General features: G+C 65.2%; 50 protein-coding genes and 1 tRNA gene (1 of these 51 running past the window's edge). 31 read left to right on the forward strand and 20 right to left on the reverse strand.

Annotation, left to right across the window (positions count from 1 at the left end):
• On the forward strand, positions 1-2,451 hold a 2,451-nt coding region (locus ACTHJ1_RS06130), incomplete at its 5' end, for a YhdP family protein (protein ID WP_440189239.1).
• A gap of 109 nt (positions 2,452-2,560) precedes the next feature.
• On the opposite strand, the gene rho is transcribed toward ACTHJ1_RS06130, so the two are convergent.
• Positions 2,561-3,817, reverse strand: a complete 1,257-nt coding sequence (gene rho / locus ACTHJ1_RS06135; protein ID WP_440189241.1) for a transcription termination factor Rho — start codon at positions 3,815-3,817, stop codon at positions 2,561-2,563.
• A 200-nt stretch (positions 3,818-4,017) separates the two neighbouring features.
• Entirely contained in the window at positions 4,018-4,344 is a 327-nt protein-coding gene (trxA, locus tag ACTHJ1_RS06140) for a thioredoxin TrxA (RefSeq protein WP_440189244.1), read from the reverse strand.
• 301 nt (positions 4,345-4,645) lie between these two features.
• On the opposite strand from trxA, the gene parE reads away from it, so the two are divergent.
• The 8 genes from parE (at position 4,646) to ACTHJ1_RS06180 (ending at position 15,672) form a co-directional block, all read left to right on the forward strand.
• A complete protein-coding gene (gene parE, locus ACTHJ1_RS06145) occupies positions 4,646-6,607 on the forward strand; it encodes a DNA topoisomerase IV subunit B (protein ID WP_440189247.1) in 1,962 nt (653 codons plus the stop codon).
• 201 nt (positions 6,608-6,808) lie between these two features.
• On the forward strand, positions 6,809-9,124 hold the full coding sequence (gene parC / locus ACTHJ1_RS06150; protein ID WP_440189250.1) for a DNA topoisomerase IV subunit A: 2,316 nt from the start codon (positions 6,809-6,811) through the stop codon (positions 9,122-9,124).
• Positions 9,125-9,215: 91 nt separating this feature from the next.
• A complete protein-coding gene (locus tag ACTHJ1_RS06155) occupies positions 9,216-9,974 on the forward strand; it encodes a hypothetical protein (protein WP_440189252.1) in 759 nt (252 codons plus the stop codon).
• Positions 9,975-9,986: 12 nt separating this feature from the next.
• On the forward strand, positions 9,987-10,862 hold the full coding sequence (locus ACTHJ1_RS06160) for an MOSC domain-containing protein (protein WP_440189255.1): 876 nt from the start codon (positions 9,987-9,989) through the stop codon (positions 10,860-10,862).
• 142 nt (positions 10,863-11,004) lie between these two features.
• Entirely contained in the window at positions 11,005-12,069 is a 1,065-nt protein-coding gene (locus ACTHJ1_RS06165) for a CDP-6-deoxy-delta-3,4-glucoseen reductase (RefSeq protein WP_440189258.1), read from the forward strand.
• 54 nt (positions 12,070-12,123) lie between these two features.
• Positions 12,124-13,380 carry a D-amino acid dehydrogenase gene (locus ACTHJ1_RS06170; protein ID WP_440189261.1) on the forward strand — a complete coding sequence of 419 codons (1,257 nt, stop codon included), beginning with the start codon at positions 12,124-12,126 and terminating at the stop codon, positions 13,378-13,380.
• 5 nt (positions 13,381-13,385) lie between these two features.
• A complete protein-coding gene (locus tag ACTHJ1_RS06175) occupies positions 13,386-14,768 on the forward strand; it encodes an extracellular solute-binding protein (protein ID WP_440189264.1) in 1,383 nt (460 codons plus the stop codon).
• A 28-nt stretch (positions 14,769-14,796) separates the two neighbouring features.
• Positions 14,797-15,672, forward strand: a complete 876-nt coding sequence (locus ACTHJ1_RS06180; RefSeq protein WP_440189267.1) for an isocitrate lyase/PEP mutase family protein — start codon at positions 14,797-14,799, stop codon at positions 15,670-15,672.
• A gap of 48 nt (positions 15,673-15,720) precedes the next feature.
• On the opposite strand, the gene ACTHJ1_RS06185 is transcribed toward ACTHJ1_RS06180, so the two are convergent.
• A complete protein-coding gene (locus tag ACTHJ1_RS06185) occupies positions 15,721-16,281 on the reverse strand; it encodes a phosphonate degradation HD-domain oxygenase (RefSeq protein ID WP_440189270.1) in 561 nt (186 codons plus the stop codon).
• A 205-nt stretch (positions 16,282-16,486) separates the two neighbouring features.
• Here ACTHJ1_RS06185 and ACTHJ1_RS06190 point away from each other — a divergent pair, with 205 nt between their 5' ends.
• Genes ACTHJ1_RS06190 through ACTHJ1_RS06215 form a run of 6 tightly spaced genes read left to right on the forward strand, consistent with a single transcriptional unit; the run spans position 16,487 to position 22,395 of the window.
• The gene (locus ACTHJ1_RS06190) at positions 16,487-17,614 is read left to right on the forward strand and encodes a TIGR03364 family FAD-dependent oxidoreductase (RefSeq protein ID WP_440189273.1); all 1,128 of its coding nucleotides are present in this window, start codon (positions 16,487-16,489) and stop codon (positions 17,612-17,614) included.
• Positions 17,615-17,645: 31 nt separating this feature from the next.
• A complete protein-coding gene (gene phnX, locus ACTHJ1_RS06195; RefSeq protein ID WP_440189465.1) occupies positions 17,646-18,449 on the forward strand; it encodes a phosphonoacetaldehyde hydrolase in 804 nt (267 codons plus the stop codon).
• 20 nt (positions 18,450-18,469) lie between these two features.
• On the forward strand, positions 18,470-19,513 hold the full coding sequence (locus tag ACTHJ1_RS06200) for a 2-aminoethylphosphonate ABC transporter substrate-binding protein (protein WP_440189276.1): 1,044 nt from the start codon (positions 18,470-18,472) through the stop codon (positions 19,511-19,513).
• 1 nt (position 19,514) lies between these two features.
• Positions 19,515-20,738, forward strand: coding sequence for an ABC transporter ATP-binding protein (locus ACTHJ1_RS06205; RefSeq protein ID WP_440189279.1), 1,224 nt, complete (start codon positions 19,515-19,517; stop codon positions 20,736-20,738).
• Complete coding sequence (locus ACTHJ1_RS06210; protein ID WP_440189282.1) at positions 20,731-21,588, forward strand: 2-aminoethylphosphonate ABC transporter permease subunit; 858 nt, start codon at positions 20,731-20,733, stop codon at positions 21,586-21,588. The genes ACTHJ1_RS06205 and ACTHJ1_RS06210 overlap by 8 nt, the downstream gene beginning before the upstream one ends.
• A gap of 3 nt (positions 21,589-21,591) precedes the next feature.
• Positions 21,592-22,395 (forward strand): ABC transporter permease subunit, encoded by an 804-nt coding sequence (locus ACTHJ1_RS06215; RefSeq protein ID WP_440189285.1) that lies wholly within the window; start codon positions 21,592-21,594, stop codon positions 22,393-22,395.
• Between the two features lie 14 nt (positions 22,396-22,409).
• On the opposite strand, the gene ACTHJ1_RS06220 is transcribed toward ACTHJ1_RS06215, so the two are convergent.
• From ACTHJ1_RS06220 to ACTHJ1_RS06235, 4 genes are all read right to left on the reverse strand, one after another.
• On the reverse strand, positions 22,410-23,210 hold the full coding sequence (locus ACTHJ1_RS06220) for an aldolase (RefSeq protein ID WP_440189288.1): 801 nt from the start codon (positions 23,208-23,210) through the stop codon (positions 22,410-22,412).
• Between the two features lie 101 nt (positions 23,211-23,311).
• The gene (locus tag ACTHJ1_RS06225) at positions 23,312-24,118 is read right to left on the reverse strand and encodes an ABC transporter permease (protein ID WP_440189291.1); all 807 of its coding nucleotides are present in this window, start codon (positions 24,116-24,118) and stop codon (positions 23,312-23,314) included.
• A complete protein-coding gene (locus tag ACTHJ1_RS06230) occupies positions 24,115-24,807 on the reverse strand; it encodes an ABC transporter ATP-binding protein (RefSeq protein WP_440189294.1) in 693 nt (230 codons plus the stop codon). The genes ACTHJ1_RS06225 and ACTHJ1_RS06230 overlap by 4 nt, the downstream gene beginning before the upstream one ends.
• 101 nt (positions 24,808-24,908) lie before the next feature.
• Positions 24,909-26,948, reverse strand: a complete 2,040-nt coding sequence (locus tag ACTHJ1_RS06235) for a sensor domain-containing protein (protein ID WP_440189297.1) — start codon at positions 26,946-26,948, stop codon at positions 24,909-24,911.
• A 351-nt stretch (positions 26,949-27,299) separates the two neighbouring features.
• Between ACTHJ1_RS06235 and ACTHJ1_RS06240 the strand changes: the two genes are divergently transcribed.
• A complete protein-coding gene (locus tag ACTHJ1_RS06240; protein ID WP_440189300.1) occupies positions 27,300-27,698 on the forward strand; it encodes a helix-turn-helix domain-containing protein in 399 nt (132 codons plus the stop codon).
• A gap of 85 nt (positions 27,699-27,783) precedes the next feature.
• On the opposite strand, the gene ACTHJ1_RS06245 is transcribed toward ACTHJ1_RS06240, so the two are convergent.
• Positions 27,784-28,812, reverse strand: coding sequence for a DUF72 domain-containing protein (locus ACTHJ1_RS06245; protein ID WP_440189303.1), 1,029 nt, complete (start codon positions 28,810-28,812; stop codon positions 27,784-27,786).
• Between the two features lie 81 nt (positions 28,813-28,893).
• Positions 28,894-28,969 (reverse strand) — tRNA-Ala (locus ACTHJ1_RS06250).
• Positions 28,970-29,287: 318 nt separating this feature from the next.
• On the opposite strand from ACTHJ1_RS06250, the gene ACTHJ1_RS06255 reads away from it, so the two are divergent.
• Complete coding sequence (locus tag ACTHJ1_RS06255; protein ID WP_440189306.1) at positions 29,288-30,592, forward strand: sensor domain-containing diguanylate cyclase; 1,305 nt, start codon at positions 29,288-29,290, stop codon at positions 30,590-30,592.
• A gap of 21 nt (positions 30,593-30,613) precedes the next feature.
• On the opposite strand, the gene ACTHJ1_RS06260 is transcribed toward ACTHJ1_RS06255, so the two are convergent.
• From ACTHJ1_RS06260 to ACTHJ1_RS06270, 3 genes are read right to left on the reverse strand one after another with little or no spacing between them, the layout of a single operon-like run.
• Positions 30,614-32,038 carry an SLC13 family permease gene (locus ACTHJ1_RS06260; protein WP_440189309.1) on the reverse strand — a complete coding sequence of 475 codons (1,425 nt, stop codon included), beginning with the start codon at positions 32,036-32,038 and terminating at the stop codon, positions 30,614-30,616.
• Between the two features lie 53 nt (positions 32,039-32,091).
• Entirely contained in the window at positions 32,092-32,859 is a 768-nt protein-coding gene (locus ACTHJ1_RS06265) for an IclR family transcriptional regulator (protein ID WP_440189312.1), read from the reverse strand.
• Positions 32,856-33,743, reverse strand: coding sequence for an N-formylglutamate amidohydrolase (locus tag ACTHJ1_RS06270; protein ID WP_440189315.1), 888 nt, complete (start codon positions 33,741-33,743; stop codon positions 32,856-32,858). The genes ACTHJ1_RS06265 and ACTHJ1_RS06270 overlap by 4 nt, the downstream gene beginning before the upstream one ends.
• A 231-nt stretch (positions 33,744-33,974) precedes the next feature.
• Here ACTHJ1_RS06270 and ACTHJ1_RS06275 point away from each other — a divergent pair, with 231 nt between their 5' ends.
• From ACTHJ1_RS06275 to ACTHJ1_RS06310, 8 genes are read left to right on the forward strand one after another with little or no spacing between them, the layout of a single operon-like run.
• Positions 33,975-34,280 (forward strand): non-heme iron oxygenase ferredoxin subunit, encoded by a 306-nt coding sequence (locus ACTHJ1_RS06275; protein ID WP_440189318.1) that lies wholly within the window; start codon positions 33,975-33,977, stop codon positions 34,278-34,280.
• A gap of 13 nt (positions 34,281-34,293) precedes the next feature.
• Entirely contained in the window at positions 34,294-35,547 is a 1,254-nt protein-coding gene (locus ACTHJ1_RS06280; RefSeq protein ID WP_440189321.1) for an NAD(P)/FAD-dependent oxidoreductase, read from the forward strand.
• Positions 35,548-35,566: 19 nt separating this feature from the next.
• The gene (locus ACTHJ1_RS06285; protein ID WP_440189324.1) at positions 35,567-36,859 is read left to right on the forward strand and encodes an aromatic ring-hydroxylating dioxygenase subunit alpha; all 1,293 of its coding nucleotides are present in this window, start codon (positions 35,567-35,569) and stop codon (positions 36,857-36,859) included.
• A complete protein-coding gene (locus tag ACTHJ1_RS06290; RefSeq protein WP_440189327.1) occupies positions 36,860-37,369 on the forward strand; it encodes an aromatic-ring-hydroxylating dioxygenase subunit beta in 510 nt (169 codons plus the stop codon).
• 51 nt (positions 37,370-37,420) lie between these two features.
• On the forward strand, positions 37,421-39,820 hold the full coding sequence (locus ACTHJ1_RS06295; protein ID WP_440189330.1) for a xanthine dehydrogenase family protein molybdopterin-binding subunit: 2,400 nt from the start codon (positions 37,421-37,423) through the stop codon (positions 39,818-39,820).
• On the forward strand, positions 39,817-40,647 hold the full coding sequence (locus ACTHJ1_RS06300; protein WP_440189333.1) for an FAD binding domain-containing protein: 831 nt from the start codon (positions 39,817-39,819) through the stop codon (positions 40,645-40,647). The genes ACTHJ1_RS06295 and ACTHJ1_RS06300 overlap by 4 nt, the downstream gene beginning before the upstream one ends.
• 31 nt (positions 40,648-40,678) lie before the next feature.
• The gene (locus ACTHJ1_RS06305) at positions 40,679-41,884 is read left to right on the forward strand and encodes a xanthine dehydrogenase family Fe-S subunit (RefSeq protein WP_440189336.1); all 1,206 of its coding nucleotides are present in this window, start codon (positions 40,679-40,681) and stop codon (positions 41,882-41,884) included.
• A 40-nt stretch (positions 41,885-41,924) separates the two neighbouring features.
• Complete coding sequence (locus tag ACTHJ1_RS06310; RefSeq protein ID WP_440189339.1) at positions 41,925-42,902, forward strand: amidohydrolase family protein; 978 nt, start codon at positions 41,925-41,927, stop codon at positions 42,900-42,902.
• 37 nt (positions 42,903-42,939) lie between these two features.
• On the opposite strand, the gene ACTHJ1_RS06315 is transcribed toward ACTHJ1_RS06310, so the two are convergent.
• Together ACTHJ1_RS06315 and ACTHJ1_RS06320 are read right to left on the reverse strand one after the other, a co-directional pair.
• Positions 42,940-44,292, reverse strand: coding sequence for an ATP-binding protein (locus ACTHJ1_RS06315; protein ID WP_440189342.1), 1,353 nt, complete (start codon positions 44,290-44,292; stop codon positions 42,940-42,942).
• On the reverse strand, positions 44,289-44,951 hold the full coding sequence (locus ACTHJ1_RS06320; protein ID WP_440189345.1) for a response regulator: 663 nt from the start codon (positions 44,949-44,951) through the stop codon (positions 44,289-44,291). Before ACTHJ1_RS06320 ends, ACTHJ1_RS06315 begins: the two co-directional genes overlap by 4 nt.
• Positions 44,952-45,135: 184 nt before the next feature.
• Here ACTHJ1_RS06320 and ACTHJ1_RS06325 point away from each other — a divergent pair, with 184 nt between their 5' ends.
• Positions 45,136-45,486, forward strand: a complete 351-nt coding sequence (locus ACTHJ1_RS06325; protein ID WP_440189348.1) for a YgiW/YdeI family stress tolerance OB fold protein — start codon at positions 45,136-45,138, stop codon at positions 45,484-45,486.
• Positions 45,487-45,495: 9 nt separating this feature from the next.
• On the opposite strand, the gene ACTHJ1_RS06330 is transcribed toward ACTHJ1_RS06325, so the two are convergent.
• Positions 45,496-46,002 (reverse strand): MarR family winged helix-turn-helix transcriptional regulator, encoded by a 507-nt coding sequence (locus tag ACTHJ1_RS06330; RefSeq protein ID WP_440189351.1) that lies wholly within the window; start codon positions 46,000-46,002, stop codon positions 45,496-45,498.
• Between the two features lie 41 nt (positions 46,003-46,043).
• The gene (gene xth / locus ACTHJ1_RS06335) at positions 46,044-46,826 is read right to left on the reverse strand and encodes an exodeoxyribonuclease III (RefSeq protein ID WP_440189353.1); all 783 of its coding nucleotides are present in this window, start codon (positions 46,824-46,826) and stop codon (positions 46,044-46,046) included.
• A gap of 317 nt (positions 46,827-47,143) precedes the next feature.
• Here xth and ACTHJ1_RS06340 point away from each other — a divergent pair, with 317 nt between their 5' ends.
• Genes ACTHJ1_RS06340 through ACTHJ1_RS06355 form a run of 4 tightly spaced genes read left to right on the forward strand, consistent with a single transcriptional unit; the run spans position 47,144 to position 51,925 of the window.
• Positions 47,144-48,229 carry an HlyD family secretion protein gene (locus ACTHJ1_RS06340; RefSeq protein WP_440189356.1) on the forward strand — a complete coding sequence of 362 codons (1,086 nt, stop codon included), beginning with the start codon at positions 47,144-47,146 and terminating at the stop codon, positions 48,227-48,229.
• Complete coding sequence (locus ACTHJ1_RS06345; RefSeq protein ID WP_440189359.1) at positions 48,226-49,794, forward strand: MDR family MFS transporter; 1,569 nt, start codon at positions 48,226-48,228, stop codon at positions 49,792-49,794. The genes ACTHJ1_RS06340 and ACTHJ1_RS06345 overlap by 4 nt, the downstream gene beginning before the upstream one ends.
• Positions 49,795-49,796: 2 nt before the next feature.
• The gene (locus ACTHJ1_RS06350) at positions 49,797-51,284 is read left to right on the forward strand and encodes an efflux transporter outer membrane subunit (protein ID WP_440189362.1); all 1,488 of its coding nucleotides are present in this window, start codon (positions 49,797-49,799) and stop codon (positions 51,282-51,284) included.
• A 53-nt stretch (positions 51,285-51,337) separates the two neighbouring features.
• Positions 51,338-51,925 carry a TetR/AcrR family transcriptional regulator gene (locus ACTHJ1_RS06355; RefSeq protein WP_440189365.1) on the forward strand — a complete coding sequence of 196 codons (588 nt, stop codon included), beginning with the start codon at positions 51,338-51,340 and terminating at the stop codon, positions 51,923-51,925.
• 57 nt (positions 51,926-51,982) lie between these two features.
• Here the strand turns inward: ACTHJ1_RS06355 and ACTHJ1_RS06360 are convergent, their stop codons facing one another.
• The 4 genes from ACTHJ1_RS06360 to ACTHJ1_RS06375 all read right to left on the reverse strand — a co-directional run bounded on the left by ACTHJ1_RS06360 (position 51,983) and on the right by ACTHJ1_RS06375 (position 55,504).
• Entirely contained in the window at positions 51,983-53,545 is a 1,563-nt protein-coding gene (locus ACTHJ1_RS06360) for a DHA2 family efflux MFS transporter permease subunit (RefSeq protein WP_440189368.1), read from the reverse strand.
• A 178-nt stretch (positions 53,546-53,723) separates the two neighbouring features.
• Positions 53,724-54,161, reverse strand: coding sequence for a MarR family winged helix-turn-helix transcriptional regulator (locus ACTHJ1_RS06365; RefSeq protein ID WP_440189371.1), 438 nt, complete (start codon positions 54,159-54,161; stop codon positions 53,724-53,726).
• Positions 54,162-54,211: 50 nt separating this feature from the next.
• Positions 54,212-54,706 (reverse strand): RidA family protein, encoded by a 495-nt coding sequence (locus tag ACTHJ1_RS06370; RefSeq protein WP_440189374.1) that lies wholly within the window; start codon positions 54,704-54,706, stop codon positions 54,212-54,214.
• 63 nt (positions 54,707-54,769) lie between these two features.
• Positions 54,770-55,504, reverse strand: a complete 735-nt coding sequence (locus tag ACTHJ1_RS06375; RefSeq protein ID WP_440189376.1) for an SDR family NAD(P)-dependent oxidoreductase — start codon at positions 55,502-55,504, stop codon at positions 54,770-54,772.
• Between the two features lie 137 nt (positions 55,505-55,641).
• Here ACTHJ1_RS06375 and ACTHJ1_RS06380 point away from each other — a divergent pair, with 137 nt between their 5' ends.
• Positions 55,642-56,453 carry the 5' portion of a LysR substrate-binding domain-containing protein gene (locus tag ACTHJ1_RS06380; RefSeq protein WP_440189379.1) on the forward strand. The gene runs 130 nt beyond the window's last position, so the window shows 812 of its 942 coding nt (coding positions 1-812); it begins with the start codon at positions 55,642-55,644; its stop codon lies beyond the right edge, outside the window.

Raw genomic sequence — 56,453 nt, forward strand, 5'->3', positions numbered from 1 at the left:
ACCGTGCGCGGTCATTGGCGCGACGACGGCGGTGCCGGCACCGCCGATCTGCAGGGCAAGATCGCGCGCATGTCCGCCCCGGCCATTGCGCGCTATCTGCCGCGGGTCGTCGATCCGAACGTGCGTCAATGGATGACCGCCGGCCTGCTCGCGGGCGAGATTCGCAACGGCACGGCCACGCTCAAGGGACGGCTCGGCGATTTTCCGTTCTCCAGGCCCGGCAGCACCGGCACATTCCGTGTAGCGGGTCATTTCCAGGGCATGCAGCTCGATTACGCGCCCGCGCACGGCAACGACAAAGGCTGGCCTGCGCTGGCGGGCATGACGGGCACTTTCGCGGTGGACAAGGCCAGCCTCGTGCTGGATAGTGCCGGCGGCTCGATGCAGACCGCACCGGATCAATCGGTGACGCTATCTCGCGTGCACGCGTCGATTCCCGACATGGAGCACGACGCGCAGCTGAATGTCGAGGGCGACAGCACAGGGGCCGTGCCGGCCTATCTCGCGATGGCGACCCATGCGCCCTTGGGCAAGCTGCTCGACGGCATGCTGGATCGCGCCGACGGCTCGGGCGACTGGGGCGTATCCCTGAAGCTGCGCATACCGCTGCTGCACGTCGCGGATACGCAGGTGGACGGCCACATCCTGTTCCAGGGCAATACGTTCCGCTTCATGCCCCAGCAGCCCGTCATGGGCGATCTGCAGGGCGATCTGCAGTTCACCGACCAGGGCATGCAGACTCAGGCGCTGCGCGGCACCTTCCTTGGGGGACCGGTGCAGATGTCGGGCAAGCTCGGGCATGGCGAGGCGCTGAACTTCTCCGGAACGCTGGCGGCCTCGGCGCTGGACGAACTGATCAAGCTGCCGGCCTGGAAGCGTTTCTCGGGCAAGACGGGCTATCAGGGCCGGCTGTCCTACAACAAGGGCGGCCAAGTGGATCTGACGATACAGAGCGATCTGACGGGCCTGGCCATCGATCTGCCAGCCCCTTTGGGCAAGACTGCGTCCGCCGGCATGCCGTTGGCGCTGCAATGGGGCCCGGCCGCCGATCGTGGCCGCGCGGGTCGGCGCTGGCTCTCGGGCAGCGTGAACCGCGACATCAATCTGTTGTTCGAATACGACCCGTCGAATCGTCACGGCGCGTATTTCGCGCGCGGTGCGATCGCCATGAAACAGGCGGCTGCGCTGCCTGCCGGCGGCCTGATTCTGTCGGGCTCGCTGGACACGCTGGACGCCGATGCCTGGGACGAGGCCCTGAAAAGCTTCACGCCTGCTGGCGCCGGCAAGGCCAGGACCCGTTCCGGCTCGGATCCGGCCATCCTGCCGACGCTGGAGCAGATCAATCTGTCGGCGCGCCGCCTGATTGCGGCGGGCCAGGAGTTCGACGATCTGACGCTCTCGGGCCAGCGGCCCGCGCCCGGACAATGGCGGGTATCGATCGACTCCCGGCAGGCCGCGGGCACCCTGGAATGGGCCGAAGCCTCGGGCGCCGCAGCGGGCAAGATCACGGCGCGGTTTAAGCGTCTGGCGCTGGGCAAGGCGGGCGAGGAAGGCAAGGACGACGGCAACCCCCCGGGCAAGAACGGCAGCAATGAACTGTCCGACTTTCCGGGCATAGATCTGCAAGCCACGCAGTTCCTTTTCTACGGACACGACTTGGGCAGCCTGAGCGTGATCGGCACCAATCTCGAGCGCGGCAATCTGTGGCGGCTGGACAAGCTGAGCATCGCCAACGACTCGGCCGCCCTGAACGCCACGGGCACGCTGCGCATGAGCGGCCCGGACCGGGGCCTGACCGCCAATGCCGACATCAATTTCAAGGACCTGGGCGCCGCGCTGGATCGCCTGGACCTGCATCCGGTCGGCGGCGGCCAAGGCACGATCCAGGGCAAGCTGTTCTGGCGCGATCTGCCGTGGCGCCACGACAAGGCCGACATCGAGGGCAATTTTCACGTCGATCTGCAGAAAGGTCGCTTCATCAACGTGAGCTCGCATGCCGCGCGCCTCCTCGAACTGCTCTCGCTGCAATCCATCCAGCGTCTGGCCACGTTCAACACCAATCCGGTCAATCTGCTGCGCCAGGGCTTTCCTTTCGACACGATCACGGGCGACATGCGTGTGTCCAAGGGTGTGATGAATCTGGACGGCTACAAGATCGACGGCCCGTCCGCCGCCATTGCCCTGGAAGGCAAGACCGACATCGTCAACGAAACCTGGGATCTGCACGCGGTGGTGGTGCCCAATCTGGACGCCAGCGGCGCGGCCATTGCGGCGGCCGTGCTCAATCCGGTAATCGGCGTGGGCGCTTTCATCACGCAATGGCTGCTCAAGAAGCCGTTGGCGCGCGCCCTGGCGTCGGAGTATCACGTCACCGGCAGTTGGGACGATCCCAAGGTCAATGACGTGCAGGCGCCATTGCCCGACGCGAAAGCCGCACCGGTCGGTCATTGATTGCCGTGCGTGCGGCCAGCCGGCGGCGTCATGGTGCGATCGAACGCGGCTGCGGCCCATGAAAAAAACCGCTCCTTGGAGCGGTTTTTTTCATGGGGGGAAAGCAGACTCAGCGCTTCATCATGTCGAAGAATTCGGCGTTGGTCTTGGTCGCCTTCATCTTGTCGAGGATGAATTCCATCGACTGGACCTCGTCCATGTCGTGGATGAACTTGCGCAGCACCCAAACCTTCTGCAGCAGGTCGGGCTTGATAAGCAGCTCTTCGCGGCGCGTACCCGACTTGTTCAGGTTGATGGCCGGGTAGACGCGCTTTTCGGCCAGGCGCCGCTCCAGGTGCACTTCGGAGTTGCCGGTGCCCTTGAATTCTTCGTAGATGACTTCGTCCATGCGGCTGCCGGTCTCGATCAGCGCCGTGCCCAGGATGGTGAGCGAGCCGCCTTCTTCCAGGTTGCGCGCCGCGCCGAAAAAGCGTTTGGGGCGCTGCAGGGCGTTGGCGTCCACGCCGCCGGTCAGCACCTTGCCCGAGGCCGGCACCACCGTGTTGTAGGCGCGCGCCAGGCGAGTGATGGAGTCCAGCAGGATCACCACGTCCTTCTTCATTTCGACCAGGCGTTTGGCCTTTTCGATGACCATCTCGGCCACTTGCACGTGGCGCGTGGCGGGTTCGTCGAAGGTCGAGGCCACCACTTCGCCGCGCACGGTGCGCTGCATTTCGGTCACTTCTTCGGGGCGCTCGTCCACCAGCAGCACGATCATCACCGCGTCGGGGTAATTGGCGGTGATGGCGTGCGCAATGTGCTGCATCATCACCGTCTTGCCGGACTTGGGCGAGGCCACGATCAGGCCGCGCTGGCCATGGCCGAGCGGGGCGAAGATGTCCATGATGCGGCCGGTGAGGTTTTCTTCGCTCTTGATGTCGCGTTCGAGGCGCATCACGCGGTCCGGGTGCAGCGGCGTGAGGTTTTCGAACATGATGCGGTGCTTGGCCGCTTCGGGCAACACGCCGTTGATCTTGTCGACCTTGACCAGGGCGAAATAGCGTTCGCCGTCTTTGGGCACGCGCACTTCGCCTTCGATCGAATCGCCGGTATGCAGGTTGAAGCGGCGGATCTGCGAGGGCGAGATGTAGATGTCGTCGGTGCTGGCCAGATAGGACGTGTCGGGCGAGCGCAGGAAGCCGAAGCCATCGGGCAGCACCTCGAGCACGCCGTCGCCGAAGATCTGCTCGCCCTGTTTGGCGCGCCGCTTCATGATGGCGAACATCAGCTCTTGCTTGCGCAGGCGGTTGGCGTTTTCGATTTCGAGGCCTGCGGCCATTTCCAGCAGCTGCGAGACGTGCTGCGCCTTGAGTTCGTTCAGATGCATTGCGGTGGGGAGGTAATGAGGAGATGGATTGGCAGGCAGCGGACGCGCCTACGCGGTGATTGTCTTGCTTGATCGTTTTTGGAGTTGGCGACCGGGCCGCGCTGACGCGACAGGCCCCGGGCCGTGCATGCATGAGCAAGGCCGCAAAGCCTCGCTACCCCCAAAGTGTACCTCGGGGGATCGCACACAATGAGGCTATTTTACAACGCGCCGTTCAGGAAGGCGGTGAGTTGCGACTTGGACAGGGCGCCCACCTTGGTGGCGGCGGCTTGGCCGTTCTTGAACAGCATCAGGGTGGGAATGCCGCGGATGCCGTATTTGGCGGCCGTGTCGGGGTTGGCATCGACATCGACCTTGGCCACGGTGAGGCGGCCGGCGTACTCGCCGGCGACTTCTTCGAGGATGGGGGCGATCATCTTGCAGGGGCCGCACCAGGTGGCCCAGTAATCGACCAGCACGGGCTGGGAGGACTGGATCACGTCGGTGTCGAAGCTGGCATCGCTGACGTGTTTGATTTGGTCGCTCATAGTGTTTCTCGGAGGTGCTCGGATAATCGAGAGGGAATGCTGATGCGTTCAAGCATAGCACTGTTGATAACGACAGAAGTCGGGTTTCCACTAGCTCTAGTGAGGACTTTCCGGCGGGTTTCAAGGGCGATCGCAGAGATTATTCTGCGCTTCGCGTTGAACCGTTGCACTTTTTGCAGCAGTTTGATTTCTATCTGGTTTTATATGGGGACTGATAGGGTTTTTTCATTCGTCCAGATAGGGGCCACATACGACCGATTATGATTCTGCCGCGCTAGTCAATAAAATTTCCGAGGACAACTTGGCCACACCGCGTTACACCGAAGCATCGATCCGAGTGCTCAAGGGCCTGGAGCCCGTGCGCCAGCGTCCGGGTATGTACACCCGCACCGAAAACCCCCTGCATATCGTGCAGGAGGTTATCGACAATGCGGCCGACGAAGCCCTGGCAGGGTTCGGCAAGCAGATCCAGGTCACCCTGCATGGCGACGGCAGCGTGTCCGTGGAGGACGACGGCCGCGGCATTCCGGTCGGCCTGCATCCCGAGGAACAGGTCCCGGTGGTCGAGATCGTGTTCACCCGGCTGCACGCCGGGGGCAAGTTCGACAAGGCGGCCGGCGGCGCCTATGCCTTTTCCGGCGGCCTGCACGGCGTGGGCGTGTCGGTGACCAACGCCCTGGCGACCCGGATGGAGGTGACCGTCTGGCGCGACGGCGGCGCGCACCGCCTGGTGTTTCGCAACGGCGACGTGGCCGAACCGCTGGCTGCGATCGATGCCGCCGGCAGGAAAAAATCCGGCACCCGCGTGCAGGTCTGGCCCGACCCCAAGTATTTCGACAGCCCGGCCATTCCGCTGAACGAATTGACCCACTTGCTGCGCAGCAAGGCCGTGCTGCTGCCCGGCGTGAAGGTCACGCTCAAGAACGAAAAGACCGGCGACACCAAGATCTGGCAGTACGCCGACGGCCTGCGCGGCTATCTGGCCGAAGCCCTGGCCGGCGCCGAACTGATGATCCCCTTCTTCGAGGGCCAGCAGTACGCCGACGCCGACCATGAAACCTTCGCCGAAGGCGAGGGCGCCCAGTGGGCCGTGGCCTGGACCGAGGACGGCAACGTGGTGCGCGAATCCTACGTCAATCTGATTCCCACGCCGGCCGGCGGCACGCACGAATCGGGCCTGCGCGAGGGCCTGTTCGGCGCGGTCAAGAGCTTCGCCGAGCTGCATGGCCTCTTGCCCAAGGGCGTGAAGCTGCTACCCGAGGACGTCTTTGCCCGCGCCAGCTTCGTGCTCTCGGCCAAGGTGCTGGACCCGCAGTTCCAAGGGCAGATCAAAGAGCGCCTGAACAGCCGCGATGCCGTGCGCCTGGTCGGCGGTTTCTGCAAGAGCGCGCTCGACCTGTGGCTCAACAGCCATGTCGAATACGGCAGAAAGCTGGCCGAACTGGCCATCCGCCAGGCCCAGGCCCGCGCCCGCTCGGCGCAAAAAGTCGAAAAGCGCAAGAGCTCCGGCGTGGCCGTGCTGCCCGGCAAGCTCACCGACTGCGAAAGCTCCGACGCGGCCCGCACCGAGATCTTCCTGGTCGAGGGCGACTCGGCGGGCGGCTCGGCCAAGATGGGCCGCGACAAAGAATTCCAGGCCATCCTGCCGCTGCGCGGCAAGGTGCTCAATTCCTGGGAGGTCGAACGCGACCGTCTCTTCGCCAATAACGAAATCCACGACATCTCGGTCGCCATCGGCGTCGATCCGCACGGCCCCGACGACACGCCCGACCTGTCGGGCCTGCGCTACGGCCGCATCTGCATCCTGTCCGACGCCGACGTCGACGGCTCGCACATCCAGGTGCTGCTGCTCACGTTGTTCTACAAGCACTTTCCCAAGATGGTCGAGGCCGGCAACGTCTACGTCGCCCGTCCGCCCCTGTTCCGCCTGGATGTCCCCGCGGCCGGCAAGCGCCCGCCGCGCAAGCTCTACTGCCTGGACGAAGAAGAACTCAACGCCGCGCAGGACAAACTGCGCAAAGAAGGCGTGCGCGACGGCGCCTGGAGCATCAGCCGCTTCAAGGGCCTGGGCGAAATGAACCCCGAACAGCTCTGGGACACCACGCTCAACCCCGACACCCGGCGCCTGCTGCCCGTCGCCTACGGCAGTCTCTCACCCCAGGAAACGCTGGAAATGTTCGACATGCTCATGGGCAAGGGCGAATCCGCCCAGCGCCGCGCCTGGATCGAGGAAAAGGGCAACCTGGCCGAGCTGGATATCTAAAGCAAGACGAGAGCAAGAGATCAGAAGCCAGCACAGGTACCAGAGGCTGGATACCAGCGACACAGCAGCCGAGGACCCCGGAGCAATCCGAAGCGCGGACGCGGAAGCGGCGAGCATCGGAATTGCGCAGGGCAGCCTCGGCGACTCAAGAACTCAATCGAGCCGCCGCAAGCAATCAAAGCGGCTTAATGAACCCGCGAAATGACCGACACTTCTCAACCCGACTTCTTCGTAGATCAACCCGACGAAGACGAAGCCATCACCCTGGGCCGCTATGCCGAACAGGCCTATCTGGACTACGCCGTCTCGGTGGTGCGCGGCCGCGCGCTGCCCGACGTGGGCGACGGCCAGAAGCCCGTGCAGCGCCGCATCCTGTATGCCATGCAGGCCATGGGCCTGGCCGCCGGCGCCAAGCCGGTCAAATCCGCGCGCGTCGTCGGCGATGTATTGGGCAAATATCATCCCCACGGTGATCAGGCCGCCTACGACGCCATGGTCCGCATGGCGCAGAACTTCTCCCTGCGCTATCCGCTCATCGACGGCCACGGCAACTTCGGTTCGCGCGACGGCGACAACGCCGCCGCCATGCGCTACACCGAAGCGCGCCTGACGCCTTTTTCCAAACTGCTGCTCGACGAACTCGACGAAGGCACCGTCGACTTCATTCCCAACTACGACGGCAGCCAGCAGGAGCCGCAGCAACTGCCAGCCCGCCTGCCCATCGCGCTGCTCAATGGCGCCTCCGGCATCGCCGTGGGCATGGCCACCGAGATGCCCTCGCACAACCTGGGAGAAATCGCGCAGGCTTGCGTGGCCTTGTTGCGCAATCCCAGGCTGCCCGACGACGAGCTTCACGCCCTTGTTCCCGGGCCCGACTTTGCCGGGGGCGGCCAGATCATCACCCCCGCCTCGGACATCAGGCAGATCTACGCCACCGGCCGCGGCTCGCTCAAGGCGCGCGCGCGCTGGCAGTTCGAGGAAATGGCGCGCGGCCAATGGCAACTGGTGGTGCATGAACTGCCGCCCGGCGCCTCGTGCCAGAAAGTGCTGGAAGAAATCGAAGAGCTCACCAATCCCAAGATCAAGGCCGGCAAGAAGAGCCTCACGCCCGAGCAGCAGCAGGTCAAGGGCATGATGCTCAACCTGCTGGATGCCGTGCGCGACGAGTCGGGCAAGGACGCGGCCGTGCGCCTGGTGTTCGAGCCCAAGACATCCAAGGTCGACCGCGACGAGTTCGTCAATACGCTGCTGGCGCAGACCAGCATGGAAAGCAATGTGTCGGTCAATCTGGTGTGCATCGGCACCGACGGCCGGCCGCGCCAGAAGGGGTTGCGCGACATTCTCGTCGAATGGCTGGCCTTCCGCACCGACACCGTCACGCGCCGCACGCGCCATCGCCTGGACAAGGTCATCGACCGCATCCACGTGCTCGAAGGCCGCATGGTGGTCTACCTGAACGTCGACGACGTCATCCAGACCATACGCGAATCGGATGAACCGCGCGCCGCGTTGATGTCGCGCTTCAAGCTTTCCGAGCGCCAGGCCGAGGACATCCTCGAAATGCGCCTGCGCCAATTGGCGCGCCTGGAAGGCATCAAGATCGAGCAGGAACTGGCCGACAAGCGCGCCGAGCAGATCCGTCTGCAGGAACTGCTGGACAACCCGTCTTCGATGAAGCGCCTCATCGTCAAGGAAATCGAGTCCGACGCCAAACAGTACGGCGATACGCGCCGCACACTCATCGAGACCGCCGAGCGCGCCGTGGTCGAAGCCAAGGTGCCCGACGAGCCGGTGACGGTGATCGCTTCGCAGAAGGGCTGGCTGCGCGCCCGCCAAGGCCATGGCCACGACGCCTCGCAGTTCGCGTTCAAACAGGGCGACGACCTCTACGGCGCCTTCGAGTGCCGCACCACCGACACGCTGGTGGCCCTGGCCGACAATGGCCGCGTGTATTCGGTGGCCGTGGCAGGCCTGCCTTCGGCACGCGGCGACGGCCAGCCCGTCACCGCCAAGATCGATCTCGAATCCGGCGCGCGCATCGTGCATATGATCGCCGCGGCGCCCGATACGCGCTGGCTCTTCGCCACGCGCGGCGGCTACGGCTTTGCCGCCGGCCTGGGCGATCTCTTCAGCCGCAACAAAGCCGGCAAGCAGTTCATCACCTTGGAGAAGGGCGACGCCATCCTGCGTCCGGTGCCGCTGTTCGCAGGGGCGGACAAGCTGGCGCTGCTGTCGGCCAAGGGCAAGTTCCTGGTGTTCGGCCTGGACGAGGTCAAGGTTCAGCCGGGAGGCGGGCGCGGCACCATCCTCATGGGCCTGGACGACAAGGACGGTCTGGCGCAGGCGGTGCCTATCGGCGCAGGCGGTTTGCGCGCGACGGGCGTCTACCGCAACAAACCCACTGAAGACATCCTGGCCGGCAGCGATCTGGGCCCGTATCTCGGCAAGCGCGCCCGCAAGGGCAGGCTGCTGGACGTGCGGCCCAAGGATCCCCTGCTGTCGCCGGTCATTTCATGAGCGCGGGCGTGAACTTCCCGGAAAGCTATGGATCGGGGTATGCGGTTTCTGTAGTATCTGTGTATTCGGGTAACGGGTTTTCGATAAGCAAATGCTAGGTCCAAAACTGCGCAGCGCAAGAGTCGACCAATACAAGCCGCTGGGAAACGGCGACCGGCATCTCTACGAAATCGCCCCCCAGATACTGGCGATGATCGAAAAAGAAGCCCCCGGCCTGTCCCGCTGCTTCGCCGTGCCGCAGGTCAGCGCCGACGGCAGCTGGATAGACTGGTATGCGCCTGAGCCGGGCGTCGTCGCATCCTGGGCGGAACTCATGGCGTCCGAGCAGGAAGAGGCCCGGGCGCGTCTGGTCGGCATACGCCATCAGATCGTCAAACTGCAGAAGTCGCTGCAGGACAGCGATGACGCCGACGCGCGCCTGTGCCGCGACATGCTGCCCTGGGTGTTTCATCATCCGGACGCCAGCAATCGCTTCACGGTCAATGACCGACCCGTGCTCACCTTCTGGGGCTTCGCGCACAGATCGGCCCGTGCCGGCCAGGATCCCCTGGATTTCTCCGTCGCCTACTACGCCGATCTCGCCCCGTCGACTGCGCGCCGCGTAGTGCCCGGCGCGAGTTTCGAGGAGTCGGTTCCGTGGTACCGGCGCTGGTGGGTGTGGACGGTCTTGATTCTGGTGGTCTTGGTATCTTTCTTCGGTTTTCCCAACATACCCACCGATCCGAACACAGATTCGAAGCCGGCAGCCGACAGCGCCTCGCCTCCGCTCTCCTCGGACTACGATCAGGCTCAATGCAGGAAAAACTGGGGGCAGTGCGCCAACCGGGGCTGGCGCGGCGGATCCCAATAAATCGTCGAACCCATGACCGCTCATATTTCCAGTCTGCATATCTATCCCATCAAATCCTGCGCGGGCATCGCCCTGCAATCTGCCGAACTTACCCGCGCCGGTCTGGCGCACGACCGGCGCTGGATGCTGGTCGACGCCGCCGGGCAGTTCATGACCCAGCGGCAGTTGCCGCGCATGGCCCTGATCCACGCCGCGCTCGATACGCAGTCGCTGGTGCTGACCGCGCCGGACATGTCGCCGCTGCGCATACCGCTGGACGGCTCGGAGCTGTCGGGCACGGTCGAAAACGTGGTGGTGTGGAGCGCCACGGTGCCGGCGCGGGCCGAAAGCGATCGCGCCAATGACTGGTTCAGCCGCTTCCTCGGCCACGGCTGCCGCCTGTTCAAGGTGGACCTCGAAGCGCGCCGCACGCCCAATCCCGAGTGGGTGAACCGCTGGTTCGCGGCCAACCCCGATCGGGCGGCAGACTTTGCGGGCGAGCACGTGTTCGGTTTCGCCGACGGCTATCCGTTGCTGGTGACCAACCAGGCTTCGCTCGACGAGCTCAACGCCAGGCTGGCCGAGCAGGGCAAGGCGCCGGTGGCGATGGACCGATTTCGTCCCAATATCGTGGTGCACAGCGACGACTGGGCCGCCTGGGACGAGGACCACACCGCGTTTCTGCAGGCCGGCGCAGCAGGCCTGGCGCTGGTCAAGCCGTGCGCGCGCTGCCCCATACCCAACGTCGATCCGCAGACCGCCGCGACCGGCGACGAGCCCGGCGCTACCCTGGCCGTGCTGCATACGAAAGAAACGGGGGTCATTTTCGGCATGAACGCCATCGTGGCGCAGCCGCAGCCGCTCACGCTCAAAATCGGCGACCCGGTCGAAATTTCGCTCGATTTCTGAGTTGGACCGCTCGGTTTGCCGCCGCCGCAGGATGCTGCGTCCGCCGGCGGCCGGGGCGGCAATCCCTTGGGACGGCCCCAGCCGGGGAAGGTAAAATCTCCGTTTTGCCCGGTGGGCACAGGTCTCTTCCGTCTAAGCGCTCATGAGTTTTCAGGTCACCATCCAGTCCACCCATCATCAATTCTCCGCCGAGGCCGATCAATCGGTGCTCGACGCCGCGCTTGCCGCCGGATTGGTGCTGCCCTATAGCTGCCGCACCGGCGCCTGCTCCACCTGCAAGGGCAAGGTCGTGTCCGGCGAGGTCGACGCAGGCCAATATCCCGCGCAGATTCTCTCGCCCGAAGAACTGGCCGAAGGCTACACGCTGTTCTGCCAGGCCCATGCCAAGTCCGATCTGGTGATCGCCGCGACCGAAGTGCGCATGGCCTCCGACATCCAGGTCCGCAAGCTGCCCGTGCGCGTCGTGACCATGGAGCGCGCCACGCCCGACGTGATGCTGCTCAAGCTGCAATTGCCGGCCTCCGAGCAGTTCCGCTTCTACGCCGGCCAATACGTCGAAGTCATCATGAAGAACGGCGACCGGCGCAGCTACTCCATGGCCAACGCGCCGCACTCGGCCGCGCAGCTCGACCTGCACATCCGGCATACGCCCGGCGGCAAGTTCACCGACCACGTGTTCGGCGCCGGCCAGACGCAGATGAAAGAGCGCGAGATCCTGCGTCTGGAGGGGCCTTTCGGTTCCTTCTTCCTGCGCGAAGACAGCGACAAGCCCATCGTGCTGCTGGCCAGCGGCACGGGTTTCGCGCCCATCAAGGCCATTGTCGAGCACATGATCTTCAAGAACATCCAGCGCTCCGCCGTGCTGTACTGGGGCGGCCGCCGCCCGCAGGATTTCTACATGAACGAGCTGGCTCGATCCTGGGAAGCCGCGCTGCCCGGGTTCCGCTACGTGCCCGTGGCGTCCGACGCGCTGCCCGAAGACAACTGGCAGGGCCGCACGGGCTTCGTGCACCAGGCCGTCATGCAGGACTTCCCCGACCTGTCGGGCCACCAGGTCTATGCCTGCGGCGCGCCCGTCATGGTCGATTCCGCCCGCCGCGATTTCTCGGCCACCTGCGCATTGCCGGCCGAAGAGTTCTACGCCGATTCCTTCACCTCCCAGGCAGATCTGGCAAGAATGGCCGGCGCCCAGGGTGCGGGAGCCTGATCCCCAAGCGCGCCGGCCCACCCGAATTCATCAGTGCACAGAGACGAGAAAGCTATGAAAGTCGCAATTTTCGGTAGTGGCATCATCGGCGTGGCGAGCGCCTGGTGGCTCAAGCAGGCGGGGCACGATGTGGTGGTGGTGGACCGCTGCAGCGGTCCTGCGCGCGAGACCAGCCTGGCCAACGGCGCGCAGATCTCCGTCTCCTACGCCGAACCCTGGGCCAATCCCCAGGCGCCGCTCAAGCTGCTCAAGTGGATGTTCCGCGACGATTCGCCGCTGCTGTTCCGGCCGCAGCTCGATTGGCGCCAATGGATGTGGGGGCTGGCGTTTCTGCGCGAGTGCCTGCCTTCGCGCCTGGCGCCCAATATCCGCGCCATGGTCAGGCTGGCCGAGTACAGCCGTTCCACCCTGCAGGGCATGCGCCGCGAGCTGGGCATCGAATACAACCATCTCGAGCGCGGCATCCTCAACTTCTACCGCGATCCGGAAGAGTTCGAGGGCTCGCAGCGTGCCGCCGGCCTGATGCGCGATTTCGGCGTCGAGCGACGCATCGTCAGCGCCGACGAAGTCGTCGCCATCGAACCGGCCCTGGCGCCGCACCGCGCCCAGATTGTGGGCGGCGACTACACGCCCGAGGACGAAACCGGCGACATCCATCTGTTCACCGTCGAGCTGGCCAGGCGCTGCGAGGCTGCCGGCGTGCAATTCCGCTTCGACACGCAAGTCACGCGCCTGCTTACCGCCGGCGGGCAGATCGAGGCGGCCGAAATCATCGGCTCCGACGGCCTGTACGGGCAGATCAAGGCCGACGCCTACGTGGCGGCGATGGGCAGCCATACGCCGCACCTGGTGCGGCCGCTGGGCGTGCCGTGCAACGTCTATCCGGCCAAGGGCTACTCGGCCACTTTCCCGGTGCGTGACCCGCAAGGCGCGCCCATGGTCAGCCTGACCGACAGCAGCTACAAGGTGGTATTCTCGCGGCTTGGCGACCGTCTGCGCATGGCCGGCACCGCCGAGCTGGCGGGCTATGGCCGCGGGCTCAACACCACCCGCTGCGAGGCCATGACCAAGCTTGCCCGCGAACTTTTCCCCGACGCGCTCGACTTCGAGAACGTCAGCTACTGGTCGGGCCTGCGTCCGTCCACCCCCTCCAACGTACCCATCATCGGTCGCACCCGCATCCCCAATCTTTTCCTCAATACGGGCCACGGCACGTTGGGTTGGACGATGGGCGCCGGTTCCGGACGGGTTCTGGCAGACCTCATCAGCGGTCGCAAGCCCGAGCCCGATTTTCCCTTCATAGGTCTGTAGGTATCATGAAGACATCGCAGTTCACCCGCGCCTCGCGCGCATGGCTGGCCGGCGCCGCGCTGGCCGTCCTGACCCCCGTGGCCGCCCAGGCGGCCACCCAGATTCAGGTCTGGCACACGCTCACGGGCGTGAACAAATCCGAGTTCGAAAAGCTCGTCAAGCAGTACAACAAAGAGCAGAGCGGGGTCGAAGTGACCCTGCGCGCGTTCGCGTCCGAAACCGCGCTCAAGCAAGAGGCCGATGCAGCCATCCGTGCCAAGCATGCGCCCAATCTCATGCAGTTGGCCGACAACCACTCGCCCGAGGTCGTGGCCGAACGCGCCGCCATCAAGCCGCTGTACGAACTGCTGGCCAAATACCCCATCAAGGACGCCAAGTGGTACCTGCCCGCCACGACCGAATTCGTGCACGACGCCAAGGGGCATCTGCTGGCCTTTCCCTGGATGGCCGAGATCCCGCTGATGTTCTACAACATCGACGATTACAAGAAAGCCGGCCTTGATCCGAACCAGCCGGCACGCACGTGGGCCGACCTGCAGACCCAGGTCCTCAAGGTGCGCGACCAGGCGCACGTCGATTGCTCCTTCGCCACCAGCCAGGACGTAATGGTGCATATCGAGAACCTGGCTCCGGTGAACAACCAGGCGCTCACCAGCAACGAAAACGGCCTGAGCGCCAGCCGCGCCGCGCCGACCATGGAGTTCGACACGCTGTATATGCGCCATCTGGCGCTGATGGTCAGCTGGGTCGACTCGCAGATGTATCCCAAGCACAGCAACGACCGCAGTTCCGACGCCGCCTTCGCCAGCGGCGAGTGCGGCATTCTGCTGAGCGGCTCGGGCGCGATGGGCGATTTCCAGGCGGCTCGCGGCCTGAATTTCGGCGTGGCGCCGCTGCCTTATTACCCGCAAGCCACGTCTTCGCCGGGCCGTCCGTTCGTCAGCGGCGCGGCGCTGTGGGCCACCGAAGGCCATCCGGCCGACCAGGACAAGGCCACGGCCGAGTTCCTGGGCTGGCTGTCCAAGCCGGTGATCGCCGCCGAATGGACGCAGCACACGGGCTATCTGCCGCTGACCGAAGCCGCCTTCCGCGCGTCGGACGTGTCCTACTACAAGCGCATTCCGGGCGCCCAGGCCGTGATCGCCTCCATGAGCGGCCCCACCCCCGCAACCGGCCGCGGTTTCCGCATCAACAACTACGAGCGCATCCAGGCCGTGTTCGGCAATGCGCTCGACGATGCCTTCGCCGACAAGATGACGCCGATGGCCGCGCTGCAATTGGCGGCCATGCAGGCGCACACGCTGGCCGGCGGCGAAACGGCGATTGCACATCATCCGGCTCCGGTTCATCACCTGGTGGCCAAGAAAAAGCCCGTGGCCAAGAAGTAGCAACGGCCGGGCATCAGGAGACATCTCAATGAGCAGCAAGTCGACGAAACAGATCCTGCGCGAGCAAGTGGCGCGGCGCAACGGCATGATCGTGGCCGGGGCGTTCAACGCCATGAGCGCCAAAGTCGTCGCGGATCAGGGCTTCGAGGCCGTCTACCTCACGGGCGCCGGACTCACCAATATGCACTACGGCGTGCCCGACCTGGGCATCATCGGCCTGCGCGATGTGGCCGATGCTACGGCGCGCATCCGCGATGCGGTCGATCTGCCGCTCATCGTCGATGCCGACACGGGTTTCGGCAACGCGGTCAATGTGTGGCATAGCGTGCGCGCGCTCGAACGCGCCGGCGCCGACGCCATCCAGCTCGAAGACCAGGTCTTTCCCAAGCGCTGCGGCCACTTTGCCGGCAAGGCCGTGGCGCCGCTGTCGGAAATGCTCGACAAGATCCGCGCGGCTACCGACGCGCGGCGCGACGCAGACTTCCAGATCATCGCGCGCACCGACGCGCGGGCGGTCGAGGGGTTCGAGGGCGCCGTCGAACGGGCTGCGCGCTTTGCCGAGGCGGGCGCCGACATTCTCTTCGTCGAGGCCATGACCACCGCGGAAGAAATCCGCGAAATTCCCAAGCGGCTCAACCACCCGCTCCTCATCAATATCGTGGTGGGCGGCAAGACACCCACCATGACGGCCGAGGATCTGGGCAAGCAGGGTTACAGCCTGGTGCTGTACGCCAATGCGGCGCTGCAAGGCGCGGTGCTGGGCATGCAGAAGGCGCTGTCGACCCTGCGCCGCGACGGCAAGCTCGACGAAGATCCCAATCTGCTGGCGCCTTTCAAGGAGCGCCAGCGCCTCGTCAGCAAAGATCTCTACGACGATCTGGAGCAGCGCTACGCCGAGCGTTGATCCGCGTTGCCGGTTCAAGCGGGCGGCCCTGGGCCGCTCGTTTTCGTTTCAGGCCTTCAGCAGCCTGGCAACCATCGGCAAGTAGTGCGACAGAGGCGGCGTGACGGCCTCGGGGTCTTTGGCGAGATCGTCATAGCGGCGCAGGCGCACCGCGGCCTCGGCGTACGGCTGCATGATGAAAACTTCGGCTGCAGCCGGATCGTAAGGGCCGCCCTGCAGCACCAGGGTGTCTTTCGACGCCTGCGATAGCGTGTCGTGATAAGCCGCGTCCACAGCGCACAGATAGCGTTTGGCCGCCACGTGCAGCCGGATGGGCTCGATGACGCCGGGCTCCATGACGGGCGCCAGCGCCGCGGCGGCAACTTCCTGATGCCTCATGTCTTCCGTCTGGCTCGAGGCCTCCAGCAGATGGCCCAGATCGTGCAGCAGTGCGGCGACGATCAGTTCGGGCTCTTCGCCGGCCTGTTCGGCCAGGTGAGCGCATTGCAGCGCGTGCTGGGTCTGGGTGACGGCTTCCGCGCCGTAGAAGGCCGTGCCATAGCCGTCGAAAAGCGCCTTGATCTGTTCCAGAGTGAGGGTCTGGCCCTGCGTTTCGATGACATCGTTCATGGTGTGCTCCGATCCGATTGCGCAAGCCCAGTATGCGAGGCACAGATGACCGGGCCGTGAACGCGCGAGGCGCAAGGCCTGCTGTCATCGAACCGACATGCCGGTGTCACCGAGCCTACATATAACGTAGATAAAGTGCCGCCCTGCAGTTCATTGCGCGTCGGTATATGTCACGACGCCGGTGGGCGCTTTGCCGGAGGTGTGCGTGGAAAGCAAGTTCGATGTCGTGGTCGTCGGGGCGGGTATCGTCGGTCTGTCGGCGGCCCTGGCCGCGGTGAACAAGGGCAAGCGCGTCGCCGTGCTCGACCGCGGCGCCAAGGCCATCGGCGCCTCGATCCGCAACTTCGGCTTCGTCACGGTCACCGGGCAGCAGGCCGGCGCCCATTGGGAGCGCGCGATGCGCAGCCGCGACGTCTGGCTGCAGGTGGCCGAGCAGGCCGGAATCGACGTGATCCATCGCGGCCTGCTGCTTCCCGCCCGCCGCCCCGAAGCCGCGGCGGTGCTGCATGCCTTCCACGCCACGCCCATGGGGCAGGGCTGCCGCATGGTCACTCGCGAAGAAGCCGCGCGCATGGCGCCGTCGTTGCGCATGAACGATGTGCGCGACATTCTCTACAGCCCCCACGAGATCCGCGTCGAATCTGTCCAGGCGATTCCCCGAATCGCCGCGTGGCTGGCCGAGCGGCACGATGTTTCGTTCCATTGGAACACGGCGGTCCACGCGATCGACGGCCACCGCGTCGAAACCAGCCGCGGCGTCGTGCACGCCGAGACCGTCGTGATATGCCCCGGCGACGATCTTTCTACGTTGTTTCCCGAGCGGATCGCGCAATACGGACTGCGGATATGCACGCTGCAGATGCTGCGGCTCGCGGCCAACAGCGAGCAGGCGCGGCTGGGCGCGGCGGTGATGTCCGACATGAGCCTGGCGCGCTACGAAGGCTTCGACGCACTACCCGAAGCGCGCACCCTGGCGCGCAGGTTGGACGAAGAAGAGCGCGAGAGCCGCGAGGCGGGCATCCATCTGATCGTCGTGCAGTCGGCTGACGGCTCGCTCGTCGTGGGCGACAGCCATGTTTACGGCGCGAGCCAGGAACCGTTCGCGCGCACCCGCTTCGACGAACTGATCCTCGACGAATTCGACCGGGTTTTCGATCTGCCGCGTCGCGAAGTCGTGCAACGCTGGGTCGGTTCCTATGTGTCGGCCGGCGACCGTACGGTGCTGATCGACAAGGCGGCCGATCACATCCGTCTTGTCATGGTGACGGGCGGCACGGGCGCTTCGACGGGCTTCGCGCTGGGCGAGCAGGCCGTCGCCGACCTGTATTCGTGAAAGCCGAGCAAAAGAAATGGAAAAGATGAATGTGGAAAAGCTGAAGGCGGTCGTCTTCGATTGGGCCGGAACCGTCGTGGATTTCGGCTCTTTCGCGCCCATGGGCGTGTTCGTCGAGGCCTTCAGGCAATTCGGCGTCGATGTGACGATCGCCGAGGCCCGTGAACCGATGGGTCGCCCCAAGTGGGACCATATCGACGCCATGCTGAGGATCCCGCGCGTGCGCCAGGCCTGGACGGCGCGGCACGGCAGGGAGCCGGGCCCGGACGACGTCGACGCGATCTATCGCGTGTTCGTCCCCATGAACGAAGAGGTCGTGCACCGCTATGCCGATCTGGTGCCCGGCGCGCGCGAAGCCGCGCAGGCGCTGCGCGCGCGCGGCCTGAAGATCGGCTCGACCACGGGCTATACGCGCTCGATCATGGCGCGCGTATTGCCGCTGGCCAAAGCGCAAGGCTACGAGGCCGACAACCTCGTTTGCGCCGGCGATCTGCCCGAAGGCCGGCCGACGCCGATGAATATGTACAAGTGCTTCCTCGACCTGGGCGTGTGGCCGGCCCATACGGTGGTCAAGGTCGACGACACCGGCGTGGGCATAGACGAGGGCGTGCGCGCCGGCTGCTGGACGATAGGCGTGGCGCTCAGCGGCAACGAAGCCGGCCTGACCGCGGACGAAGTCCGCCAGGCCGATCCCGCCGCGCTCGACGCCGTGCGCCGTCGGGCGACCGAGGCGCTCGAGGCGCACGGCGCGCACTACGTGATCGATACGGTGGCGGACCTGATGCCCGTCATCGACGATATTGAACGCAAATTGGCGCAGGGTCTGCGTCCTTGATAACCCCCAAGAGGTATTACATGAAGAATGATCACATGCACGGCAAGATCAAGGTGTTGGCGGCGGGCGTGGTCTGCGCGCTCGCGTCCATGGCGGCGGTGCCGGCCTGGGCAGACGCAGGCGTGGTCACGGTCTATTCGGCCGACGGCCTGCACGACGGCAAGGGCAGCTGGTACGAAACCGAGTTCGCCGAGTTCACCAAAGAAACCGGCATCAAGGTCCAATACGTCGAAGGCGGTTCGGGCGGCGTGGTCGAACGCCTGACCAAGGAAAAATCGAATCCGCAAGCCGACGTTCTGGTGACCTTGCCGCCCTTCATCCAGCGCGCGCAGGCACAGGGCCTGCTGCAGAAGTTCCGCCCCGCGGCCGCGGCCCATATCGCAGGCGGCACCGACAGCTACCAGCCCCTGGTCAACAACTACACCAACTTCATCTATAACGCTTCCGAGCTCAAGCAGCCGCCCAAGTCCTTCGCCGATCTGCTCGATCCCAAGTTCAAGGGCAAGATCCAGTACTCGACCCCCGGCCAGGCCGGTGACGGCACCGCCGTCATGCTGCTGGTCAACCACGCGTTCGGCGGCAAGAACGCGGGCTTCGAGTTCATGAAGAAGCTGCAGGACAACAACGTCGGCCCGTCGGCGTCCACCGGCAAACTGACCGCCCTGGTCAATAAGTCGGAACTGTTGGTGGCCAACGGCGACCTGCAGATGAACATGGTGCAGATGAAGGACAACCCGAACATCCGCGTGTTCTGGCCCGCAGGCCCGAACGGCGTGCGCACGGCGTTGTCGCTGCCGTACTACGTCGGTCTGGTGAGCGGCGCGCCCGATTCGAACAACGGCAAGAAGCTGATCGAATTCCTGCTGTCGCAGAAGGCCCAGTCCACCGTTTCGTCGGTTGCCTACGGCCTGCCGGTGCGCAAGGACGTTACCCCGACCGACGCCAACTACAAGAGCTTTCACGAGGCGATGCATGGCGTGAAAATCTGGACGCCTGACTGGAATGCGGTGTTGAAGGATCTGCCCGCCGACGTCTCGCGCTGGCGCCAAGTGACGGGGAGCTGATGTGACGACGCCCACGCTCTCTACCTTCGCATCTTCCCAGGAGGGCGTGCCGGAGCCTTGGACGCTGTCCGGCGGCGCCGACGCCGCCCGGCCGGCCATCGCGGCGGCCTCTCATCCAGGCGCGAGGGCGTCGCGCGACACGATCGGCGGTTCGTCCGTTTCGTTCGAGCAGGTGAGCGTGGCTTATCGCGGCAATGTGGTGCTCAAGCCGCTCGACCTGAAGGTCGAGGCCGGCGAGTTCCTCGCGCTGATCGGTCCGTCCAGATCCGGCAAGACGACCGCGTTGCGGGCCGTCGCCGGATTCGTGCGGCCGGCCGGCGGCCGCATTCGCATCGGTGACGTCGATGTCACCGATCTTCCTCCCTACGAGCGCGGCCTGGGTATGGCCGTGCAGAACTACGCCTTGTTCCCGCACATGCGCGTGGAGCAGAACGTGGCTTTCGGATTGAAAGCGCAACGCGTCGAGAAGTCGCTCATCGCCGAGCGGGTGAAGGAGGCGTTGCATATCGTCGGCATGACGCAATATGCCGGCCGTTACCCGCGCGAACTCTCGGGCGGACAGCAGCAGCGTGTCGCCATCGCCCGCGCGCTGGCGGTGCGTCCGCGCGTGCTGCTGCTGGACGAACCGCTCTCGGCGCTCGACGCCCAGATCCGCCGCAGCATGGTGGAAGAGCTGGCGCGCCTGCACCGCGAACTGCCGCACCTGACCGTGCTGTACGTGACGCACGACCAGAGCGAGGCGCTGACGCTGGCCGACCGAATCGCGATCATGCGCGACGGCGAGTTGAGCGCGCATGGCCACACCCTGCAGCTCTATCGACATCCGCCTAACCGCTTCGCCGCCGAGTTTCTCGGCCGCGCGAACCTGCTGCCGGCCGTGGTCGAAGCGCCGGCCGATGCGACGGGGGTCGCCAGAGTACGGGTCGGTTCGTTCTCGGTCCATGCCAGCGGCGGCGAGGTCGCGCCGGGCGCGCGGCGCCTGCTTTGCGTGCGTCCGCAGAACCTGTCGCTGCAGCGCGGCCGTGCCGACCTCAACACCTTGACCGGCATCCTGCGTTCGGTGCATTGGCAAGGAGAGCTGACGCATCTTGCGCTGGACGTCGAGGACACGCCCGTGCGCGTGGTACTGACGCGGCCCGATGCGCTGCCGCAGACAGGCAGCCGCATGGACATCCACTTTTCCGCAGACGACGCGAGCCTGATTCCGGACGAGGCGCATGTCTGATACCGCGGCTCTGCGCCTTCATGCGATTCCCCGCACCCGCAACGCCGGGTGGGCCGTCGTACCGATCGTGGTCATCGCCGGGTTGTTTTTCTATCCGCTGGCGCTGATCGTGCGGCAGGCTTTCTGCGACGATGCGGGCGCGGCGACGATCCGACCTTTCATCGACGTGCTGCATGCCCGCTACTTCGGGCACGCGCTGCTGAACACGATCGAGATCGCCGCGTCGGCGACCGCCGGATGTCTGCTGCTCGGCCTGGTGCTGGCTTTGATTCTGACGTTCGTGCCTTTTCCGGGAAGCGTGTTCGTCGGACGACTGGTCGACACTTTCATCGCCTTGCCGACTTTTCTCGTCACGCTGGCCTTTACCTTCATCTACGGATCGGCGGGCATCCTCAATAGCCTGCTGCAGCTGCATTTCGGTTTCGCCCAGCCGCCCGTGCAGTTTCTGTATTCGATGTGGGGCGTCATCCTCGCCGAGATCACGGTTTATCTGCCTTTTGTACTGCGGCCTTTGCTCGCCAGCCTTTCGCTGATGGATCCGAGCCAGATCGAGGTGGCGAGCACGTTGGGCGCGCGCCCCTGGCGGGTCATACGCCAGGTCATCCTGCCCGCCGCCTTTCCGGCGCTGATCGCCGGGGGCAGCCTGTGCCTGCTCCTGACGATCAACGAATTCGGCGTCGTGCTGTTCATCGGCGCCAAGGGCGTGACGACGCTGCCGCTCCTGATCTACAGCAAGGCCATTCAGGAGTCGGACTATCAAGCCGCCTGCATCATCGCCGTGATCAACATCGTGCTGTCGCTCGGTCTGTTCGGTCTGTATCGCGCCGCCGCACGCCGGCTGGGAGCGTGAGCCATGCTGATCTGGTCCCGCTCGGGGCGCGTCGCCGTCTGGATCGCCGCCGCCGCCATACTGGGCGTCCTGTTTTTTGCGCCGCTCGCCGTCATCGCCATGGCGAGCTTTTCGAGCCAATGGAACGGCGCCTTGCCGACAGGTCCCACACTGGCGCATTACCGCGACGTCTTCACCGGCGAAAACGGCAGCGCGATCAAGGCGAGCCTGGCGACCGGGCTTTTTGCCAGCCTGGCGGCGCTCGTCATGGGCACCTGGGCCGCGCTGGCGCTGCGCTTGCAGGGCGAGCAATGGCAAAAGCGCCTGGGCTGGCTGTTCTTCGTTCCCAGCGCGGTGCCTTCGGTGTCGGTCGGCCTGGGTCTGCTGGTGGCGTTCAGCCAGCGGCCTTTGCTTCTGAACGGCACGATCGCCATCGTGATGATCGCGCACTTCGTGCTGATATCGGCCTTCACGTACGGCAACGTTTCGGCAGGCCTGTCGCGTCTGCCGCCCGATTTCGAACAGGTGGCGTCCAGTCTGGGCGCGCGTCCCGCCTACCGCCTGCGTCATGTGACGCTGCCGATGATCGCGCCGTATCTGCTCGCCGCGTTCGGCTTGAGCTTTGCCATGTCCATGGGCGAACTCGGCGCGACCGTCATGGTCTATCCGCCCGGCTGGGTGACGCTGCCGGTCACGATCTTCGGTCTGACGGACCGCGGCGCGGTGTTCTCCGGCGCCGCGCTGACGATCGTGCTGATCGTCACGACTTTGCTGCTGTTGCTGGCCCTGGAGCGCATTGCGTCCAGGACCATGCCTGCCGCGCGATAGCGCGACGGCGCGGCTTACCGGCTGAAATCCGGCTCGCTGCGCATCAGGCGCCGGCGCACGCTGTCCAGGTGGGCGCGTGCGCTGGCCGGATCTTCGGCCGTCATCTGCGCGGCGGTCCGGGCGGCGATGTCCGGTGCGATGGGCTTGATCTTGCGATCCATGGAGGCGGCCAGACGCTGCACGTGGGCGGCGCGCTCCAGGTAGTACAGATCGTCCCAGGCGCGTTCGATGGATGCGCCCAGGACCATCACGCCGTGGTTCTTCATGAAGACGACGTCGTCCTGATCGCCCAGGGTGGCTGCGATGCGGTCGCCTTCGGATTCGTCCAGCGCCAGGCCGTTGTAGTGCTCGTCCACCGCCACGCGGCCCCAGAACTTCAGCGCGGTCTGTCCGGCCCACAGCAGCGGAGCGCCCTCGATCAGGCACAGGGCCGTGGCGTTGGGCATGTGCGTGTGAAACACCGCACGGGCGCGCGGATGGCGCCTGTGCACGCGCGCATGAATGTAGAAGGCCGTGGCTTCCGGTTTGCCGGCGCCCTGCAGCACATGGCCGTGCAGGTCGCACACCAGCAGATTGCCGGCCGTGATTTCGTCGAAGGCCAGCCCGTAGGCGTTGACGAGAAAGAACTCGTCGCTGCCGGGCAGCATGGCCGAGAAGTGGTTGCAGATGCCTTCGCCCATGCCCAGGCGCGCGGCCATGCGAAAGCACGCGGCCAGGTCGATCCGGGCCTCGCGCACGGCGTGCGCGTCCAGGGCGGCCAGCCGATCTGCGGCCAAGTCGTTCAGGCCGGGTTCCGTGTTCATCGTGTGGGCCATGATGCCTTCCCTTCCGTTGCGTCGTTGCGCGGCGCGATGCCGACCGATGCGGCCTAGTTTAGCGGCGCCGTCGGGCCAGGGTCTTTGGGTGTCGACAGGCCCTAGCGCGTCGAGCGCGGCAGCAGGCGCGCGGCGAGGTAGCAATGGTCGGCCGAAAACAGCCGCCGATAGGTCAGCAGCACCGCGCCGAGCGTGCCCAGCGAGGAGCCGGCGGCGATCAGGAACATGATGACGATCTGATAGCGCACGGCCTGCAAGGGCGATTGACCCGCCAGCACCTGGCCCGTCATCATGCCCGGCAGGCTCATGATGCCGACCACCGTCATCTGGTTGAGCGTGGGCAGCATGCCTGCGCGCACGGCCTGGCGCGCAGGCTCGCGCGCGGCCTCCCATCGGGTGGCGCCCAGGGCCAGCGCCGATTCCACGCGGTCGCGCCGCGCGGTCAGCTCGTGCGTCATGCGTTCCACGCCCAGCGCCGCGCCGGTGAGCGTGTTGCCCAGGATCATGCCCAGAATGGGAATGGCGTACTGCGGCGTGTACCAGGGATGAATGCGGATCACCGCCAGCAGGCCCACGGCAGCCACCAGCCACGAGCCCATCCAGATCGACACGATGCTGTCCAGAGTCTGGCCGGCATAACGCCAGGGGCCGCGCTGCGAGCCGGATATGCCGGCGATCAGCGTCATGGCTGCCATGAGCGCCAGCACCGCATACCAGCGGTCGTAGGCGAACACCCAGCCCAGCACGTAGCCCACGGCCAGCAGCTGCAGCACCGTGCGCAGCGCCGCCCAGAGCAGTCGGCGCTCCAGATCCAGGCGCAGCAGCATCGACACGGCGCCGTTGATCAGCACCAGCAACGCGGCAATGGCCAGATCCGCCAGGCTCAGGTCTTGCAGAGCTGGGCTCATGGTGCGCACTCCGCGGTCAGCCGGCCGCCGGACTGCATGGCGATATGGCGCGTGCCCACGCGCCGGGCCTGCGCCGGGTCATGGGAGATCCAGAGCGTGGCGCGCCCGGCGGGGTCGTCTTCAAGCCAGCGGGAGATAAGCGCCTCGACGGCCAGGGCGGAGTCCGGATCGAGCGATGCGGTGGGTTCGTCCAGCAGCAGCACTTGCGGGTTCAGCTGCAGCGTGCGGGCCAACGCGACGATCTGCGCCTCGCCGCCCGACAGGTCGCCGGCCTGGCGATCCAGCAGCGCCTGGGCGTCGCGGCCCGCCGCGGCGAGCAGGCCGAGCGCCTTGTCAGGGTCGTATTGCATGCCGCGGTAAACGTGCAGGCCGAACGGGTAGCGCAGATTCTCCTGCACCGTGCCGTCGAGCAGGGCAGGGCGCTGTCGCAGATACGCGATGTGACGGCGGTAGGCGGGCACCTTGCTGCGCGAGACCGGCCGGCCCTGCCAGTGGACGGCGCCGCCGTCCAGCGGATCGAGCAGGGCCAGCGCGCGCATGAACACGCTTTTGCCCGAACCCGACGGGCCTGTGAGCGTGACGCGCTCGCCCTGACGCAGCGAGAAGTCGGCGGGGTGCAGCAGAAACTGTCCGTTGCGGGGATCGCGGCGGGCGATCGCGCGGGTTTCGATCAACAGCGTATCGGCCATATGACGATTCGTGCAAACAATGACGCGATTGTCGCCGATCCGAGCCGGGAAAGCGCCGGCGCCCGCGGAATATCTCGCCGTTATTTCCCTGGTGGCCGGAATCACCGGTCTCCTGCGCGCCGTGCAGTCCATGCGACCAGCCAATCGACGAGATCGTCGGGCGGCATGGGCCGGCCGATGCCAAACCCTTGCATCGTCACGCAGCCCAGCTCGATCAGCTTCTGGCCATGCGCCTCGGACTCCACGCCTTCGGCGACGACGTCCAGATCGAAAGCGTGGGCAAGCTTGATGGTGCCGTCAACGAGCGCCAGATCGTCGGAATCGACCAGCATGTCCCGCACGAAGGACTGATCTATCTTCAAGGTGTCGAGCGGCAGCTCCCGCAGATACGACAGCGACGAATAGCCGGTGCCGAAGTCGTCGAGCGCGACGCGCACGCCCATCTGCCTGCATTGGGTGAGGATATGCACCGTCTTGTCGATGTCGCTGATCGCCGACGTTTCGAGCACTTCCAATTCGATCAGCGCCGCCGGCACCGGCGGTTCTCTGCGTAGCAATCCGAACAGGCTGTCGTAGAAATCCGTCTTTTGAAGGAGCGCTGCGCTGACGTTGATGCTGACCGCCAACGACCTGCCTTCGCACAGCCATGTGCGGCATTGTTCGATTGCCGTTTTCAGCACCCAATAGTCGAGCGCGAACTCGAGCTGGTGTCCGGCGATCCTGGGCAGGAACTGGCCCGGCAGCAGCAAGCCCAGGTCGGGATGCCGCCATCTGACCAGCGCCTCGACGCCCTTGATCTGTCCCGTCGCGAGATCGACCTTGGGTTGATAGTGCAGCACGAGTTCGTTGCCCGAGATGGCCTCCTGCAGGCGCACCAACTCCCGGTTGCGCCGCTGCAGCTTGCGCTCGCCTTCCGGATCGAAGATGACGTATCCGCCTTTTCCCGCCTCTTTTGCAGCGTACATGGCCTGGTCGGCATGTCGGATCAGCGCGTCGGCATCGGCGTTATCGTAGGGAAACAGCGTGACTCCGATGCTGGCGGACGCCTTGATGACGTAGCCGCCCTCGATCGCCGCGCCTTGGTAGAGATTGCGCAGTATCCGGTCCAGAATCGATCGGCACTCTTCGATGGATTCGAGCTGGTTCAGGATGACGATGAATTCGTCCCCGCCCGGTCGGGCCAGCGTATCGGCGCTGCGTATGCTGGATTTGATGATTCCCGCGACGCGGGACAGCAGACTGTCGCCCGCTGCATAGCCGTATTCGTCGTTGATCGATTTGAACCGATCCAGATCGATGAAGCACACGCCCACCAGGCGGCCGCTTGCGCCGGCCTGCGCCAAGGCGTCTTCGAGCCGCTCGGAAAGCTGCCGCCTGCTCGATGCGGGACCGCGGCTGGTGCGCGCGATCGACGGAAGATCCTCGCCGGCGAGCCGGTGGTCTGAGATGTCGGTGAGTATGCCGATCAGCCGCAGGGGCTTTCCTTCTTTGTCGCGGCTCACCACCTTGCCGCGCAGCCGCAGCCGTCTGCATGGGTCGTCGGCATGCCTGACCCGGAAGTCGACGTCGATACCGCTGGATCGGGATGCGAGATGGTCTTGGACGGCGCCGACGAATCTGTCCTGGTCCTGCGGAAAAAGCCGGTCGCGAAAAGGCAGCGGACCGCCGTCGGACTCGGGCCGCATGCCCAGCACTTCGTAAAAGCGGGCGGAATAAAAAACCTTGCCTGTGACGAGGTTCCAGTCTGTGATGCCGTCGCTGATCGAATCGATGAACCATCCAAGGCTATCGAGCGCGAGTCCCGATTCTTTTTCTTTTGTTATGTCCTCGACCGATCCGGACAGCTGGCACACGCGACCGTCGGAATTCGCATGCGGCCGGATGTGTATGCGGATCCATTTGCAGGCGCCGTCGGGTTGGCAAAGCGTGAGCTGGCAGGTGTTGGGCGACCCGGTCTCTATCGCCGCTTTGGCCGCGCAGGTCAGCTGCTCCCAGGACGTATCGTCGAATTGTTGCCGGATCTGCTGGCGATCCGGGGCGCTGGCCGATTCCGCCAGATTGAGAATTTTGCGCGCTTTCTTCGAACAGGTTCCGGTTTTGCTGGGAATGTGCCAGCGCCACCGGCCGATGAGAGGGCGCACGGATACGGTTTCGATACGGTTGCCGGCTGCGGTGCATAGGGAAAACATAGATGAGGCATCAATAGATGTGACTGAATTTCCGGCATGCCGGGGCGGACATGCCATTTGCGGCCCATCGCCCGCAGAGCTTCGCCGGCCGTCCGGCGGCGCGGCCGGACATTTCGAGTTTCTCTGACTGTACGGAATATCCCGCCTGTGTAGATCGTGGCAAATTTCAACTAAAATAGGCATAAGACAACCTTTTAGTACGTATATCACAAACTTTTTGGTCGTGCATAGACTTAAAGGTGTGTTACTTACTATGAGTTGATGCTCAACCATTTCCTATGAGTGAAACAGGAGATGGCACCCATGGAGAAAGACAAGGCAATTCTCAAGAAGATGGGGCAGACCATCGCAAAAAAGCGTAGGGCTGCGGACTACACACAGGAGCAGGTGGCCGAAAAGCTCGGCATTGGCGCCGAGGCGTTCTCACGGATCGAACGCGGATTGAACGGCCCCGGAATTCCGAAGCTGTACGCGATGGCGGAGCTGTTCGGGTGCGGCATCGAGGCTTTTTTCGTCGAGAGCAGCAGGCGCCCCACGGACCAGGCCATGCGCATCGAGCGGATGCTGCAGGGGCTCAGCCCCGTCGATCGATCCTTCATCGTCGGCGTCGTCGATCATTTGTCAAAAAAGTTGAAGAAGGCAATGTCACCCAAGCCACTGAAGAAAGCCGAGTCGTCGGACGAGGGGTGGACGTCGAGATGACGAGAGCGGTTGCCGAACCCGCCGGCAGCCGGGTTGACCCTTAGGGCCCGGGTGCCGCCTGTCGGCACGCATGGGCCATTTCGAATCAAGACAGGGCGAGAATCTCGCGCGCCAGCAGCTCCAGCGTGCGCGGCGCGCTGCCCTCCGCCTTGTTGTTGGCCGTGATCCATACCGGCTGCCCCGCGTCCCTTGCGGCGCGGCTGGCCCGAGCCAGCGCGCTTCGCGTGGCGGGATCGGGAATCACGATCTTGTCGAAGGGAAAAAAGCGCGCTTTGGCGTCGTCATAGCGTTTGCCCGCGAGCAGGCTCCAGCGCACCACCAAGGGCCCCGGCCCGGTTGCCGCCACGGCCTGCATCTGGCGCTCGGCCGACGGCATGCGCGCATGGATCGCCACGCAATACCGCACACCGCGTTCGGCCAGCATACGCATCATGCGCGGCGTGACCACGTCGGGGTCGCGAAACTCCACGGCGTAGAAAGGCTGCTCGTGCGCTTGCGCGAGGGGCAGGGACGGCAGCGCGGCCAGGAAAGCCGACAGGCGCTCCACGAAAGCCGCCGTATCGGCCAGGATTTCCAGCGGCAGCGGCGAAAACTGGAACACCAGCGGCCCCGCCTTGGCGCCCAGGCCCGCCACGCACGGTTCGACGAAGTGCGGGGCTGCTTCGGCCGCGTCGAGAAAATTGGGATTCGGGCCTGTCGGCGCGCCGCGCTCGCCGCGCCGCACGGCGTCGGTGAAAAGATTCGGGCACTTGACCACGAAGCGAAAGCCATCGGGAACCTGGCTCGCATGGCGCGCGTATTGCGCTTGCGAGAGCGGCGCGTAAAAGGTGCGGTCCAGGCTCACGCTGCGCAGCAGCGGGTGCGCGCTGTAAGCGGGCAACCCCTCGCGCGACAACCGGGATTCGCTGACTTCTGCGCCGTAGACCAGGCCGTTCCAGCCGGCGAAAGACCAGGAGGAGGTGCCGAGGTAGACATCCTTGGACAAGGCCGCGCCCAATTCCCGCAGCGGCTCGGGGTGCTCGGCGGCGGGAACGGCCTTACCGCCCGCGCGCTGTGCATGTGGCTTGGGAGAGGGCGCAGCGGGTTCGTCGTCGAAGAAGGAAGCCTGGGTCACTTGTCCTGGACAACAAAAAGCCTTAGAGCTTTACGTCTCTAAGGCTTTTAGGCTCAATCGGGGTGGATTGATAAGAGCTTTTGGTGGAGCGGAGGAGGATCGAACTCCCGACCTTCGCATTGCGAACGCGACGCTCTCCCAGCTGAGCTACCGCCCCAAAGCAAGACCGCAACTATACCGTATTTTTCGCGCCTCGGCGCGCGATCGCTTCTCCCGCCTTGTCGGCCGACACCCGGGGGGCCGTGCACAGGCGCCGGGCCGCACTGCGGTAGCCGGTGTTGCATTATGATGCGGCGCTTGAAATAAAGCGCGCCCTAGGAGACCCGACCTCGTCAGGTAATGGTATTGTCAGGGGCGGAACCATTCGCCTGTCTGCTGTTACATGTCAAGATCCGCCACTTCGCAATGGTCCGCGCCGTCATGGGCCGACACTCAAGCCGACCAATCGGTTGCCGGTTCGACGGCGGGCGAGCCGATGCAATGCAACGAAACCGACACGGCGCGCGAGCAATGGCTGGCGCTTGCCGTCGCAGGCAGCGGCACGGGCATCTGGGACCGCAATGTCGTCACCGGAGAGATCCGCTACTCCGCAGGCTGGAAAGCCATCCTCGGCTATGACGACGACGAGCTGACGACGCGCATCGAAGACGCCTATGAGCGCCTGCATCCCGACGACCGGGACTATGTGCAGGCGGCGATGCGGGATCATTTCGAGGGCCGCACCGAGAGCTACGAGGTCGAGCACCGCATCCGCTGCAAGGACGGCCGCTACAAGTGGATATGCAGCCGCGGCAAGGTGACCAGCCGCGACAGCGAGGGGCGCGCCTTGCGCATGGTGGGCACGACCACGGACATCACGTCGATACGGGAAATGGCCGAACGGCTGCGCGAAACGGTCGGACTGATCACCAATCTCACCAACGAAGTGCCGGGCCTGGTGTTCCAGTGCAGCCGCCAGCCGGACGGCCGCATGGCGTTTCCCTACGTGAGCGCAGGCATTGCGGACATCTACGAGCTGGCGCCAGAGACGGTCGCGCGCAATGCGGCATGCATCGAGGCCTTGGTCCATCCGGAGGACCTGGAGACCTATCGCGCCTCGTTCGTGCAATCGGCCGCCAGCCTCGCGCCATGGCATCTCGAGTACCGAGTCTGCCTGCCCAAGCAGGGGTTGCGCTGGCGCCAGGGGGATGCGAAACCGCAGCGCCTGCCCGATGGCTCCACGGTATGGCACGGGTTCATTACCGACATCACCGAGCGCAAGCGCATCGAGTCCGAGCTGCAAGAGCTGGCAACGACGGACGGGCTTACCCGGCTGCCGAATCGCCGCCATTTCATGAGTTGCCTCGAGGCGCATTTCGCCTATCTGCGCCGCACCAACGGCTTGCCCGCCGCGGTCCTGATGTTCGATCTGGACAATTTCAAGGCCATCAACGACCGATGGGGGCATGCGGTAGGCGACGAGGCCCTGCGCCATTTCGCCGGCATTTTGCAGATGGAGCTCAGGACCGCCGATATGGCGGGACGCCTGGGCGGCGAGGAGTTCGCCGTGCTGCTGACGCTCGCCGATGCGGCCGGCGCGTGCTTGGTGGGGCAGCGCATTCAGCGCCGCCTGGCGTCCCAGTTGCTGTCGCACGGGCGGGAGACGATTCCGCTGACAGTGAGCATCGGCGTCACAGAGTTGCGCATGGACGACGCCGACTCCGAGGCCGCGCTGTCGCGCAGCGACCAGGCTCTCTACTGCGCGAAGAAGAACGGGCGCAATCGCATCGAGTGCGCCTGAACGGCATGCGCCCGGGGCGCCTCAATACCCGGTCGCGACCGCGAACGCCAACACCGCCGAAGACAGCAGCAGCAGGATCACGAAAAGCGGCAGAATGAAGCGCAGCCATTCGCCGAATCCGACGCGCGCGGTCGCGAGATAGGCCAGCAGCATGCCGGAGGTCGGCGTGACCATGTTCGTCAGGCCGCCGCCCAGCACGAAGGCCAGCACGGAGGTCTGGCCGGTGACGCCGGAGAGCTGCGCGATCGGCCCGATGATGGGCATGCTGACCGCGGCCTTGCCCGACACCGACGGAATGAATACGTCGAGCAGCATTTCCACGGCCATGAGGCCGTTGGCTACCCAGGCGGGCGAATGACCGTTGGCCAGCTTCGTGAAGTCGTTGATGATGGTGTCCAGCACCAGGCTGTTGTGCAGAATCTGCTCGATCGAGGCTGCCAGGCCGATCAGCAGGCCGGCCAGCACCATGCTCTTCATGCCGTCGACGAAAGCATCGCTGGCGCTGCGCGAGTCGAGCCCACCCAGAAGCGCGGTCACGATGGCGATGGCCGCGTAAAAGGCGGAGAGCTCGATGTTGCCCCACTTCAATTCGCGTGTGCCGAACACGAGCGCCGCGACGGCGAAGGCCAGCACGGCCAGCGTCGCTTTGTGGCGCGGCGAGAGCGGCTGGGACGCCGGCAGCGCACCTGCGATATCCACGCGTCGATAGCCGGTGTGCCGCACATGAAACAGCAGATAGGCGATGCCGATCGCGAGAAAGACGACGAATACCGCCAGCCGCAAGCCGATGCCGCTGAAAAGCGGCACGCCGACCAGCGGCTGGGCGACGGCGAGCGCCAGCGGGTTGGTGACCGAGGCGACATAGCCGATCTTGGCTGCGATGGCGACCAGCGCGATGGCAAAAAGATTGGACAGGCCCAGGCGCTGCGCCAGCAGCACGACCATGGGGATGATGACCAGGTATTCGGAGATGAAGCCCAGCAGCGTGCTGCCTAGTCCGATCAGGATCATGAGCATCGGCGCGAGCACGTAGACGTTTCCTGAGGTGAGCTGAAGGAGCCGGTCGACGCCGGCATCGACGACGCCGGTGCGGCGCATGACGCCGAACATGCCGCCCACGAACATCACCATGACGATGAGCGGCGCGTTCTTGACGAGGCCGCCGGGTATGGCGACGAACACCGAAACCAGGCTCGCGGGCGCGGCATGTTGCGGGGTGCTGCGCGTCACGGTCGGGGCGAAGAGCGTAGCCATGTCGTGGCTCTTGGGCACGACCTGATACGTGCCGGGCACCACGAGTTTGCCGTGGCGCTCGAACTGCCCCGAATCGACGAACCAGGTCATGGCAAGCGCGGCGATGAGCACCCAGAGCATCATCACGACGGGGTGCAGCATCTTGCCGTGCGGCGCGTTTTCGCGTTGGGATGAGAGCGGGGCAGCGAGCATGGGAGTCGGGTCCTGGGGAGGGGTTTTACGAACAGGTAGGCTAGGAGAGAGGCTCAACCACCGGGCCGCGCGACGCCGCCGGCATAGCCCAGTTCGGCGGAGATGGCGTCGGCGCAGGCTTGCAGGCGTTTGAGGTAATCGGGGATTTCCTTGCGTCCGATGCGCATTTCGGGGCCGGAAATCGCCACCGCGGCGATGGTGTCGCCGGACATGTCCCGCACCGGAATGGAGATCGCAACGGCGCCCGGCGTAATGTCGCCCTGGCTGACGGCATGCCCTTTGCGCGCGATGGCGCCGAGCGCTTTAGCGACGACGGCCGGGTCTGCCGCCTGAGGCTTGCGCGCGGCGTGGGCCAGGTATTCGGCGCGCACGGCTTCGGGCGCAAACGCCAGCAGGACTTTGCCCGACGCGCCGCTGTTGAGCGGTCTGCGGTTGCCGACGGCGCCGACGGCCCGCACCGGATGCGAGGTTTCGCAGCGCGCGACGCAGACTGTTTCCAGGCCTTCGCGCACGCGCAGAACGACGGTTTCGTCGATGGCCTGGTTGAGCGCAAGCATATGGCGCGACGCGGTTCGCACCAGCGTGTTCTGCTGCGCCGCGGCCACGCCCACCACGAAAGCCTGCGGGCCCAGCGCGTAGGTGGCGCTGCGGACGTCCTGCACGACATAACGGTGCGCTTCGAGCGTGCACAGCATGCGGTAGGCGCGCGACTTGTTGATGCCGATCTGCTCGGACAGTTCGGTCACGCCCAGCCCGGGATGTTCGGCGACGTGGCTCAGCAGCTTGAGCGCATAGTCGACGGCATCGACGATGTAGGTCATGGCCGGCCTCGCACGGCGCGCAACTGCGCTTGCACATAGGCCGCGAGGGCGTCGGCAAAACCGTCCAGGTCGCGCTTGAGCGCTTCGCAGCCCTGGTTTTTGACGAAGTGCTTTTCGTCCATGTAAAGCGCGCGGTTGAGTTCGATCTGGATGCTGTTGCGGCCGCGCGCGGGGTCGCTGATGGCGCGCAGCAGGTCGCCGCCCTGGTAGGGCTCGTTCACCAGCACGCGGTATCCTGCAGCGGTGAAGTGGTCGGCGACCCATTGCGTGAACGCCGGGTCGGAGCAGGTTCCGCGTCGATCGCTCACCACCAGATCGGGGCGCATCCGGCCCGCGTCGACGTTCATGGCGTTGCCGCGCGATTTCATCGAATGGCAGTTCACGTGCCAGAGCGCGCCGTGCCGCGCCCAGGCCGATTCGCCGGCCTGGGCGAGCGCGGCGCGATAGGGCAGATAGCAGGCGTCGATACGCCGCCGCACCTCGGCGATCGACAGTTTGCGGTCGTAAAGCGGGATGCCGGGCAGTGCATAGCGTCGGATCAGCCCCATGCCGCGCTGCGTGTACGGCTGTGGCGCGAGCGGCTCGGGCCAGGGTTCGTCCAGCAGTTCGGCGTCGATGTCGGTGACGGCGCGGTTCGGATCGATATAGGCGCGCGGGAAATGCGCGCTGAGCAGGAAGCCGCCGCGCGCCGGCACGCCGGACCACAGTTCGTCGACGAAGGCATCCCAGGTGCTGAGGATGGCGTCGCGCGGTGCGATCGTGCCGAAGTCGTCGGGCAGTTCGATGCCGCTGTGAGGCGAGTCGAACACGATGGGAAGCGGTTCGGCCGTCGGCACTGCCAGGGTGTACGGCGTCCTAGGCACGGGGGAATCTGCGCGGGGCATGAAGCAGGTGTCTTCTTTGTTTTAACTAATAAAACAGTGTTTTATATTTAGATTGAAGCGTAAGGCGATTTTGACCAAAAGATGATCAGGGTTTTCCCTTTATTTGTTGCCGCGGCATCGTAGCGCGGGTGGGGAGCCGGGTAAACGCTAGCCCTGGAATATTGACGCGGATTCCGTATCCGCTTAACCTGATTTAATCAGCATACTGATTATTTTAGAGGCCCGGCCGACATGACTTTCACCTACGCAGCCCATCTTTCGGATTTGATCGAAGATGAACCTCTGGCGGTTCGGCTGGGCGACGAGCAGATCGCGCTGTACCGGCTCGGCGGCGAGGTTTACGCCACCCACAATGTCTGCACGCACCAGTTCGCTCTGCTGAGCGACGGCTATATGGAAGACGGATGCATCGAATGCCCGCTGCATCAGGGCAAGTTCGACATCAAGACCGGCGCCGCCCTGTGCGCGCCGGTCACTCAGGCCATACGCGTCTATCCGGTCAAGGTGGAAGACGACCGGATCCTGGTCGATCTCTGACCGGCGTTTCGCCATGACGCAGGAAACCTTTTTGATCGTCGGCGCGGGCCAGGCCGGCGGGCAGGCGGCCCAGGCCTTGCGCGAGAACGGCTTTGGCGGCCGCATCGTGCTCGTGGGCGACGAGGCATGGCGCCCCTATGAGCGTCCGCCTTTGTCCAAGGACGTGCTCCTGGCCTCGAGCGACGACGACTGCTTCAAGGGGTGGCTGCACGAGGCGAGGTTCTACGCCGCGTCCGCCGTGGAATTGCGCCGCGGCGCCGTCGCGCGGCTGGATACCGCCAAGCGCCTGGCCGTCCTGACGGACGGCCAGGCGCTGCCTTACGACAAATGCCTGCTGGCCACCGGCGGCCGCGCCCGTCAGATCGATCAGGCGCCTTGCGGCGCGCGCATCGTCAGTCTGCGCACGCTCGACGACGCGATGCGCCTGCGCGGCCTGATCGCCTGCAGCCGATCGGTCGCGGTCGTCGGCGGCGGCTTTCTCGGCCTCGAATTCGCCGCCAGCGCGAACAGGCGCGGCTTGCAGGTAACGGTGTTCGAGCAGGCGGCGCGTTTGTTGCCTCGCGCGTTGCCGGCCGCCGTTGCGCAAAAGCTGCGAAGCAAGCACGAGGCGCAAGGCGTGCGCATCGCGCTCGATGCGGGCGCGCTGCAGATCGAAGCGGGCGAAACCGATGTCGTGATCGCCGGCAAGGACGAAGGCGCGGCGTCGTTCGACTTCTGCGTGGTTGCGGTGGGTCAGATACCCAACGATGCCGTGGCGCGCGCCTCGGGTATCGAGACAGGCAACGGCATCGTGGTGGACCGGTATTGCCGCACCTCCGACCCGCATGTCTACGCGGCGGGCGACTGCGCCTGCTTTCCGTTCGGCGAGGCGGGGCAACCCCTCAGGCTGGAGTCGTGGCAGAACGCGCAGCAGCAGGCCATCGCTGCCGCCAGGAACATGCTGGGTCAGTGCTGCGCCTATCGTCCCACCCCGTGGTTCTGGACCGATCAGTACGACTGGAACATCCAGATGCTCGGCCTGCTGGATGCGGGCATCGACCGCTGGATCGAGCGTCCCGCCGCGGACGACAAATCGATGCTGATCGGCTTGCGCGGCAATGTCGTGGTCTATGCGGTGGCCGTCAACCAGGGCGGCGACCTGCGCGCGATCAAGCGCCTGGTGGAGCAGGCCGTGCCGGTGGATCCGCAGCAGCTTGCCGACACGAGCGTCAAATTGCGACAGATCGAGCGCCAGGCCGGCGCCTGCGGCATTGACACACCCTATTGAGAAATCCACGGAGACTCCTGTGTATTCGAACGAAGCAATCATCGGCAGTACGACGCTGGCGTCCAAGAACGCGCCCATCGAGTCGCTGGCCTGGCCTCAGGAGGGCCTGCATGCCGTTCCCGACTGGGTCTACACCAACGAATCGGTGTACGCGCTCGAGGTCGAACGCATCTTTCACGGACGCACCTGGAACTTCGTCGCGCTCGAGGCCGAAGTCCCCAACGCCGGCGACTACAAGCGGTCTTATGTCGGGCCGACCCCGGTGGTCGTGTCGCGCGCCGAAGACGGCTCCATTCATGTGTTCGAGAACCGCTGCGCGCACCGCGGCGCCGAGTTCTGCCGCCACAGCCGCGGCAACAACAAAGAGTTCGTCTGCCCGTATCACCAGTGGTCGTACGATCTGAAGGGGAACCTGCAGGGCATACCCTTCAAGCGCGGCGTCAACAAGTTGGGCGGCATGCCCAGGGACTTTCGCAATGAAGAGCACGGCCTGCGCAAGCTGGCCGTGGCAACTCGCAACGGCGTGGTGTTCGCCTCGTTCGCGCACGACATGGAGCCGCTCGAAGACTACCTGACGCCGGAGATTCTCAAGGATTTCGACGCTGTGTTTTCGGGCAAGAAGCTGCGCATCCTCGGCTTCTACAAGAACGAGCTGCCGTGCAACTGGAAGATGTATCACGAGAATCTGAAGGATCCCTACCACGCGACGCTGCTGCACTCGTTCCTGGTGGTGTTCGGGTTGCTGGTAGCGGGCAACCGCTCGGCCATGGTGGCCGACAGCAGGTACGGCGTCCACGGCACGATGGCGTCGGCCAAGAGCGACACGCTCTACGCGCAGATCGACGAGGACAAAAAGAAAGAGATGCGGTCTTTCCATGACGGCATGACGCTGCGCGACGAGCGCTTTCTCGATTTCGTCAAGGAATTCGACTCGGAGTGGTCGGTGACCATGCAGACGATCTGGCCTAACCTGGTCGTGCAGCGCGAGATGAACACGCTGGGCGTGCGACATATCGTGCCCAATGGCCCGAACAGCATGATCATGCTGTGGACCATGTTCGGCTACGAAGACGATACGGACGACATGGTGCGACACCGCCTGCGCCAGGGCAATCTGATGGGGCCCTCGGGTTTTCTCGGCCTGGAAGACAACGAAGCGATGAAGTTCGTCCAGGAAGGCGTGCGCCGTTCGGTCACCGACCGCAGCGTTCTCAAGCTGGACGGCGACAAGATAGGCACTGCGGACAATCTGATATCGGAAGCCGCGATACGCGCCATGTACAAACATTATCGCGAAGTGATGGGGTTCTAGATGCTGCCAGGATTTGAAAAGAAAGCGCTCGCTCCCGCCGCGGCGCTGGCCGCCCGCATGGCAGTCGAAGATTTTCACGCCGAGTACTGCGCCGCTCTGGACGGGGGCGACCTGGAGCGCTGGCCGGATTTTTTCACCGAAGACTGCCTGTACCGCGTGACCGAGTTCGAAAACGCGGCGCACGGGCTGCCGGTGGGCCTGGTCTATGCGGAAGGCCGCAACATGCTGCACGACCGGGCGGTGGCCATCGCGCGCACGCAGATGTTCGCGCCGCGCCAGATTCTGCATTTCGTCTCCAATGTGCGTATTCTCGATGTCGGCGCTGACGAAATCGTCGCGCAGAGCAATTACCTGCTGCTGCAGACGCTGGTCGAAGGCGCGACCACGCTGCATCAGGCCGGGCGTCTTTTCGACCGATTCGTGCGCCAGGGCGACAGCCTTTTGCTGAAGGAGCGCCAGGCGATCTACGACACCGCGATGATCGCGAACGACCTGGTTTATCCGGTCTGATCCGCACGGGGCGAACGGTTTCAACGGAATAGGGCAGGAGAGCGCTGGATCATGAGCGAACACGTCGAACAACCGACGGAAGACGGCGGGGTCGGCGCCCGCGTCAGGCGCCGCGAAGACGAGCGGCATCTGCACGGCAAAGGCCGCTTCGTCGCCGACTACAGCTTTCCCGATCTGCAGGAGGTCGCTTTTCTGCGCAGTCCTCTCGCGCACGCGCGCATCCTGCGCATCGGCAAGCCGCAGCGCTATGCCGACAGCGTCGTCACGCGCGCCGACATGCACGATGCGAGCGATATCGTCGCCGATTCGAGCCTGCCCACATACAAACCCTCGTCGCATCCGCCGTTGGCATCGGAAAAAGTGCGTTTCGTCGGCGAGCCGGTGGCCATGTGCTTCGCCAAGACGCGCGCGCAGGCCGAAGACATCGCCGAAGAAATCGAACTGGATCTGGACGAACTGCCGGCTTTCGCCAATGCCTATGCGGCACGCGAGCGCACCGACGTGCGTGTGCACGACCACTGGACCGACAATCTGTTCCTGGATCTCACCGCGGACGTCGATTTCGAGGCACGCGCCAAGGACGCCCCGGTCGTGGTCAGGCAGAAGGTCGATCTGGCGCGGCAGTGCATGGTGCCCATGGAAGGCAAGGCGGTGCTGGCGTATTGGGATCACCCTCAGTCCCAGCTCGTGGTCATCACGTCGACGCAAGTGCCGCACATGATCCGCACGGTGCTGGCCGAGTGCCTGGGCATCGAACACGCGCAGGTGCGGGTGATCTCGCCGGACGTGGGCGGGGCCTTCGGCTACAAGTGCGTGCTGCAGCAGGAAGAGCTGTGCATCGCGTGGCTCGCGCTGACCTACAAGCGGCCGTTCCGCTTTATCGAGGATCGTCGCGAACACCTGATCGCCGGCGCGAACACGCGCCAGCATCACTACGAATTGACCGCTTACGCCGACAAGACCGGCCGGCTGTTGGCGCTGGACGCCAGGCTGCTGATCGATGGGGGCGCCTATTCGGCCTGGCCCTTCACCATAGGCCTGGAGACCGGGCAGGCGCTGGGCAATTTGCCCGGCCCCTACGACTTCCGGGGCTACCGCTGCCGCACGCAATGCGCCGCGACCAACAAGCCGGGCTTTCTGCCTTATCGCGGCGTGGCGCGCACGGGCGTGTGCTTCGCTATCGAACTGACTATGGATGCGATCGCGCGCGCGGTCGGCCGGGAAGCCTGGGAGGTGCGTCACGACAACCTGGTGCGCGGCGCCGACATGCCCTACACCAACGTGGTCAAGAAGCACTACGACAGCGGCGATTTTCAGGAAAGCCTGCGCCGCGCGGTGGAAAAGCTGGATTTGCCCAAATGGCGCGCGCGCCAGCGGGCCGGCGAGCAAGACGGCAGGCTCGTGGGCGTGGGCTTCGCCACCTTTACCGAGCAGTCCGCGCACGGCACGGCGGTGTTCGCCTCCTGGGGCCTGCCGGTGGTGCCGGGCTACGACCTGGCCACGGTACGCGTCACCGCCGACGGCGGCCTGGAACTGCGCGCCGGCATCCACTCGCACGGGCAGGGCATGGAGACCACGCTCGCGCAGATCGCCAATGAGGTGCTGGGCGTGCCCGTCGCGAAGATAAAGGTCGTGCATGGCGACACTGCGCTGACCCCGTACTCGACGGGCACTTATGCTTCGCGCAGCATCGTGATGGCCGGCGGCGCGGTCGCCGTGACCTGCCGCGAGCTCATTCCGCGCATCGTCAAGATCGGCGCGCATCTGCTCAAGGAAGACGAAAGCGCCGTGCGTTTCGAGAAGGGCGAGGTCGTGGGCGCCACGGGGCGTGTCGCGCTCGGGCAGATCGCCGACGCCTGGTATCTGCATCCGGACCGCCTGCCGGCGGGCGTGAACCTGGCCGGACTCGAAGCGACGCAAGGCTTCAAGCCCAAGGTCGACACGGGCGCGTTCAGCTATGCGACGCATGCGGCGGCGGTGGCGGTGGATCCGCAAACGGGCCACGTCGAGATTCTCGATTACGTCATCGTGGAAGACTGCGGCCGCATGATCAACCCCATGGTGGTCGAAGGGCAGACCATCGGCGGCACGGCCCAGGGCATCGGCACGGCTTTCTACGAAGAAACGCTGTACGACGACAACGCCCAGCCGCTGACGTCGACCCTGGCCGACTACATGCTGCCCGGCCCGACCGAACTGGTGAATATCCGGATCGACCACATGGAAACCCCTTCGCCGTACACGGAGTTCGGCGCCAAAGGCGTTGGCGAAGGCGGCGCCATCGCGCCGCCTGCGGCCTTGTTCAATGCGGTCAACGATGCGCTCAGGCCGCTGAATGCCATTGTTTCCGAAACACCGCTCACGCCCAGGCGGCTGCTGGCGGCCATCGACGCGGCGCGTGCAGATGTCGGCGCCGCGGCGGGGAACGCGAACTGCGAGGTGGCGCAATGAAGGCAGCCGCATTCGACTACGTGAGAGGCGCCACGCTGCCCGAGGCGCTCGAAGCCCTGCGGGATGGCGGCGCGGGCGCCAAGCCCATTTCCGGCAGCCAGTCGCTGGGGCCCATGCTCAATCTGCGGCTTGCAAGGCCTGCCCGGGTGGTGGATCTATCGCGCCTGGACGATCTGCGCGGCGTGTCGGAGACGCACGACGGCATCCGGGTCGGCGCCGCCGTGACGCACGCCGACATCGAAGACGGCAGGCACGAGCCGCTGCGTCATGCCTTTCTGCGGCACGTCGCTTCCGGCATAGCCTATCGGGCGGTGCGCAACCGCGGAACCCTGGGCGGCAGCCTGGCTCATGCGGACCCTGCTGCCGACTGGCCGTTGGCGTTGACAGCCCTGGATGCGCGCTTGGAGCTGGCCCGCGCCGGTTCGTCGCGCGTCGTGCGGGTCGGCGAATTCATGCTAGGCGCGTTCACGACCCGACTCGAGGAAGGCGAGATCATCGCCGCCGTGCTGCTGCCCAGGCTGGGCCATACGCTGCGCTGGGGTTACTACAAGCTGTGCCGCAAGACCGGCGAATTCGCGCATGCCAGCGCGGCGGCTGCCTTCGATGCGCGCACCGGGCTGGCCAGGATCGTGTTGGGGGCGCTGGACGGGCCGCCAGCGGCGCTCGACGGGCTGGCGCGGGACGTTGCGCAAGGCGGTGCCGCGGCGGCCACGCCGCAGGCGATCCAGTCCGCGGTGGCGGGCGCCATGCCCGAAGCCGACAGCATCGACCGGAGGATGCACGCCGCCGCCCTGGAGCGCTGCCTCGCCCAAGTGTTCGAAAACTGAAGACCACACGCCTACGACGGGACTTTCCCCCATGCCAGCCATCGAACTGAACATCAATGATCGCCCCGTGCGCGCGGACGTGGAGCCGCGCGTGCACCTGGGCGATTTTCTGCGCGATGCGCAGCATCTGACCGGGACGCACCTGGGCTGCGAGCACGGCGTATGCGGCGCATGCACGGTGCTGCTCGACGGCGAGCCGATCCGGTCCTGCATCACTTTCGCCGCAGCCTGCGACAGGCGGCAGGTGCGCACCATCGAAGGCTTCGACGACGACGAGCTGATGCGGCGGCTGCGCCGGTCTTTTTCCTTGCATCATGGATTGCAATGCGGCTATTGCACGCCCGGCATGCTCATCACCGCGCGCGACATCGTGCTGCGCTTTCCCGACGCCGACGAAGCGCGCATCCGCCTCGAGCTGTCGGGAAACCTCTGCCGCTGCACGGGATATGTGGGCATCGTCAATGCGATCAAGGCGGTGCTGCAGGACCTGCAAGCGCATCCGCTGGCCTTGACGCCCACGATGCCTGCGGTCAGCGCCGCGGCGGGCGAGGCCGTGCTCAAGCGGGCCGAGCCCTTCGAGACGTTCACGGCGGCCAATGCCTCGTCATTTACCCCGAACGCCGCGCCGCCGATGTCCGCCGCCGACAGCGCGGCCGAGGATCGGCCGGCCGCCCAGCGCAAGGGCTGGACGGCCATCGAAGACAGTTTCGTCGTGCCCTTCGCCCCGGATCGGGTCTGGGCTTTCATGGGCGATCTGTCGTCGGTCGCGGCCTGTCTGCCGGGCGCGCAGCTCAGCGAGAACGACGGCGACACCGTCAAGGGCATGATCGCCGTCAAGTTCGGTCCCATGTCGGCCAACTTCGCCGGCGCGGCGCGGCTCGAGCGCGACGAGTCCGCCCGCCGGGCCGTGATGCGCGGAGCCGGACAGGACAACATCAGCCGTTCGCGCGCCAACGGCGACGTGACTTATGCGCTGACCGCCGAAGACCAGGGCAGGCAGACGCGCGTGACCGTGACGCTCGAATACATGCTGCAGGGGCCTCTGGCGCAGTTCTCGCGCTCGGGCCTGGTGAAAGACTTCATACGGCGCATGATCGCCGATTTCGGCGCGCACATCGCGGCCCGGCTCGCGGGCGCCGAAGCGCCCGGGCCGGCGTCGGTCAAATTCAATGCCGGCGGCCTGGTCTGGCGCATCATCCGGGACCGGGTTCGGCGGCTGTTCGGCAAAGGCGAGTAGGGCCTGCGGGCAGGCCCCAACCCATATCTGAGGAGTGGCAATGAGCAGCAGCAACGAACGGCGCATACGCAAGATCGCCCTGGAAGAGCATTTCACCACGCCGGGCTTCCAGAGTTACTCGAAGAGTTTCACGCAGCATATTCCGCCGCAAGTGCTGCAAGACCCGGCGGCGCGCCTGACCGACTTCGACGGACAGCGCATCGAGGAGATGGATAAGGCAGGCATCGACTACACCATTCTTTCGCAGACCGGGCCGAGCGTGCAGGGCGAAGCCGACCCGCAGCGGGCGATTGCGCGCGCGCAGGAAAGCAACGATTTTCTGGCGCAGCAGATCGCGCGCCACCCTACGCGTTTCGGCGGCTTCGCCACCTTGCCCATGCATACGGCGCAGGCGGCTTCGCGCGAGTTGACGCGCGCGGTGAAGGAGCTGGGCTTCAAGGGCGCGCTCGTCAACGGCCACACGCTGGGCACGTATTACGACGACCGGGCTTACGACCCGTTCTGGGCCACGATGCAGGAGCTGGACGTGCCGCTCTATCTGCATCCGGTCGACGCCTTCGTTTCGCCCCGGGTGCTCGACGGTCATCCGGAATTGACGGGCGCGACCTGGGGCTGGGGCGTCGAGACGGGCAGCCATGCCTTGCGGCTGCTGTTCGGCGGCGTGTTCGACCGGTTCCCCAGGCTCAAGGTCATTCTGGGGCATATGGGCGAGGGGCTGCCTTATCTGCGCTGGCGCTTCGACAGCCGATTCGCCGTGTATCCGCACGGCGTCACGCTGCAAAAGGCACCTTCGGCCTACATCGGCACCAACATCGTCATCACCACGTCGGGCGTGTGCTCGGCGCCCGCGCTGATGGGCGCGATCGGCGAGATGGGGCCGCAGGCGGTGATGTTCTCCGTCGACTACCCCTACGAATCCACGGCGATCGCGGCCGATTTCATCGAGGCTGCGCCGCTGGACGACACGGTCCGGCACCTCGTCTGCCACGGCAACGCCGAGCGGCTTTTCCGGCTCTGACGCCTCGGCGCCCTGTCAGGGCGGGCATGGCCGCCCGTCACGCTGCAAAGCGCACGCGAACCGTCAACCCGCGGCCCTCGGGGCCGGTCTCGAGCGCGACCGTTGCGTGATGCTGTTCGGCCACGCGCCGCACGATGGATAGTCCCAATCCGCTGCCGGTTCCGGCATGTCCGCTGCCGCGATAGAAGCGTTCCCACGCGCGCGCTCGTTCCGATTCGGGTATGCCCGGACCGTTGTCGCTGACCTCGAGCACCGTGTATGGGCCGTCCTGCCGCACCACGACGTCGACGCGCGCGTGGGCGCCGGCGTATCGGATCGCATTGTCGACCAGGTTGTTCATGAGCACGCGCAGGTTGTCGCTGCTGCCTTGTACGATGGCCGATTGTGCGCCCACCATGCCCAGGTCGATCTGGTTCGCATCGGCCAGGCGTTCCCGGTCGGCTACCACCGAACGCGCGAGCTGGGCCAGATCCACCGGGTGCCGGTCCGCGTGGCCGGCGTCGGGATCCAGCCGGGCCAGCGTCAGCAGTTGCCCGGCCAGGTGCGTGAGCTGCACCGCGCCCGTGCGTATGCTTTCGACGAGTTCGTCGCGTTCCTGGGCGTTCGCCGCCTGCGGCAGCAGCTCGGCCTGCAGGCCGAGTCCCATGATCGGCGTGCGCAGTTCGTGCGCGGCATCCGCGATGAATTGCTTTTGCAACGTGAAAGCGTGGTCGAGCCGCTGCAGCAGGTCGTTCAGCGCGTCGACGAGCGGCTTGACCTCGGTCGGCATGGCGGCGGTTTCGATGGCTTGCATATTGTTCGCATCGCGCCGCTTGAGCCCCGTGGCGATCTTGCGCAGCGGCTGCAGGCCGTAGCCGATGCCGAACCACAAGAACAGGGCGATGACGGGCGTGAGCGAAAGCACCGGCCAGAATTGATGCACGGAGATCTCCGCGAGCGTCTCCCAACGGGCCAGCCTGACCTGAGCAACGCGCACCAGCGTGTCGCCGCTGCGGGTCACGAGCGTGTGCCAGACCTGGCCGGCGACGATTTCGTCGGCAAGGCCCGGGCCTTGCGGCGGCGGCAGCGATGAATCCGGGTCGCTGGTGAACAGCAGCTTTTTGTCGCGCCAGACCTGCAGCAATACGCTGTGCGAATTCCGGCCCGACAGCCGGCCTTTGCGGTCAACGCCTGTGAGAGACAGGCGCCCGTCGGCATCGACCACCACATGCTCGGCGACGGCTTTCATCTGGTCGTTCAGCAGGTCGTCCAGATCGTCGAGCGAACCCCACCACGTCGCCGCGCTCGCCAGGGCGCCGGCCAGCAGGGTCGCCGGCAGCAGCCACAGCAGCAGGCGCCGGCGCAGCGACGACATGAACCAGCGCGAAATGCGCATGCGCAGCGTGCTCATGCAAGCTCCCCGATGCGGTAGCCCACGCCGCGCACGTTGTGGATCGCGTCGGTTCCCAGCTTGCGGCGCAGGTTGTAGATGTGCACCGGAATCGCATTGCTTTCGATTTCTTCGTTCCAGCCGTACAGGCGCTCTTCGAGCTGTTCGCGCGTGACGATGGCGCCGGGGTCGCGCATCAGTTCTTCGAGCAGCGCGAATTCGCGCGCCGTGAGGGCGACCTCGTCGTCGCGCAGCCAGCAGCGATGCTGGGTCGGATCCAGGCGCAGCGCGCCCACCATGAGCAAGGTCTGGACGCGGCCCGCCTGCCTGCGGTTCACGACGCGGATCCGCGCCAGGAGCTCGTCGAGCGCGAACGGCTTGACCAGGTAATCGTCGGCGCCGCCGTCCAGGCCCGCGACCCGGTCCGGAACCGCATCGCGCGCGGTGATGATGATGACCGGGGTCGCGTCGTTGCGCTGGCGCAGTCCGGCGAGAAGCGTCATGCCGCCTTGCTTGGGCAGGCCCAGATCGAGCAGCACGAGACCGTAGGTCGTGGTGCGCAAGGCGAGCGCGCCGGCTTCGCCGTCCTGCGCCCAGTCCACGGCAAAACCTTCGCGTCGCAGCCCAAGGCGCAGGCCATTGCCTATGAGCGGATCGTCTTCAACCAGCAATATTCGCATTGCGTCCTCATTCTGTTGCGGCGGCATCGCGGCAACGCATTGCCAGCGTAGCCGCCGGACCATTAACGCGAGGTTAAGGCGGCGGTCGGCTGCACGACGCCCGCTTCATGCTGGCTTTAGTCGTGTGTTCGTAGACTGCATCGCATCGCGGCCGCCGAGTCGCCCGTCTTCCGAAGGAGCTTGCATGAAAGAGCAAATTATCGCCTGTGCGATCGCGGTCGCCGTCGCCTCGATCGCACAGGCGCAGTACGCCGGCCCGGGCGCGCAGGCGGCGCCGGATACGGTCAGGCAGGTGCTTCAGACCGGCAAGGACGACCAGGCGGTGACGCTGCGCGGCCACATTGTCGAATCCATCGGCGATCAGACGTATCGGTTCGCCGACGGCACGGGGGACATCGTGCTCGAGATAGATCGCGAGCGCTGGCCCGAAGGGCCGGTGGACGACAAGAACACGGTCGAATTGACCGGCAGATACGACAAGGAACTGATCGGCGCCTCGAAGGTCAAGGTCCGCAGTCTGAGCGTGGTGCGGTAATGCCGCGCTTCAGTCGAAATGCTTGAGCGACGTGCGGCCGTATTGATTGTTGCCTTCGGCCAGTTGCATCAGCAGGCGCACGAAGGTCGCCTGGTCTTTCGGATTGAGCGGTGACAACAGCCTGACCTGGGCTTCGCGCATGCTGCCGTACATGTCTTTCATGACCTTGCGGCCGCGCGGCGTGATGTTGGCGATCTTCAGGCGGCCGTCGGCGGGACTGTTCGATCGCTTGACCAGGCCGCGCTCCTCCAGACGGCGCAGCACATCGGCCATGGTGGTGCGATCGACGCCGACTTCCGCACAGAGCGAGGTCTGGTCCAGGTTGGGGCGTTCGCTGAGCGTGGTCAGCAGCCCGTATTGCACCGGGGTGATGGCGAAGTCTTTGCAGCTTTCGAAGAACATCGCAATGTGAATCTGGTTCAACCTGCGGATGAGAAAGCCCGGGCGCTGCCAGAGATGCCCCGTTTCGATCGCGCTGTCCGGGCCGGCGGCGTCTTCTGTGGTCTCTGGTCGCATCGCTTTCTTCGAAAGAATGGGTTGCTCTGGAGTTTAGCTGCTCAGTTCAGGTCCAGCGTGGCGACGACGGGCGTGTGATCCGAGGGTTGTTCGTTGCCGCGCGGGCCCTTGTCGATGATGCAGCTTATGCACGCGTCCTTGAGCGGATCCGAAAGAAGAATGTGGTCGATGCGCAGGCCCGCGTTGCGCTTGAAGCCGAACTGGCGGTAATCCCACCAGCTGAAGGACTTGGCGGGCTGTTCGAAGAGGCGGAAAGCATCGGTCAGGCCCAGGTCCAGCAGACTGCGAAAAGCGTTGCGCTCCGGCTCGGAGACCAGCACCTGGCCGACCCATTTCTCGGGGTTGTGCACGTCTTCATCGGCCGGAGCGACGTTGTAGTCGCCCAGGACGGCCAGACGCGGATGCGCGGCCATTTCTGCTTGCAGCCAGCGGTTCAACGCGGCGAACCATTCGAGCTTGTAGGGATATTTATCCGAATCCAGTGCCTGGCCGTTGGGGCAGTACGCGCTGATCACGCGCACGCCGCCCGCGGAGCTGGGCAGCGTGACGGCGATCACGCGCTGCTGCGGATCGTCGAAGCCGGGGATGTTGCGCACCATGGCCTGGCCCGGCTGGCGCGACAGCACGGCCACGCCGTTGTAGGTCTTTTGCCCGGCCCAGGCGGCGTGATAGCCGACGTCGGCGAAGGCTTGCAGGGGAAACATGTCGTCGGCGAGTTTGAGCTCCTGCAGGCAGAGCGCATCGACGGGATTGGCGGCCAGCCAGTCCAGCACTTGCGGCAGCCGCACTTTGAGGGAGTTGACGTTCCAGGTGGCGAGTTTCATCTGAGAAAAAGTCTTTATTTTTCAGTTTCTTATTTTGAGGGTTCAGTCGGATTTTACCCTCGGCTACCCGCTCGGCCACGCCGTTTTGCCCGACGGGCTCACGGTCTCTTTGTTGCGTAAAAGCAGCGCCTCCCGATTTTATGGGCTGTCGGCGGCGATATCCGGACGAGAGACCCAGGGCGTGCCCGGCAGGAAAGAGAAAGGCAGGGTCGGAAAGGCCTTGCTTTTTAAATGATGATCATCATATTATTTAGATGATGATCATCATTTAATGAGCGGCAGGGCGCGCCCGGCCCTGACGATTGGAGAAGCAATTCATGCAGACAGATCAAATTACCGCGGCCAAGTCCGCAGCCACTTCGGCGCCGCACAAACGCCGGAGGTGGCTTCCCTTCGCCGCGTCCGCCGTACTGCTGGCGACTTTGGCCTGGTTCGCATACTGGCAACTGGACGGGCGTTTCTACGAATCGACCGATGATGCCTATATAGGAGGCAATGTCACCGTGGTGTCGCCCCGCGTATCGGGTTATGTCAGCCGAGTGCTGGTTGCCGACAATGCGTTCGTTCGCGCGGGACAGCCGCTGCTCGAGTTGGACGCGGCGGACTTCCGCGCCCGGCGCGACGCCGCCCAGGGCGAGGTCGACGCCGCGCAGGCGGCACTGACCCGCCTGCAGGCGCAGCATGCGCTGGTGCAAGCGGGCATCGTCCAGGCCGAAGGGCAGGCCGATGTGGACAAGGCCGCGATCGAGTTTGCCGCCGACGATGCGCGGCGCTACGGCAAGCTCGCCGACAGCCATTCGGGTACGCGCCAGGATTGGCAGCGGGCACGGTCTGCGCTGGCCCAGGCCCAGGCGCGGGGCAGGGCGTCGACGGCCGCCGTGCTGGTGCAAAAGCGCCGTTTGACGGTTGTCGATGCCCAGCGCGTCGAGGCCCATGCCCGACTCGAACAGGCCCAGGCTGCATTGCGCGGCGCTCGGCTCGACGAAGGGTATACCGTGCTGTACGCCGCCGTGGACGGTTATGTCGGCAATCGCTCCGCCCATCCCGGTACGTTCGTGACCGCCGGCACGCAATTGATGTCGCTGGTGCCTGCCCGAGGCCTGTGGGTCGACGCCAACTTCAAGGAAGACCAGATCCGCGACATGAAAACGGGTCAGCCGGTGCATATCCATGTGGATGCGGCGCCGGGACTGCGGATCGTGGGGCATGTGCAAAGCCTTGCTCCCGCCACGGGGTCGGTATTCAGCGTGATCCCGGCGCAGAACGCGACCGGCAATTTCACCAAGATCGTGCAGCGCGTACCTGTGCGCATCGCGCTCGATCCGGCCGTTTCCGGCGTGGGGGCGCTGCGCGCCGGGCTGTCGGTGACCGCCACGGTCGATACCCGGGCGCCGCGGTCATGAGCGCGGCAAACGCGGCCAATCCTGCCCACCCGCCGGTGCTGCCTTTCGCGGTGATGTGCCTGGGCATGTTCGTGGCGCTTCTGGACATTCAGATCGTCGCGGCCTCCCTGCAGGACATCGGCGGCGGACTGTCGGCGGGCCAGGATCAGATCGGTTGGCTGCAGACGGCCTACCTGATCGCGGAAATCATCGTCATACCGATGTCGGGCTGGCTGACCCGGGTGTTTTCCACGCGCTGGCTGTTCAGCGCGTCGGCCGCCGGATTCACGCTCGCCAGCATGCTCTGCGGCGCGGCCTGGAACATCGAAAGCATGATCGTGTTCCGCGCGCTGCAAGGCCTGATCGGTGCGTCGATGATCCCGACCGTGTTCACGTCCACTTTCCACTATTTCCCTGGCAAGCGCCGGCCGCTGGCCGCGGCCGTCGTCGCCACGATCGCCTCGGTGGCGCCGGCGCTGGGACCGGTGATCGGCGGCTGGATCACCGACACGCTGTCCTGGCGCTGGGTGTTCTACATCAATCTGTTTCCCGGAATAGGCGTGGCACTGCTCTCCGCCCGGAGGGTGGACATCGACGAGCCCGACTTGAAGCTGCTCAAGGACGCGGACTATCCGGGCATAGCGTTGATGGCGGTGTTCCTGGGGTTTCTGGAATATGTGCTGGAGGAGGGGACGCGCTGGAACTGGTTCGACGACGCGGGCATCCGGCGCGCCGCCTGGACGGCCGGGATCGCCGGCGTGCTGTTCGTCTGGCGCAGCCTGGTGTTCCCGCGTCCTGTCGTGGATCTGCGCGCCTTGGGCAACCGTAACTTTCTGGTCGGCTGCATCCTGTCGTTCATCACGGGGCTGGGCATCTTCAGCACCATCTACCTGCTTCCCCTTTTCCTGGGCTATGTGCGCGGCCTGTCGGCCCTGCAGATCGGCACCATCGTCTGCGCCACGGGTCTGGGCGGGTTTCTCGGGGTTCCCGCCTATATGCTCTCCACACGGCTGGTCGAGCCGCGATGGGCCATGGCGTTCGGCCTGACGATGTTCGGGCTGTCCATGCTGGGTTTCAGCGGCATCACGCACGACTGGGGCGGCGACCAGCTGTTCTGGCCGCAGGTCATACGCGGCTTTCCGCAGGTCTTTGCGGTGGCGCCCGCGGTGACGCTGGGGCTGGGAAGCCTGCCCATGTCGCGCCTGAAATACGCCAGCGGCCTGTTCAACATGATGCGCAATCTGGGCGGCGCAGTCGGCATCGCGCTGTGCGGCGCCATTCTCAACAACCGCACCAACCTTCACTTCGAGCGCATCGCCGGCGGCGCGCTCAATGCCGGCAACAGCGCCATGCAGCAATTGCTGCTCGCGCTGCAGGCCCGCTTTGTCGCGGCGACCGGCGATGCCGCGCACGCCAAAGTCCTGGCGCTGCTGCAACTGCGGGCCCTGGCGCTGCGCGAGGCCACCACGATGGCCTATGGCGACGCCTTCCTGGCGATTGCCGCCGCTTTCGGCGTGGCGGTGCTGCTCGTACCTCTGCTGCGCAAGGTGGCCCCTCAGGCTCCCGGCGCCGATTCTGGACATTGATCATGCACGAAAAACCACATACACCAGCACGACGCCTCGCCGGCTGGCTCAAGCCCGCTTCGGTATCGAGCCTGGTCCTGGCCTGGCTTCTCACAGGCTGCACGGTAGGCCCGGACTACCGCAGGCCGACAATCGCCCTGCCGGATCATTATCGGTCCGCCGAGGCCACGGCCACGCGCCGCGCGGACCTGGCCCGGTGGTGGAACAGTTTCGACGATCCCGGGCTCAGCCGGCTGATGGAGCATGCGCTGGCCGGGAATCTGGATCTGGCCGCAGCCCAGGCCCGGGTGGCGCAAGCCCGCGCGGCGGCAGGCATGGCCGCGGCCGCCGCCATGCCCAGGCTCGATCTGGACGGCAGCGCGGCAAGAGAGCATCAGTCGGAGCTCGGCCCGCTGGGTGCGATCGCCAGCCGAAGCCCGGGCTATGCGCGCGACCAGACGCTGCAGCAGCTGAACCTGGGGGCGAGCTGGGAGCTGGATCTGGCTGGCGGGCTGAAACGCCGGACCGAGGCCATGCGGGCACTCTGGCAGGCTGCTCAAGCCGAGCATGCCGGCGTGCGAATTTCGATTGCTGCCGAGACTGCCGATGCCTATTTCCAGTTGCGCAGCGACCAGCAGGCGCAAGCGCTGTTGCAGTCGCAGATCGACCTCGACCGGCAATATGTGCAGGTGATGCGGGACCGGGTCGGGCAGGGCGTCGCGACAGACCGCGACGTGGATGATGCACGGGCGCAGCTGGCGCAGGACCAGGCGCTGCTGCCCGCTTTGCGCACCCAGTTGGTTCGCCAGGCCGACCGGCTGGATATCCTGGGTGGCGACGTGCCGGGTACGGATCCGCAGCGATTGCGCGTTCCCGCCGGACCGAGCTGGCGGCTGCCGCCGTTGCCGGGCGAACTGCATCCCGCGCAGCTCTTGCAGCGGCGGCCCGACGTGATCGCCGCCGAGCGTCGGCTCGCGGCGCGCAACGCGGGCATCGGCGCGGCGCAGGCCCAGTACTATCCGGACATATCGCTGGCGGGCATCCTGGGCTTTGAACGGCTGGGCAACGACAACCTGTTCAACAGCGAGGCGTTCCAGCCTGCGGCTCTGGCGGGGATCCACTGGAGCCTGTTCGACTTCGGCCGGATCGACGCCGAGGTCGCCCAGGCCAAGGGTGCCTATGCCGAGGCGCTGGCGCAGTACCGTCAGGCCGTGCTGCGCGCGACGCAGGATACCGAGGACGCGTTGACCACGTTGGCCCAGTCCCATATCCGCATGCAGGACTGGGAAGCCGTCGTGGCGGCCCGCGAGCGGGCGGATCAGTCCACCCATCGTCTTTTCACGGAAGGCTCGGCGAGCATGGCCGACGTGCTGTCGCGCGAGCGCGATACGCTGCAGGCCCGACGGGCTTTGGTCCTGGCCCGCGGCGACGCGGCGCGCGCGGCGGTGGATCTGTACCGCGCCCTCGGTGGCGGGTGGACGGTGGCGGGTCCTTCGTCGCCGGCGGCGTGAAGGGCCGGCGAACGGCCTATGCTATTGCGTTTGTCATTTAAAAGACCTGGATCATGCGATACAGCGCACAGCACAAGGAAGAGAGCCGCCGCAAGGTGCTTGCGGCGACGGCGAAGGCACTGCGCGAATGCGGGCCGGAAGGCATCAGCGTGGCCTCCGTCATGAGTCAGGCCGGCTTGACGCACGGCGGTTTTTACGGCCATTTCGAATCAAAAAGCGAATTGATTGCCTGCACGATCGACTATATGTTCGATGTCGCCGCGGCCAAGCTGGACGAGCAGATCGCCGACCGGCCGCCGCGCGATGCGCTGGCGGCCTATGTGGACTTCTATCTATCCGGGCCGCATTGCGCGGCGCGCCAGACCGGCTGCCCGGTGGCGGCGTTGGGTTCGGACATCCCGCGGCTGGATCTCGCGGCGCGCGCGGCCTTCGCGCGGGGTATCGCGCGGCGCCAGCGCAGTCTGGCCGCCCTGATGCGGCAGGCCGGCGCGGCGGATCCGGAAGCGGCGGCTTCGTCGCTGATCGCCGAACTGCTGGGCGCACTGATCAATGCGCGCCTGGCGGACGAGGCCGGTCGGGACGCGATTCTCGAAGCATCCCGCCAGGCGCTGTATGTGCGGTATGGGCTTGGCGGAACTTGACGCACCCGTGCCAGGTCGAACGCACGCAAGGACTTCGCCGGACCTCGGCGGCTGCGCTCAGTGGCCGCCGGCCCCCATCGCGGCCGAGCTGCCGTCCTTGGACGGTTTCGTGACCCAGATCAGCGGCACGATGACGATGAAAATTACGGCGGACAGCCAGAAGATGTCGTCGAGCCCCAGCATTGCCGCCTGGACATCGATCGAACGTTCGATGAACGCCAGCGCCTGGCGCGTTCCGCCGCCCAGCGCATGCTGTATCGAAGCGATGGAAGCAGTGTAGGCGGGGTTGCCGAGATTGACCTGTTCGACGAGCTGCGCATGGTGGACGATGGTGCGATCGTTCCATTCCGTGCTTGTTATCGAAGTTCCGACTGCGCCGGCGAAGACCCGCACAAAATTCGACAGACCGGCTGCGGCCGGAATTTTTTCGGGAGATAGCCCCGACAGGATGATTGCGGTCAGCGGGACGAAAAACAGGGCGGTGGGAATGCCTTGCAGCAGGGTCGGCAGGACCAGCGTCAGGGTATCCACGCCGGTGGTGTAGCGCGAGCGCATGAAGAACACGACGGAAAAGCCGAGAAAGGCCAGCGTGGCCAACACGCGCGAGTCCGAGCGCGGCATGATCTTGGCCATCACGGGCGCCAGAATGACGGCGAAGATGCCGAGCGGCGCGGTCGCCATGCCGGCGTCGACCGAGCGATAGTTCAGATAGCCTTGCATCCATTGCGGCAGGATCACGAGGTTTGAGAAAAAGACGGCGTAGGCGATCGAGATGGCGATGGTGCCGCCCAGGAAGTTCCTTCCCATGAAGAGCCGCAGATCGACGATCGGATTCCTGTCGGTGGTTTCCCAGATGAGAAAGAAGACGAAGACGACGAGCGCGAATGCGCCGAGCGCGACGATGACGGGCGAATCGAACCAGTCGAGATCTTTGCCCTTGTCGAGCATGATTTGCAGTGCGCCCACCCAGCCAATGAGCGCAATGAGCCCGATCTTGTCGATCGGCAGCCGCTTGACGGGTGTTTCCCGGTTGCGGTAGATCGCCCAGGTCGCTCCCGCGGCAAACAGGCCGACGGGAATATTGATGTAGAAGATCCACGACCACGAATAATTATCGGTGATCCAGCCGCCCAGCGCGGGCCCGGCGATGGGGCCTACGGTGGCCGTCATCGCCCACAGCGCCAAGGCATGGGAGCTTTTTTCCTTGGGATACGAGCCCAGCAAAATGGCCTGCGACAGCGGGACGAGCGGGCCCGCAACCGCGCCTTGCAATATCCGGGCGCCGAGCAATATCGTCAGGTTCGGCGCAATGCCGCATAACCACGAGGACAGCACGAACAGCAGGATCGAGCCGACGAAGAGCCGGACCTGCCCGATCCGCTGCGTGAGCCAGCCGGTCAACGGGATCGAGATCGCATTGGCCGCCGCGAAAAGCGTGATGACCCAGGTTCCCTCGTCGATGGATACGCCAAGATTGCCCGAAATGGTGGGGATGGCGACGTTGGCGATCGACGAATCGAGCACATTCATGAATGTCGCCAGGGCGACTGCAAGCGTTGCGAGCACCAGTCTGCCGCCGGAGAGCGGCGCTGGTGCGTTGGACTGTGGAGCACTGTTCATGACGTCACCTTTTCGTTGCCGCCGAGGAGTACGGATAGTTATTTGACATGTCAGATAAATAGACAAGAAGAGCGAATGCCGCGCTGCCGCTCGACGTTGGAAAATCGATGCTGCGACAGCTTCCGAGCGGGTCAGTTTCCTTATTTTATCTGACTTGTCAGATAAAAAGGGAAAAAATTTATTCGCCGAGAAACAGGCGGAGCAGGCGGCAGAATTCCTCGAATTCGGCTTTCGAAAACCGTTTCAGCCGGGCATTGAGCACGGGGGGCGCAATGTCGGGGATCTGTTTTGCGACGGCCAGTCCGGCGCTGGTCAGCGTCAAATCGGTAACCCGGCGGTCCTCGAGATTGCGCGAGCGCTTGAGCAGGCCTTTGCTCTCGAGCTTGTCGAGAAGGCGCGTCATTAGGCCGGTATCGATGCTCAGCAGCTTCGATAACTCAAACGGCGTCGTTGCAATCCGGTGTTGCAGCGACAGCATGATGCCCATTTGCTGGCTCGTGATCTCGAGGTCCTTGAGCGCGCCGTCCATTTCCGCGACGAGCACATTGCGGGATTTGTTGAGAAGGTAGCCGACGCTGTGCGCGAGCATGAAATTGTCCTTGGTGTAGTGTTTCATGAGTTTCCCGAATTCAGATTTCATGCCGCAAAGTATCTGCAAAGTCAGATTTATTCAAGCCCCGCGCGGATCTGCGCGATCACGACCAGTATCACCGCCGCGTCGGCCGGCAGCTGTGCGTGCGAAGAAATTGTCCGTGCATGGCCTGCCTTGCTTTCCAGCACATCCGCGAATAAATCGGAGGCGCCGTCGACGACCGCGGGCTGCTGCAGCCAGCCGTCGGCGCTGGCTACCTGTCCGTCCACCCGCACAATATGATCCAGGCGCTCGAAGCCGCCCAGATAGGCATGGATCTGGGCCAGTACGTTGAGCGCGGCCAGTTCGGCGGCATGCCGACCTTCCTGCAGGGTCAGATCCTTGCCGACCTGACCCCGCCAGACAACCTTCCCGTCGGCCAGCGGCAACTGCCCGGAGATAAATAGCAGGTCGCCCGCCTGGCTGACGGCCGTGTAGTTGCCCAAAGGTTGGGGCGGATCGGGCAGTACCAGGCCGCGCGCCGCGAGTCGAAGCTCGACTGAGAACTCGTGAGATGCGGTATTGCTCATAATGCGACTCCACTTTTTTGACAGCCGGCAGGCGGTCCGTATCGCCAGCCGATCGCAGAAGTATCAGCGGCCGGCGCTGAATCCGCCGTCCACCGGCAGTACGGTGCCCGAAACGAAATCCGCCCTGGCCAGGTAAAGCACGGCTGCACTGATCTCGTCGATGCGCGCGATGCGGCCCAGCGGATGCAGGCCGCCGAGCGCGGCGTGGGTGTCGGCGGTATGCATGGGCGTGTCCGTCACGCCGGGCGCCACCGCATTTACCGTGACGCCGAACGGCGCCAGTTCCAGCGCCAGGGCTCGGGTCGCCTGGTTGATACCGCCTTTCAATGCCACCGCCAGCAAGGCCGGCACGCTGCCGTGCGGCTGCATCGCAACGGACGCCGTGATGTTGATGATCTTGCCACGCCGGCGCTCGCTCATGTATTTGGCGGCTTCCTGAGAGGGGTAGAGCGTGCCTTTCAAATTGGTGGATATCTGTTCTTCGATTTCCGCGGGCGTGAACTGGACGAAAGGCTTGGCGGCGAAAATGCCGGCGTTGTTCACCAGCACATCGACCTGGCCGAAGCGGGCGATGGCCTGCGCAAAGACCTCGCGAGCCGATTCGGGCCGACCTGGGTCGCCGGCCACGCCCTGGAAACGTTCGCCGGCGTTCAGGCGATCGGCTGCAGCCTGCAGACGCTGCGCCGAGCGGCCGGTGCCGACCACGTTATAGCCTTCCGCGAGAAACGCTTCGGCCAGGCCCAGGCCGATGCCGCTGGTGGCGCCGGTGACGATGGCGGTGGGATGCGTGTTGTTCATGACAATGCTCCGTTGAGTGTGCTTGAGAGACCGATGTCGCGCTGGAAGGTCGCCACCGGTTGGAGCCACTGTATTTCTACGCTAAAAAGCAATAAATAGGGTTCTATGAACTTTTGCTATTACATGAGGTAATGAATATGCCTAGGCAATTCGACGACATCTTGCTCGGCAGCATCGAGTTGTTCTGTCTGGCGGCCGAGGCGGGCAGCTTCACCGCAGCGGCCAATACGGCCGGAATCACGCCGGCGGCAGTGAGCCGCTCGATTTTGCGACTGGAGAAACGCCTGGGGGTGCGCCTTTTCGTGCGCTCCACCCGCAGCATCCGTCTGACCGAGGCAGGCAGGGACTACTTCGAGCAATGCCGCGCAGCGCTCGGGCAATTGGTCGAGGCCGAGCGCAAGGTGATGGGCGAGCAAGTACAGCCGTCCGGCACGTTGCGCATCAGCGCGCCCACGACCTATGGGCATTACCGGCTGCTGCCATGGCTGCCCGTGTTGCGCGAGAAATTTCCGCTCATCAAGTTTGATATTCACATCGGCAACCGCAACATCGACTTCCACGAAGAAAACTTCGACGCGGCGATCCGCTTTCGCGCGCAGCCTGACTCCACGCTGGTCTCGCGTCATCTCGAGGACGCCGATCTGGTGACGGTCGCGAGCCCCGCCTATCTGCGGTGGGCGGGGCAGCCCGAGACGCTGGACGACCTGGAGCGGCATGAGTGCATTCAGTTCGACCTGCCCAGCAGCGGCCGGCGGATCCCATGGCTGTTCTTGGACGACGGCAGGGAGCGGGACGTGCTCGCCGCCGACAGCCATTACCTGTGCACAGAGGACGTATTGGCTGGCGTCACCTTGGCCAGGGCCGGCGCGGGGTTGTTTCAGACCTATCGCTTTGTGGTCGAGAAGGATCTGGCCGACGGAACGCTGGTCGAAATCCTGCAGGCATATGC

The organism is Bordetella sp., from assembly GCF_051960075.1.
In the GTDB taxonomy this organism is placed as follows: Bacteria; Pseudomonadota; Gammaproteobacteria; order Burkholderiales; family Burkholderiaceae_B; genus Bordetella.

What these genes read in the sequence shown, in the direction of transcription:
- ACTHJ1_RS06320 (WP_440189345.1), bottom strand. Translation starts at nt 44,951, where the DNA reads ATGCGAATATTGCTGGTTGAAGACGATCCGCTCATAGGCAATGGCCTG.
- ACTHJ1_RS06215 (WP_440189285.1), top strand. Translation starts at nt 21,592, where the DNA reads ATGCTGATCTGGTCCCGCTCGGGGCGCGTCGCCGTCTGGATCGCCGCC.
- xth (WP_440189353.1), bottom strand. Translation starts at nt 46,826, where the DNA reads ATGAAACTCGCCACCTGGAACGTCAACTCCCTCAAAGTGCGGCTGCCG.
- ACTHJ1_RS06330 (WP_440189351.1), bottom strand. Translation starts at nt 46,002, where the DNA reads ATGCGACCAGAGACCACAGAAGACGCCGCCGGCCCGGACAGCGCGATC.
- ACTHJ1_RS06175 (WP_440189264.1), top strand. Translation starts at nt 13,386, where the DNA reads ATGAAGACATCGCAGTTCACCCGCGCCTCGCGCGCATGGCTGGCCGGC.
- ACTHJ1_RS06370 (WP_440189374.1), bottom strand. Translation starts at nt 54,706, where the DNA reads ATGAGCAATACCGCATCTCACGAGTTCTCAGTCGAGCTTCGACTCGCG.
- ACTHJ1_RS06255 (WP_440189306.1), top strand. Translation starts at nt 29,288, where the DNA reads ATGCAATGCAACGAAACCGACACGGCGCGCGAGCAATGGCTGGCGCTT.
- ACTHJ1_RS06220 (WP_440189288.1), bottom strand. Translation starts at nt 23,210, where the DNA reads ATGGCCCACACGATGAACACGGAACCCGGCCTGAACGACTTGGCCGCA.
- ACTHJ1_RS06305 (WP_440189336.1), top strand. Translation starts at nt 40,679, where the DNA reads ATGCCAGCCATCGAACTGAACATCAATGATCGCCCCGTGCGCGCGGAC.
- ACTHJ1_RS06340 (WP_440189356.1), top strand. Translation starts at nt 47,144, where the DNA reads ATGCAGACAGATCAAATTACCGCGGCCAAGTCCGCAGCCACTTCGGCG.
- ACTHJ1_RS06360 (WP_440189368.1), bottom strand. Translation starts at nt 53,545, where the DNA reads ATGAACAGTGCTCCACAGTCCAACGCACCAGCGCCGCTCTCCGGCGGC.
- ACTHJ1_RS06160 (WP_440189255.1), top strand. Translation starts at nt 9,987, where the DNA reads ATGACCGCTCATATTTCCAGTCTGCATATCTATCCCATCAAATCCTGC.
- ACTHJ1_RS06165 (WP_440189258.1), top strand. Translation starts at nt 11,005, where the DNA reads ATGAGTTTTCAGGTCACCATCCAGTCCACCCATCATCAATTCTCCGCC.
- ACTHJ1_RS06365 (WP_440189371.1), bottom strand. Translation starts at nt 54,161, where the DNA reads ATGAAACACTACACCAAGGACAATTTCATGCTCGCGCACAGCGTCGGC.
- ACTHJ1_RS06265 (WP_440189312.1), bottom strand. Translation starts at nt 32,859, where the DNA reads ATGACCTACATCGTCGATGCCGTCGACTATGCGCTCAAGCTGCTGAGC.
- ACTHJ1_RS06345 (WP_440189359.1), top strand. Translation starts at nt 48,226, where the DNA reads ATGAGCGCGGCAAACGCGGCCAATCCTGCCCACCCGCCGGTGCTGCCT.
- ACTHJ1_RS06325 (WP_440189348.1), top strand. Translation starts at nt 45,136, where the DNA reads ATGAAAGAGCAAATTATCGCCTGTGCGATCGCGGTCGCCGTCGCCTCG.
- ACTHJ1_RS06315 (WP_440189342.1), bottom strand. Translation starts at nt 44,292, where the DNA reads ATGAGCACGCTGCGCATGCGCATTTCGCGCTGGTTCATGTCGTCGCTG.
- ACTHJ1_RS06275 (WP_440189318.1), top strand. Translation starts at nt 33,975, where the DNA reads ATGACTTTCACCTACGCAGCCCATCTTTCGGATTTGATCGAAGATGAA.
- ACTHJ1_RS06185 (WP_440189270.1), bottom strand. Translation starts at nt 16,281, where the DNA reads ATGAACGATGTCATCGAAACGCAGGGCCAGACCCTCACTCTGGAACAG.
- trxA (WP_440189244.1), bottom strand. Translation starts at nt 4,344, where the DNA reads ATGAGCGACCAAATCAAACACGTCAGCGATGCCAGCTTCGACACCGAC.
- ACTHJ1_RS06225 (WP_440189291.1), bottom strand. Translation starts at nt 24,118, where the DNA reads ATGAGCCCAGCTCTGCAAGACCTGAGCCTGGCGGATCTGGCCATTGCC.
- ACTHJ1_RS06260 (WP_440189309.1), bottom strand. Translation starts at nt 32,038, where the DNA reads ATGCTCGCTGCCCCGCTCTCATCCCAACGCGAAAACGCGCCGCACGGC.
- ACTHJ1_RS06210 (WP_440189282.1), top strand. Translation starts at nt 20,731, where the DNA reads ATGTCTGATACCGCGGCTCTGCGCCTTCATGCGATTCCCCGCACCCGC.
- ACTHJ1_RS06180 (WP_440189267.1), top strand. Translation starts at nt 14,797, where the DNA reads ATGAGCAGCAAGTCGACGAAACAGATCCTGCGCGAGCAAGTGGCGCGG.
- rho (WP_440189241.1), bottom strand. Translation starts at nt 3,817, where the DNA reads ATGCATCTGAACGAACTCAAGGCGCAGCACGTCTCGCAGCTGCTGGAA.
- ACTHJ1_RS06375 (WP_440189376.1), bottom strand. Translation starts at nt 55,504, where the DNA reads ATGAACAACACGCATCCCACCGCCATCGTCACCGGCGCCACCAGCGGC.
- ACTHJ1_RS06310 (WP_440189339.1), top strand. Translation starts at nt 41,925, where the DNA reads ATGAGCAGCAGCAACGAACGGCGCATACGCAAGATCGCCCTGGAAGAG.
- ACTHJ1_RS06200 (WP_440189276.1), top strand. Translation starts at nt 18,470, where the DNA reads ATGAAGAATGATCACATGCACGGCAAGATCAAGGTGTTGGCGGCGGGC.
- ACTHJ1_RS06155 (WP_440189252.1), top strand. Translation starts at nt 9,216, where the DNA reads ATGCTAGGTCCAAAACTGCGCAGCGCAAGAGTCGACCAATACAAGCCG.
- ACTHJ1_RS06280 (WP_440189321.1), top strand. Translation starts at nt 34,294, where the DNA reads ATGACGCAGGAAACCTTTTTGATCGTCGGCGCGGGCCAGGCCGGCGGG.
- ACTHJ1_RS06355 (WP_440189365.1), top strand. Translation starts at nt 51,338, where the DNA reads ATGCGATACAGCGCACAGCACAAGGAAGAGAGCCGCCGCAAGGTGCTT.
- parC (WP_440189250.1), top strand. Translation starts at nt 6,809, where the DNA reads ATGACCGACACTTCTCAACCCGACTTCTTCGTAGATCAACCCGACGAA.
- ACTHJ1_RS06240 (WP_440189300.1), top strand. Translation starts at nt 27,300, where the DNA reads ATGGAGAAAGACAAGGCAATTCTCAAGAAGATGGGGCAGACCATCGCA.
- ACTHJ1_RS06270 (WP_440189315.1), bottom strand. Translation starts at nt 33,743, where the DNA reads ATGCCCCGCGCAGATTCCCCCGTGCCTAGGACGCCGTACACCCTGGCA.
- ACTHJ1_RS06300 (WP_440189333.1), top strand. Translation starts at nt 39,817, where the DNA reads ATGAAGGCAGCCGCATTCGACTACGTGAGAGGCGCCACGCTGCCCGAG.
- ACTHJ1_RS06230 (WP_440189294.1), bottom strand. Translation starts at nt 24,807, where the DNA reads ATGGCCGATACGCTGTTGATCGAAACCCGCGCGATCGCCCGCCGCGAT.
- ACTHJ1_RS06170 (WP_440189261.1), top strand. Translation starts at nt 12,124, where the DNA reads ATGAAAGTCGCAATTTTCGGTAGTGGCATCATCGGCGTGGCGAGCGCC.
- ACTHJ1_RS06290 (WP_440189327.1), top strand. Translation starts at nt 36,860, where the DNA reads ATGCTGCCAGGATTTGAAAAGAAAGCGCTCGCTCCCGCCGCGGCGCTG.
- ACTHJ1_RS06350 (WP_440189362.1), top strand. Translation starts at nt 49,797, where the DNA reads ATGCACGAAAAACCACATACACCAGCACGACGCCTCGCCGGCTGGCTC.
- ACTHJ1_RS06295 (WP_440189330.1), top strand. Translation starts at nt 37,421, where the DNA reads ATGAGCGAACACGTCGAACAACCGACGGAAGACGGCGGGGTCGGCGCC.